Consider the following 57,671-nt stretch of genomic DNA (forward strand, 5'->3'; position numbering starts at 1 on the left):
TCCCAGGTCCCCTGGCTGCTGCCTATTCCTAGTGTGGTCAGCTTGGCAGACTGGAGCCCGTAGGGGCGGGGGCAGGTCACATGAGAGGTGCTGTGGTGAGCGATCTGGTGACGGGGGACGCGGTCGTCCTGGGGCTCAGGCCCGCGCGGCTGCCGAGCCGCGGGCTGGCGATCCTCCTCGACCTGGCCGTGTACGTCACCGGATACGTACTCATATCCGTCGGGCTGACCATGGCCACCGCCTCGCTGGACGATGCCGCGCAGGCGGCCGTGGGGGTGGCCGGCTTCCTGCTGTTCCTGGTGGGCGTGCCGATCGCGGTGGAAACGCTGTCCCACGGGCGTTCGCTCGGCAAGCTCGCCTGCGGGCTGCGGGTCGTACGGGACGACGGCGGCCCGATCCGGTTCCGGCACGCTCTGGTGCGCGGGGCGATGGGGATCGTGGAGCTGATCCTGACCTTCGGGTCGATCGCGTGCATCGCCTCGCTGGTGTCGGCGCGGGGGCGGCGCCTCGGGGACGTGTTCGCGGGCACGCTGGTGGTCCGGGAGCGGGTGCCGGGGACCCGGGTGATGCCGGTGCCTCCGCCGCCGCCGTGGCTGGCCGGGCGGTTCACGGGGCTGGACCTGTCCGCGGTGCCGGATGGTCTGTGGCTGGCCGTGCGCCAGTACCTGACGCGGATGAACCAGCTGGATCCGCAGGTGGGTGCCGCGATGGCGGCGCGCCTCGCGGACGATCTGGTGGCGCGTACGGGGGCGCCGCCGCCGGCCGGGGTGCCGGCCGCCGCGTTCCTGATGGCCGTGGTGCACGAGCGGCAGTCGCGGGATGCCGCCCGGGCGTTCGCAGCCGGGCCTGCTCCTGCGTCGATGCCCGTGGCGATGCCCGTGCCCGGACCGGTGCCCGTGCCCGGACCGGTGCCGGGGCCCGTCGCGGCGCCGGTCCCCCACGTGGCTCCCGCGCCCGTGGCGCCCGTGGAGGTTCCGCGGGCCGGCGGGTTCGCGCCGCCCGCCTGAGGATCACTGTTCCTCGAAGGCCGAGGGCGGTGTCTCCAGGTGTTCGAGTTCGACGCCGGGAGCCGAGAGCACCACGTCCCCGGCGATGTGGATCGTGTGGACCTCTCCGGTGTCCAGTGCGCTGACCTGGTACTCGTCCACCAGCAACGGGCCGCTGTCCGTGGGGTGTTCCTGGCGGGCCACGAGGGCCCAGGCCTGGTCGACCGTACGGGGCGCCAGTACCGGATCGGTGAGCGCCAGGAGCCGGACGCGGGTGGCGGGGGCGCCGGGGGTCAGGCGCAACAGGCGGGCCGTGGCGACGAGGAAGGCCGGTGAGGTGCCGGTGAAGCCGGGGGCGGCGATGTTGCCCTCGGTGGCCTCGGTGCCGGTGGGGTCGGTGCGGACCCAGGTGACGCCGTCGATGGCGGCGCCGCGTACCTGCCAGCTCGCGGCGTTGACCTCCATGCGGATGGGGCGGCCCAGTTCGTCGATCGCGAGGTCGACGGAACCGCGGTGGTCCCCGTCCGGGCCGGTGAGCTGGGAGACGTAGCGCCAGCCCGAGGGGCCGGGGGCGCAGTGGAAGTGCTCCTCGCCGAGCGGGGTGTGGTCGTGCGGGTCGTGGAGCGAGTAGCGGCCGCGGGGCATGGTGCGCACTCTTCTTCGGGTCGATGGGGAGTCGATGGGGATACGGGGCAGGCCCCCGGCACGGGTGCCGGGGGCCTGCTTCACGTTCTGCCGGTGCTGCTGATCAGGTGTGGATCAGTAGCGGTAGTGGTCCGGCTTGTACGGGCCCTCGACCTGGACGCCGATGTAGGCGGCCTGCTCCGGGCGGAGCGTGGTGAGCTTGACGCCGAGGGCGTCGAGGTGGAGGCGGGCGACCTTCTCGTCGAGGTGCTTGGGGAGCACGTAGACCTCGGTCGGGTACTCCTGCGGCTTGGTGAAGAGCTCGATCTGGGCCAGGGTCTGGTCCGCGAAGGAGTTCGACATGACGAAGGAGGGGTGGCCGGTCGCGTTGCCGAGGTTCAGCAGACGGCCCTCGGAGAGGACGATCAGGACCTTGCCGTCGGGGAACGTCCAGGTGTGGACCTGGGGCTTGACCTCGTCCTTGACGATGCCCTCGACCTTGGCCAGGCCGGCCATGTCGATCTCGTTGTCGAAGTGGCCGATGTTGCCCACGATGGCCTGGTGCTTCATCTTGGCCATGTCGGCGGCCATGATGATGTCCTTGTTGCCCGTGGTGGTGATGAAGATGTCGGCCGTCTCGACGACGTCGTCGAGGGTGGCGACCTGGTATCCGTCCATCGCCGCCTGCAGTGCGCAGATCGGGTCGATCTCGGTGACGATGACGCGGGCGCCCTGGCCGCGCAGGGACTCGGCGCAGCCCTTGCCGACGTCGCCGTAGCCGAAGACCACCGCGACCTTGCCGCCGATGAGGACGTCGGTGGCGCGGTTGATGCCGTCGATCAGGGAGTGGCGGCAGCCGTACTTGTTGTCGAACTTCGACTTGGTGACGGCGTCGTTCACGTTGATCGCCGGGAACAGCAGGGTGCCCTCGGACATCATCTCGTAGAGGCGGTGGACACCGGTGGTGGTCTCCTCCGTCACGCCGCGGATCTCGGACGCGAGCTGCGTCCACTTCTGCGGGGCCTCGCCGAGGGTGCGGTTCAGCAGCGTGAGGATGTGCGCGTACTCCTCGGAGTCCGCCGTGGACGGGTCCGGGGCGGAGCCGGCCTTCTCGAACTCGACGCCCTTGTGGACGAGGAGGGTGGCGTCACCACCGTCGTCGAGGATCATGTTCGGGCCGCCGGTGGGGGTGTTCGGCCAGGTCAGCGCCTGCTCCGTGCACCACCAGTACTCCTCCAGCGTCTCGCCCTTCCAGGCGAAGACGGGGACGCCCTGCGGGTTCTCCGGGGTGCCGTTCGGGCCCACCGCGATGGCGGCGGCAGCGTGGTCCTGGGTGGAGAAGATGTTGCAGGAGGCCCAGCGGACGTCGGCGCCGAGGGCGACGAGGGTCTCGATGAGCACGGCCGTCTGCACGGTCATGTGCAGCGAGCCGGTGATGCGGGCGCCGGCCAGGGGCTGGGCCTCGGCGTACTCCCGGCGGATCGACATCAGACCCGGCATCTCGTGCTCCGCCAGGGTGATCTCCTTGCGGCCGAAGGCGGCAAGGGAGAGGTCTGCGACCTTGAAGTCCATGGGTGCTGCTCCTCATGGTTCGAGAGGTGGGTACGGCTGGTCCGTGCGCCGTCCTGGGGACGGGACACCGAGCACAGTCCGTCGGGGGTCCTCTCTCCCCTCGGCCGGTCGCAGGGACCGCCCGACCCGCCATCAGCAGCGACGCCTGACACTGGGCACGAATCTACACCGACCGGCGGAGTCTGCCCCAGTCGGCGGGGGAACTGGCCGCGTCTTTCGGCCGGGCCGTGCGACGTTCTCCCCGGGGCCTCGCGGTCGTGCCGACGAGTGCCGGGGGGGCCGGTGCCGCTGTCGCGCAGGGTGGTGGGCGGCGGAGTTCCCCGTGGGCCGGTGGGCCCCCCTCCGGCGGTTCTCCCGCCGGTGCGAGGACCCGTCGGCGGACCTGTCCTGACCTGCCCGTACAGTTCGGCCGCACATCGGATCGAACAGAACAGGGGCGGGGTATGGGAGAGCAGGGCCGGGTACCGGGACGGCGACTCGGGTTGGTGTCGGTGTCGCTGCTGGTGGCGGGTGCGCTTCTGGGCTCCGTCGGGGGTCTCGGCGGGTACTTCTTCATGACGACGAAAGCCATGCCGTCGAGCCACATGGAGCCGACCCTCCCGACGGGCTCTTCGATGGTCTTCAACCTGCTGATCACGAAGGTGGACCGCGGCGACGTGGTGCTCTTCGACTCCTCGGCCTGGGGTGAGCAGCACCAGTCCGTGGAACGGGTGGTCGCGGTGGGCGGCGACCGCATCGCCTACACGCCCGGGGACCGGACGCTCACCTTGAACGGGAAGCCGCTGGACGAGCCGTACGTCCTGGACGGCGATCCGGTCGCGGGGTCGCCCGGCGCCTTCAGCGTGAGGGTGCCCGAGGGCCGGCTGTTCGTGCTGGGCGACCACCGCGGCAACTCCGACGACTCCCGTTTCCGGTTCGAGGTGGCGGAGGGCGGGACCGTGCCCGTGTCGGACGTGGCGGGCGCGCTCGTCGACGAGGACGATCCGCTGCTCGTCGGCCTGCGGTCCGCGGCGCTCGCCGGCGTCGGGGTGCTGGCTGCCGGTGCGTTGTCCGGTGCCGCCGCGCTGTGGCTCCGCCGCCGGGCGGCGGCGGACCCGGTGCACCCGGCGTACGCGGGACTGGTTCCGCCGCCGGGGTCCGAGGGCTCGGGGTCCGAGGGCTCGGGGGTCTGAGGCTCCGGGGTCTGAAGGCTCCGCGCGGTACGCCGAAGGCCCCCGCGGGCTGCTGCTCGCGGGGGCCTTCGCCGTAGGTGGGTTACCGGGCGGCTTCGGGTCGGTAGATGTCCGGCTCCAGGTAGATCACCCGGGCGATCGGGACCGCCTCGCGGATGCGGGCCTCGGCGGCGTTGATCGCGTCGGCGACCTGGGTCGCGGTGTCGTTGCCCTCGACCGCGATCTTCGCGGCGACGAGCAGTTCCTCGGGGCCCAGGTGCAGGGTGCGCATGTGGATCACGCGGGTGACGACGTCCCCGTCGACGACGGCGGCCTTGATCTTCTCGACGTCCTCGACGCCCGCGGCCTCACCGAGCAGCAGCGACTTCGTCTCCGCGGCCAGGACGATCGCGATGAGGATGAGCAGCACACCGATGCACAGGGTGCCGATGCCGTCCCAGATGCCGTCGCCGGTCAGCAGGGCGAGGCCGACACCGCCGAGGGCCAGGACCAGACCGACGAGGGCGCCGAAGTCCTCCAGGAGGACGACGGGCAGCTCGGGGGCCTTGGCCCGCCGGATGAACTGGGTCCACGTGAGCTTGCCGCGGATCTCGTTCGACTCCTTGATGGCGGTCCGGAAGGAGAAGGACTCGGCGATGATCGCGAAGACCAGGACGCCCACCGGCCAGTACCAGGCCTCGATGGGGTGCGGCTCGTGGATCTTCTCGTAGCCCTCGTAGATGGCGAACATGCCGCCGACGGTGAAGAGCACGATGGAGACCAGGAAGGCGTAGATGTAGCGCTCGCGCCCGTACCCGAAGGGGTGTTGCGGCGTCGCCTCGCGCTGGGCCTTCTTGCCGCCGAGGAGCAGGAGTCCCTGGTTCCCGGAGTCGGCCAGCGAGTGGACGCTTTCCGCGAGCATCGACGAGGAGCCGCTGAACAGGAATGCCACGAATTTGGCTACAGCGATGGCGAGGTTGGCGGCGAGTGCCGCCACGATCGCCTTGGTACCGCCCGACGCGCTCATGGGTGCAGGGTGTCCTTCCTAGCCACTGACTACCGGCCGCACATTGTTGCAGCCGGTGGGAGGGACGCTACGTCAGACCACCACAGTCGCCCGGAAGATCGTCCCGCTTCCGGACAGTTCGACCTTTTCGCCCGCCGGTACGAAGACCGACTCCCCGGGGGTCAGGGTCAGTTCGCCGGCCTGCGGGGAGCCGGCGGTGCAGAGCAGGATCTGCGGGGTGTCGTGCGGGAGCACACGGGACGCGCCGCCGGGCGCGAGGAGGAAGCGGGACAGCCGGAACTCGTCGATGGGGGTCTCGTAGACCTCCTCGGCGTCGCCCTCGGGGCGCATCAGGTTCGGGTCGCCCGGTTCGAACTTCGCGATCTTCAACAGCTCGGGCACGTCCACGTGTTTGGGGGTCAGCCCGGCCCGCAGCACGTTGTCCGAGTTGGCCAGCAACTCGACGCCGAGGCCGTCGATGTAGGCGTGCGGGACGCCGGCGCCGAGGAACATCGCCTCGCCGGGCTGGAGCCGTACGTGGTTGAGCAGCATCGCCGCGACCACTCCGGGGTCGCCCGGGAAGTGGTGCACCAGCGTGGCGTACGGGGTGTACCGGCCGCCCAGGCGTGTGACGGCGGCGGCGACCTCGTGCACGGTGCGGGCCATCTCGGCGCGGTCCGCGGTGAGTACGGCCGTCAGCATCTCGCGCAGTGCGGCCTCTTCGGGGTGCGCGCGCAGCAGGTCGACGTACGGCTTGAGGCTGTCGACCTCCAGGCCCGCGAGGAGCTCGGCGGCCTCCAGCGGCGGGCGGAAGCCGCAGAGACCGTCGAACGCGGTGAGCGCGCAGATCATTTCGGGCTTGTGGTTGGGGTCCTTGTAGTTGCGGTGGTCCGCGTCGATCGGGACCCCGCGGCGCTCCTCGTCCTCGAACCCCGCCCGGGCCTGCTCCCGGTCGGGGTGCACCTGGAGGGACAGCGGGGCACCGGCTGCGAGGATCTTGAACAGGAAGGGCAGCCGGGGGCCGAACCTGGCGACCGTGGCGGCACCCAGCTCGCCTTCGGGATCGGCGGCGATGACGTCCGAGAGCGCCTGCGCGCCCGCTCCCCGGTCGAGGCGGGAGGGGGCGCCCGGGTGGGCTCCCATCCACATCTCTGCCTGGGGCTCACCGGTGGGTTCGACACCGAGGAGCGCGGGGATGGCCGTGGTGGATCCCCAGGCGTAGGGGCGGATCGTGTTCGTCAGGCGGTCCATCGTCGTCTTCCTGGATAGAGCTGGGTACTTCAGTGCCTCAGCTGTGTCCGCCGGAAGCCAACGCCAGGTAGGCGGTGGCGAAATCGGTGACGGCGAGGAGTTCGGCGAGCTGCTCCAGTTCGACGCCCTCCTCCGGTTCGAGCTCGCTGACGGCCGTGTCGTGGCTGTGGGCGAGCTCGCGTGCGGCGGGGGCGGCGGTGAGCCCGCCGGTCGGCCGGTCACGCAGCAGGACGATGCGGGCGCGAAGGGCCTGGGGCTCTTCGACCCGGTCACGGAAGAAGTCGTCGGGGTCCGCGCCGGCGGCGAAGGATCCGGCGAGCAGGATGCCGTGGGCGGGCAGCGCCTCGGGGAGTACGGCGGCCAGTGCGGGGCGGCCGGCGAGCTCGGCGAGGGTGGCGGCGAACCGGCGGCCCGCGGGGGCGGCGCCGGTGCCCTCGCTCCAGATGAGCGGGAGGGAGTCGGCCAGCTCGGCGGCGAGGGTCTTGGCGGGGTTGGAGTAGGTGGCGATGGCGGGCCCGCAGCGTTCGGCCGTCCGGTCGAGCCGGTCGGCGACGAGCTGCAGGGTGTCGGGGGCGGCGGTGATCAGGCCGACCCTGTCGAGGAGCAGCAGCAACGGCGTCAGCAGGGCCCACAGGGCGCCGGGTCCGGCCGCGGCGGACTCGTCGTACTCCTGGTACGGGGCCTTGGCCATCGGTACGAGGAGCCCGTGCGCGCCGTCCACCGCCTCGCTCAGCGGTGAGCGCTCGGGGGCGACGGCGACGACGGTGCAGCCGCGCCGGTACGCCTGCTCGGCGAGGACGGCGAGCCCGGGCTCGGTGCCGTCGGTGGTGGCGATGAGCAGCAGGTCGACGGGTCCGGCCCAGCCGGGCAGGGTCCAGCGCAGTGCGCCGGCCGCGTGGGCGACGCCGGTGGGGTCGAGCCGGATGACGGGCGCGGAGGCTCCGGCGAGGGCGCCGAGGAGGTCGGCGACGCCGGTGGCGGCGGTGCCGGGCCCGGCGATCAGGACGGTACGCGGGCGGCCGTCGGGGCGCAGCTCGGCGAGACCGGCCTCGCTCGCGTGGCGAGCGGCGGTTCGGACTCTGGCTCCGGCCTCGGCCGCACCGCGGAGCAGGCCCCGGCGGTCGACGCGGGCGAGATCGTCCGGTGCGTCGAGGAGCGACTCGTCGAGCATGGCGGCCTCCGGCGGTGTTGACGGATCCAGGGTGGCGGAATCGGTCTCAGCGTCTGCGTCTGCCCTTGCTTCTGCGGGCGCGGCAGGGGTCAGGCGGGGCGGCGGGCCTCGTCCACGAGGAGCACGGGGATGCCGTCGCGCACCGGGTACGCGAGGCCGCAGTCCTGGCCGGTGCAGATCAGTTCGGGCGTCGTCTCGTCGGCCGACTTGTCCTGGAGGGGCGAGTGGCAGGCGGGGCAGGCCAGGATCTGCAGGAGACCGGCTTCGAGCGGCATGGGGCGATTCCCTTCGGGCATGTGGGTGGGGCGAGGTCAGCGTACCGCCGAGTCCTCGCCGATGCGGTGTCGTGGGGGCGTTGTTGGCCCTGGAGCCGCAGCTCGGGCGGCGGTCCGCCCGAGCGGGCGCGGCTCCGGAGGAACCCGGCTCCGCCGGGCACCGGACTCCGCCGGGACCAGCGCCTCGAACGCCGGCGAGGCTGGACATGCGGAGCCCGGATACCGGGTGTGGGTCGGGCCCGGTGGGGTCAGGCGCGGATGAGGGCGAGGGCCTCGTCGCGGACCTTGGCGAGGGTGGCCTCGTCCCGGGCCTCCACGTTCAGGCGCAGCAGCGGCTCGGTGTTGGAGGCGCGGACGTTGAACCACCAGTCGGCCGCCGTCACCGTCAGGCCGTCCAGCTCGTCCAGTTCGACGCCCTCGGCGTCGCGGAAGGCGGCCTTCACCGCCGCCACGCGTCCCACCTGGTCGTCGACCGTGGAGTTGATCTCCCCCGAGCCCGCGTACCGGTCGTAGGAGGCCACCAGCTCGGACAGGGGACCGTCCTGGCCGCCCAGGGCCGCGAGGACGTGCAGAGCGGCCAGCATGCCGGTGTCCGCGTTCCAGAAGTCCTTGAAGTAGTAGTGCGCCGAGTGCTCGCCGCCGAAGATGGCGCCGGTCCTGGCCATCTCCTCCTTGATGAACGAGTGGCCGACGCGGGTGCGGACCGGGGTGCCGCCGTTCTCGCGGACGACCTCGGGCACGGACCAGGAGGTGATCAGGTTGTGGATCACGGTGCCCGTGCCGCCGTTGCGGGCCAGCTCGCGCGCCGCGACCAGCGCGGTGATCGCCGACGGGGAGACGCCCTCGCCGCGCTCGTCGACGATGAAGCAGCGGTCGGCGTCGCCGTCGAAGGCGATGCCGAGGTCGGCGCCCTCGGCCCGGACGCGGGCCTGCAGGTCCACGATGTTCTTCGGGTCCAGCGGGTTGGCCTCGTGGTTCGGGAACGTCCCGTCCAGCTCGAAGTACATCGGGACGAGGTCCAGGGGCAGACCCTCGAAGACCGTGGGGACGGTGTGGCCGCCCATGCCGTTGCCCGCGTCGACGACGACCTTGAGCGGCCGGATGGCGGTCAGGTCGACGAGGCCGCGCAGGTGGGCGGCGTAGCCGGGGAGGGAGTCCTGCTCGGTGACGGTGCCGGGGACCGTGCCGGCGGGGATCGCCGGGGCGCCCGTGTCCGACCACTGCTCGACCAGCTCGCGGATCTGCGAGAGGCCGGTGTCCTGGCCCACCGGGGCGGCACCGGCGCGGCACAGCTTGATGCCGTTGTACTTGGCCGGGTTGTGCGAGGCCGTGAACATCGCACCCGGCAGGTCCAGGGAACCGGAGGCGTAGTACAGCTGGTCCGTCGAGCACAGTCCGATCAGGGTGACGTCCACACCGCGGGCGGCCGCGCCGCGGGCGAAGGCGGCGGACAGGCCCGGGGAGGAGGGCCGCATGTCATGGCCGATCACGATCGCCGTGGCGGACGTGACCTCGACGAACGCGGCACCGAACAGCTCGGCCAGGGACTCGTCCCACTCGTCCGGGACGACACCACGCACGTCGTACGCCTTGACGATGTTCGAAAGATCTGCGGCCACTGCCTGCCCTCCTGAGGGTCCTGTTCGGTTCAGCAAAACCTACCCTGAACCGGGAGCCGCCCTCAGGACGCGTGTGCGTCAGGAATCGGGCGATCTCAGGACGCGCAGGTGTCCGCGGCGGGTCTCGCCGGTGGACGTGCCGCCCTGGCCGGGGCCGCCGGCCTCGGCCGTGCGTCCCGGCGGGCGGGCGGCCTCACGGACGGCGTTGGCGAGGGCTTCGAGGTCGTCGCCGCTGGGGCGGGACGGCCCGGAGCCGTCGGACAGGCGCACGACGTCCCAGCCCCGTGGGGCGGTCAGGCGCTCCGAGTGCTCGGCGCACAGGTCGTAACAGTGGGGTTCCGCGTAGGTGGCGAGCGGGCCGAGAACTGCGGTCGAATCGGCGTAGACGTACGTCAGTGTCGCGACGGCAGGGCGGCCGCACGCGGTGCGCGAACAGCGACGTACAAGGCTCACGACGTTGGACGGTACCGCACTCTTGACCGGGCCGCGACGACTCCACCGCCGCTCACTCCCCCGTGTCGTGCTCGGAGCTACCCTGCGGGGGTGACCGACACCCCTCTTCCCCCCTGCCCCGCCGAGCCCCCCGCGGGGACCGGAGCCGAGCCGCGCCCGCGTCGGCGGGACCGTCACGGGCGGGGCATGCGCGGTCCGGTGGCCCCTCCGCAGGTGCCCCTGGCGGCGAGCCGGTCGGAGCTGTTCGGGGACCTCGTACGCGATTCCGTGGAGCGGCTGGAGCGGCGCTGGCCGCAGCTGGCCGACGTGGAGTTCCTGATCGGTGACGTGCCGGGGCCGCCGGGTGGTCCGGACGGCGGCTGGAACGACGAGGCGGTGCCGCTGGGCGCGGTGTCGCAGTCGCGCGAGGGGCGGCCCGCCCGGATCGTGGTCTTCCGGCGGCCGGTGGAGATCCGGGCCAAGACGCGGGACGAGAAGGCGATGCTGGTCCACGAGATCGTCGTGGAACAGGTGGCGGACCTGCTGGGGCTCACGCCGGAGACGGTGGACCCCCGGTACGGCCAGGACTGAAGGCTGTCCCGCCGCCCACCGGGGGCCCGTCACCCGGTCGTCACCGGGTCAGGACGGAGAGGTCCTGGGCCGCCTTGGGGACCGAGACCGTGGAGTGGTCGTCCGAGAGTCCCTGGACGGTGAACATCGTGATGCCCTCGTGCGGGAGGGACAGGGTGCGGGCCGCGTGGACCGGGCCGCCCGAGAGGGTCTCGACGGTGAGGGCGTAGGAGCCCTTGCCGCCGGCCGGGGCCAGGGAGAGCGTCTGCGTGCTGCCCGCCTTGACGGTGACCTCCTGGGAGGCCGCCTCGCCGCCGCCGGTGCCCGGCGAGGCGGTGACCTTGACCTTGGCGTCGGCCCCCGGGGCCGTGAGGGCCAGCAGGGTGGTGTTCTCCTCGGGACGGTTGTCGGCGACGGTCGCCCGTGTGCCGACCGGCCCGGTGGCCGGGATGAAGCCGAGCTCCTGCTTGGCGCCGGAGCCGCGGACGACGCGTACCGCCGCGACGGCCGGGGCGGACTTCTTGGGGTCGGAGGGGCTCAGCAGCAGCGAGCCGGGCTCGCCGCGGGTCAGGTCCTTGAGGTCCACGACCGTCGTCATGCCTGCCTTGGCGTGCAGCTGCTCGTTGCCGGCCGGGGTGATCGAGCCGCCCGGTGCGGCCAGGCGCACCTTCAGGTCCGCGTCCTCCTCGCCCGGTACGAAGACGACCAGCCGTACGGAGGCGGCGTCCGCCGGGATGCCCGGCAGCACCAGCGAGCCCGCCGGGTCGGCGGCGGCCGGCAGCCAGTCGGCGCCCACCCCCTCCTCGCCGACCTGCACCGATGCGCCGACCCGGCCCGCGCGGGTGGTCACGTGGGCGGTGGCGTCCGCGAGCTGGGCGCCCGGGACCAGGGTGGACAGCAGGACGGTCTTGGTGGACTTGCCGTCGACCCGGATGCTCTCGCTGGTGCCGGCGTCGGGCTTGGCCGGGCCGTCCGGGCCGAAGATCTTGATGTCGACGATGGCCGCGGCCTCGTCGGGGTTGGTGAGGTGGACGTAGTCCTCGCGCCCCTTGGCCGTGCTCACCGCGGGGAACCAGAAGTCGGTGCCGGGTGCGGTGCAGCCGACGCCGAGCACGCCTCGGGTGCGGCCCACGGAGACCTTGGTGGTCAGCTGGGCGGTCCAGCCGGGGGCGAGGACCCCGTCCGCGCTGCCGGTGAGGGCCGGGGCGTCTGCGCCGCTGGCGGCGGCTCCGACGGGCTTGCCCGGCTCCTTGGGCTCCAGCACCGGCTTGGCGTCCTTGGTGGCGCCGAGCAGCCGGGCCGAGCCCTTGCCCTCGCCGGCGGGCGCGCCGGGTGTGAAGGACGTGTACGTGGTCTCGGCGATGTCCGAGGAGCTGGGCCCGGGGCACACCAGCAGGGACCGCTCCACGGGCATCCGGGCGGCGGCCGCGGTCCGCCCGTCGGCCGCCTTCCCGTCGGCGGCGGGTGCGGTGAGGGCGGCGAGGCCGGTGACGGCGGCCAGGGCCGTGGTCACCGCCGCCAGCGTCAGGGGTGCGCGCTGCTTCACTGCTGGGGGCTCCCGTCCGGACGCTGGTCGTGCGGTGCGTGGGGGTGGTGGGGGTCGTACGGCTGGTAGGGCTCGTACGGGTAGGGGTACTGCTGCCGGTCCGGGTCCTGGTCCGGCTGCTGGGCGTAGGGGTCCTCGTAGACCTGACCGCCCTGGCTGCCCTGGCCGGCCTGACCGGCCTGACCGGCCTGGCGGTCGTACTGCGGGTACTGCTCGTACGGGGTCTGCTGCTGTGGCTCGTAGGCGTAGCCGCTCTGGTCGCCGTACGCCTGGTAGGCGTAGCTGTCGTCGCCGTACACCGGCTGCGCCGGGATCTGCGCGTACGGGTCGGCGGCCGCGGCGGTCTCCACCGGTGCGGGGGCCGGTTCGGCCTCGGCGCGCAGCCGGCGGGCGCGGCGGCCCTCGCCGGCTTCGCCCGGGCCGGGCCGGTCCGGGAGCGCGGCCTCCTCCTCCGGCAGGTCGTCGTCGAGCTCGGCGCGCCGGCCGGGCAGCGCCATGACGAGCAGGACCAGGGCGAGCAGGCCCTGGGCCCAGTACCAGGAGGTCTGCAGCAGGGAGTCCTCGTGGACGAGGTCGAGGCGGCCGCCGTCGGCGGGCAGTTCGAAGCCCTGGGCCCAGCCGTCGACGGTCTTGGGCTTGAGGGGCTTGCCGTCGAGGGTGGCCTGCCAGCCCTCGTCGGCCCGGTCGGCGATGCGCAGGACGCGGCCCGCGTCACCGGCGGGGATCTTGCTGTGGGCCTCGACGGGTCCGGCGGCCACGGGGATCGGGGCCTCGCCCTGCTTGCCGGAGACGATGACCGCGCGCGGCAGCCAGGGTTCGACGCCCCACAGCGCGGTGCCGTCCTGCTGGTGGCGGCGGCTGAGGCCCGGGGTGGCGTCGAGGACGCGGCGGATCTCCTCGGGGCCGCCGGGGCGGAACATCACGAACCGGATGGCGTAGGCGCTGAGCTGGCTGGACTGGTCGGCGCCGGAGCCGGCGACGAGGTTGGAGACGACCTTGTCGAGTCGGGCGTCGCCGCCGGTGCGCGCGGTGATCTCGGCGTCGCCGATGCGGCCGCCGGAGCCGCGGACGAGGCTGTAGGAGACGGTGGCGGGCGGGTCCAGGTCGAGGATCAGGGTGCGGGTCTGGTTGTCGTCGCCGCCCGCGTCCGCGACGAAGGCCGGGACCTGTACGGGGTCGCGGCGCTGCAGCGGGCCGTCGGCGCCGGCGAGCATCCAGGTGGCGGCGGCGATCAGCGGTCCCGCGGCGGCGGCCAGGGCGATGAGGGCGGCCAGGGGCTGGCGCCAGCCGAAGCTGCGGGCGGCGACGCGTTCCCTGGCCCCGTCGGCGCCGAGTGCGGCGGCGGTGAGCAGGGCGAGCCCGTAGACGAGGGTGGCGGGTCCGGCCCAGGCGGTGCGGTTGAGGACGACGGCCAGGAGCAGTCCGGCCAGGGCGGCGGCCCAGGCGGTGCGGACGGCGAAGGCGCGGTCGGTGCGCAGCAGGGCGGCCAGGGCGGCCAGGACGATGCCGGCGAGCACCGCTCCGGGACCGGTGCCCGGGCCGCCGGGGCTGAGAGTGAGCAGGCCGAGGGCGTCGGCGGAGCCGGCTCCGTAGGGCAGTCCGGCCTCGTGCAGGAGGCGGCCGGGGTGCGTGAGCAGGCCCAGCGACCAGGGGGCGAGCACGACGAGCGGGACGGCGAGGGTGGCGAGCAGCCGCAGGCCGTACGCCTTCCAGTGCGCGCGGCGCAGCACCAGCGCGCCGGTCCCGAGGGCGGCGGCCAGCGGCCAGACGACGGGGGTGAAGGCGGTGGTGAGGGTGAGCAGGAGCGTGTACGTCCACACCGCTTGCCGGCCGCCCCGCCGGTCGGTGGCCCGTGCGCCGTCGGCGAGGTCGAAGGCGGCGACGGCGGAGCGGGCGAGGAGGGGGAGCACGACGGCGAGGACGGCGGTGCCGAGGCGGCCTCCGGCGAGGGCGCCGGTGACGGCCGGGAGGAAGGCGTAGGCGGTGGCCGCCCAGGCGCGCAGCAGCCGGGATTCGACGAGCGGGCGGGAGGCGAAGTAGGCGGTGAGGCCGGCGAGCGGGACGGATCCGGCGAGCAGCAGGGTGAGGGCGGCCTGGGTGGAGCCGAACAGCAGGGTGGCGAGGGTGCCGAGGACGGCCAGGTAGGGGGGCGCGGAGGCGGTGGAGCCGGTGCCGACGGCGTGCCAGCCGTCGGTGTAGGCGGCCCAGAGCTCGGAGCCGCTGCCGGGGGCGGGCAGCAGGGCGCCGCCCATGAGGGAGCCGCCGCCGATCAGGGCGCGGCAGGCGGCGAGGGAGACGAGGGCCAGGAGGGCGAGCAGGAGGGGCGCGGGGTTGCGGGCGAGCCGCTTGAGGCGGGCGAAGCGCTCCGTCTCCACCAGGTACTCGCCGTCCTCGCGGGGGGCGTCGAGGACGCTGCCTCCGCCGTGCCGGCCCGCGGGGGCGGCGGCGGTGTCGCGGTCGCCGCCGAAGTAGCCGGCGAGCTGTTCCGCGTTGGCCCGCAGGGAGGCTCCCGGCGGGGGGAAGAGCGGGCGCAGTTCGGCGGCGGGGACGGCGGGGCGGCGGCGGGCCTTGCGGGCGGCGAGGAGCCGGCCCGGGCGGAGCAGGGTGGCGAGGAGGCCGGTGAGTTCGTCGACGGCCTGGCCGGGGGCCTTGCCGATGAGGTAGGCGAGGGTGCGGAGCACGGTGCCGAACAGGACGCGCAGCAGGACGTACGGCAGGGCGCGGCCGGAGCTGTTGGCGAGGATCGTGTAGACGGCGCCGGCCTTGTCGACGCGGTGCGGGCCGGCGGTGGTGCGTCCGGCGCAGTCGACGGTGCGGCGTTCGCGGGCGGCGGCCTCGGCGTGCCGCAGGACGGCGTCGGGGGCGACGAGGACGGTGTGGCCGGCGCTCTGGGCGCGCCAGCACAGGTCGACGTCGTCGCGCATCAGCGGCAGGCGGCGGTCGAAGCCGCCGAGCTCGTCGTAGACGTCGCGGCGGACCAGCATGCCGGCGGTGGAGACGGACAGGACGGGGCGTACCTGGTCGTGCTGGCCCTGGTCCTGTTCGCGGCGGTCGAGGCCGGTCCAGCGGCGGCCGCTGCGGGCGATGGTGACGCCGGCTTCGAGGAGCTGCTTCTTGTCGTACCAGCCGCGCAGTTTGGGGCCGATGACGGCGGCGTCGGGGTTGTCCTCGGCGACGCGGAGCAGTTCGGTGAGGGCGTCGGGTTCGGGGGCGCTGTCGTCGTGGAGCAGCCAGAGCCACTGGACGGGTTCGCCGTGGGGGAGCTCCGGGAGGTCGTACGTGTCGTCGCGCCAGGTGCGGCTGACGGGGTCCCAGCCGCTGGGGCGCTTGAGGTACGGGAGGTCCTCGGGGGTCAGGGTGCCCGCGGAGCGTGCGGCCTCGTCGACCGCGGTGCCGAAGCCGGTGCGGCGGGCGAGGTGCAGGACGCGGTCGTCGCCGAGGGCTTCGGTGAGCAGGCGCGCGGATTCGTCGGCGCTGCCGGTGTCGGCGGCGACGTGGTTCTGGGCGGGGCGTTCCTGGCCGAGGAGGCCGGCGAGTGTCCGGGGCAGCCAGCGGGCGCCGTCATGGGCGACGAGGACGGCGGTGACGACGTGCCGGGGGAACTCGGGTGTGGCCGGGGCCTGGTAGGAGGCCGTCGACTGGCTGTGCAGGGACATCGCGGTACGGGCCCTCCGGCCGGGGGTCCGGGGGTGGTGTGCCCTCGGAGGCTGCTGGACAGCGCCCCACCCTAACGGCTGCCACGACAGCGGTCCGCCTCCTGCGGGGAAGGTGCAGGAGGCGGACCGTGTGCCGTGGCGTGTGCCGCGCTCTTCGTCCCGTTCGGCGCGCTGTCCGTCATGGGGTGAAGTGCGCTCTGTCGTGCGCTCTGTCGTGCACTCCGTCGTGCGTTCCGCGGTGCTCGGAGTGGTGCGTGCAGTGGTGCGTCGAATGGTGCGTGACGTGCTGTGCCGGCTGTGCCGTGTGCTGTGCGGTCGGTGTCCGACCGGTGGTGCGTCGGCCGTTTCAGACCGCTGCCTTTTTCAGGCGGCGGCGTTCCCGCTCGGACAGACCGCCCCAGATGCCGAATCGCTCGTCGTTGGCGAGGGCGTACTCAAGGCATTCGGAGCGGACTTCGCAGGCGAGGCAGACCTTCTTGGCCTCGCGGGTGGAGCCGCCCTTCTCGGGAAAGAAGGACTCGGGGTCGGTCTGGGCGCACAGAGCGCGCTCCTGCCACCCGAGCTCTTCGTCCGCCTCCTCGACCAGCAGTTCCTGAAACAGCTCGGTCATGTGCGCCCCTCGCTCTGTCTGTGCGTCCCCGTGACGATGCCGTCACTGATTGCTACGTAACGACACGAGTGAAATTACAAGTGCGTGGCTCCGGGGCAGTCAAGCCGAGATCTGCTATTGGGCCCCTTATTCACTCTGCGGAACCAAGCCTATGCAGAAAGTGTTCATATCGCCAAAAATCGTGACACATGCCACCGGCACCACGGGATGCCGTCTTTACCCGTATTCCACGTGCCACCTCCGGGCGGGGTTGCGGTCCGGCCGGAGAAGCGGCGCAGATCACATTCAGGTCACGGAAGTCGGGATCGGGTTTGAGCGCCAACACAGCGGCACATCCCCTGCCGCACAGTGCACAAACCTTTCTCCGTGCACGGTAACCGGATGAGGTGAAACTTTTACCCCAAAGCGGACATTGGGTTGACAGTCAGGCCTTCGAGCCGTTCTCCTTGTTCGCATGTCAGCGCCCGCAGCCACCACCCGGACCCCCATTCGTGGGTTCCTGTGCGCTGCCCAGGTTCGCTGTTGCTGTTGCAGCTGTTGATGCCCGTGGAGCCCCGGCTCCCCAGAGCTCCGGCCCGCCCCCGCAGCAACCGCCAGCACGACTGACATCCGTCGAGGTACCTCCACGATGAACAGCACGAACAGCGCCGCCCCCGCCTCCCCCGTCGCTCCCGCCACGGTCGAGAGCGACCTCCAGATCGCCGGCGACATCCTCGCCGTCCAGCACCTCCTGCAGCCCGCCCGCGAACATCCGGCCACCATCGCCGAGTTCGCCGGGCTCGCCCGCTCCATCGCCGAGGACCGCGGCTCCTGGGAGCACCTCGTCGAGTACGACGCCACCACCCGCTGGTACCACCGGCTGCGCACCGGCCCCGGGTACGAGGTCTGGCTGCTCAGCTGGGTTCCCGGCCAGGGCAGCGGCCGCCACGACCACGGCGCCTCCTCCGGCGTCATGACCGTCCTGCAGGGCGAGCTCACCGAGCACACCCCGCGCGGCCGCAGCACCCACCGCCCCGGCACGCAGCGCGTCTTCGCCCCCGGCTACGCCCACGAGGTCGTCAACGACACCCTCGACGGCGCCGTCAGCCTGCACGTCTACTTCCCCGGCCTGACCGAGATGCCGATGCACAGCTGCTCCCCGGCCGAGTCCGAGACCGTACCGGCCTGAGCTCCGCCCGGCCTCCGCCCCCCGGCGACGGCACGGCTGACAGACTGTCCGCATGCGCATTGTTGTTCTGGCCGGCGGTATAGGCGGCGCCCGGTTCCTGTCCGGACTCAAGTCGGCGGTGCCCGACGCGGACATCACGGTCATCGGCAACACCGGTGACGACATTCACCTCTTCGGGCTCAAGGTCTGCCCCGACCTGGACACGGTGATGTACACCCTCGGCGGTGGCATCAACGAGGACCAGGGCTGGGGCCGCACCGACGAGTCCTTCACCGTCAAGGAGGAGCTGGCGGCGTACGGGGTCGGACCCACCTGGTTCGGCCTCGGCGACCGCGACTTCGCCACCCACATCGTGCGTACGCAGATGCTCGGCGCCGGCTACCCGCTGAGCTCCGTCACCGAGGCCCTCTGCGACCGCTGGCAGCCGGGCGTCCGGCTCCTGCCCATGTCCGACGACCGGGTCGAGACCCACGTCGCGATCACCGAGGCCGGCACCGGGGAACGCCGTGTCATCCACTTCCAGGAGTACTGGGTCCGGCTGCGCGCCTCGGTGGACGCGGAGGCGGTCGTACCCGTCGGGGCCGAGCAGGCCAAGCCCGCCCCCGGTGTGCTGGAGGCCATCGCCGCCGCCGACGTGATCGTCTTCCCGCCGTCCAACCCCGTGGTCTCGATCGGCACGATCCTCGCCGTCCCCGGCATCCGGGACGCCGTGGCCGCCGCGGAGGCTCCCGTCGTGGGCCTCTCCCCCATCGTCGGGGGCGCGCCCGTGCGCGGCATGGCCGACAAGGTGCTCGCCGCGGTGGGCGTCGAGTCCACCGCCGCCGCGGTCGCCCTGCACTACGGGACCGACCTGCTGGACGGCTGGCTGGTGGACACCTCGGACGCGGACGCCGTCGCCGCGGTCGAGGCCGCCGGGATCACCTGCCGCGCGGTGCCGCTGATGATGACCGACGTGGAGGCCACCGCGGAGATGGCCCGCGCCGCGCTGGCACTGGCGGAGGCCTCCCGGTGACGCCGGTGCCCGCGTACGAGGTGCGGGCGGTCGACGGGATCCCGGAGGTCAGGCCGGGCGACGACCTGGCGAAGCTGATCACGACGGCCGCCCCGGACCTGCGGGACGGGGACGTCCTGCTGGTCACCTCGAAGATCGTCTCCAAGGCCGAGGGCCGGATCGTGGAGGCCGGTTCGCGCGAGGCCGCGATCGACGCCGAGACCGTACGGGTGGTCGCACGCCGCGGTCCGCTGCGGATCGTCGAGAACCGGCAGGGCCTGGTGATGGCCGCGGCCGGCGTGGACGCCTCCAACACCGCCCCCGGCACGGTGCTGCTGCTGCCCGAGGACCCGGACGCGTCGGCGGCCGCGATCCGCACCGGGGTGCGCGACATCCTGTCCGTGGACGTGGGCGTGGTGGTGACGGACACCTTCGGGCGGCCGTGGCGCAACGGGCTGACGGACGTGGCGATCGGCTCGGCCGGGGTGCGCGTCCTGGACGACCTGCGCGGCGGCACGGACGCGCACGGCAATCCGCTGAGCGCGACGGTGGTCGCGACCGCGGACGAGCTCGCCGCCGCCGGCGACCTGGTCAAGGGCAAGGCGGCCGGGCTGCCGGTGGCCGTCGTGCGCGGGCTGGCGCACGTACTGGGCGAGGGCTCCTCGGCACGGGACCTGGTGCGCCCGCCGGCCGACGACATGTTCCGGCTGGGCACCTCGGAAGCGGTACGGGAGGCCGTGACGCAGCGCCGCACGGTACGGGCCTTCACGGCGGAGCCGGTGGACCCGGGCGCGGTGCGGCGGGCGGTGGCTGCGGCCGTGACGGCCCCGGCCCCCCACCACACGACGCCGTGGCGGTTCGTCCTGCTGGAGTCGGAGGCCTCCCGGGTGCGGCTGCTGGACGCGATGCGGGACGCGTGGGTCGCCGATCTGCGGGCGGACGGCAAGTCCGAGGAGTCCGTGGCGAAGCGGGTGCGGCGCGGCGACGTGCTGCGGGCCGCCCCGTACCTGGTGGTGCCGTGTCTGGTCACGGACGGCGCGCACCACTACGGGCACGCCCGGCGGGACACGGCCGAGCGGGAGATGTTCGTGGTCGCCATGGGCGCGGGCGTGCAGAACCTGCTCGTCGCGCTGGCCGGGGAACGGCTGGGCTCGGCGTGGGTGTCCTCGACGATGTTCTGCCGGGAGGTGGTGCGGGAGGTGCTGGAGCTGCCGCAGGACTGGGACCCGATGGGAACGGTGGCGGTGGGACACCCGGCGGCGGCTCCTGCGGACCGGCCGGGGCGCTCCGCGGCGGACTTCATCCAGGTCCGCTGAGGCGGGCCAGCCCGGGCGGCCCGGGCGGGCCGTGTCTCGTGGATCGGGCAGGGTCGGGCCGGGGTCTTCCCGGGCCCGCAGCGAGGCGGCCGGGGAAGGCGGCGCGGAGCGTCGTCGGTCCAGGCCGACGCCGACGCCGCGGGGCGGGGCGGGGTGCCGGTCGCCCCGGGCCCGGTCCGACCTGCGGGCCCGGACTCAGAGCCGGCCGATGTCGCCGCGCGGCATGCGGGGCGTGCGGCGGGGTGGGGTGCGGCCCGCGAGGAGGATGAGGCGGGCTGCGCGGTGTCGCTGGCCGGCGTACGGGGCGAGGAGCTCCAGCATGGCGGCGTCGTCGGCGTCGCGGTCGCCCACGAGGGCGTAGCCGACGATGCCGGGCAGGTGGAGGTCCCCGGTGGTGATCGCGTCGGGGTGGCCGTTGCTGCGCTGGAGGGTTTCGGCGGAGGTCCACGGGCCGATGCCGGGAACGGCCTCCAGCCTTCGTACGGCCTCGGGCAGGTCCATCGCCGCGGCCTCTTCCAGGCGGTTCGCCACGCGGGCCGCCCGCACGATCGCGGCGGAGCGCTTGGCGTCGACCCCGGCCTTGTGCCAGTCCCAGGACGGGATCATGGCCCAGGTGGCCGGGGCGGGCATGACGTACAGGCCCGGGCCGGCCGGGCCCGGGGCGGGCTCGCCGTACTGCCTGACCAGGCGGCGCCAGGCACGGTAGGCCTCGTCGGCGGTGACCTTCTGCTCCAGGACCGTGGGGATCAGGGATTCGAGGACCAGGCCGGTACGGGTGAGGCGCAGGCCGGGGCGGCGGCGGTGGCTGGCGTGCACGAGGCGGTGGCGGGGTACGAACGCGGCGGGATCGTCGCCCGCGCCGAGGAGTACGGGCAGCTGTTCGAGGAACCAGTCGGCACCGGGGCCCCAGGCCTCGGCGTGCACCTGCTCGCCCGCACGGGACACGCGGAGGGTGGCCGGGCCCTGCGGGGTGCGGGCGGTGCGCCAGACCGAGCCGTCCGGGGTGACCCGGAAGGTGGGGTCGGCGGGGCCACGGCGGAGCGGGCCGAGGGTGAGTCCGAGGTCGACGGGGCCGTCGGGGGTCCAGCGGCGTTCCCCGGCCCCGGAACCGGCGGTGCTTCCGCGGCCCGCGGGGACGTCGGTGCGTCCGCCGCGGACGGCGGCGCGGGTGAGGGGATCGAAGCGGCCGGCCATGTCCCGAGCGTAGCCCGGCGCGGCCGCGGCCCCCGGGGCCCGGCTCCTGGAGGGGCCGGGCCCGGCCGTCGTGGCCGCCTGTTCGCCGCGCCGGCGATCGGAGGCGAGGGCACGGGCACGGGCGCGGGGCACGGTGCGGGATGCGGGATGCGGGGCGGAGCCCCGGCGACGGCGCCGCGCGCCCGGACCCCGTGAACCCCACGGACCCCGGGCCCATGGACCCGCAGAGCCCGGTCCCGCAGACCCGCAGACTCCGGACCCGCAGGCCCCGGACCCGCAGACCGCCGGAGGCTACGGGCGGCCCTGGAGCTTGGCCGAGGCCGTGCGCGCGGCGCCCAGCTTGCCGTAGAGCTTCGCGCCCGGGCACTGGGTGGCGAAGCCGTCCCGGTGGCCGGAGATGACGTTCATCGACACGTTCCTGCCCTTGGGGTAGCGGTTGCCTCCGCCCGACGTCAGGGTGGTCTTCGCGCGCGGGTCCCGGCCGAAGAGGCCGAGCTTCCAGGCCGTGAGGCGCGCGACCGAGTCGACCACCGCCGCGGGCGGGGTCGCGGAGGTGAAGGTGCCCAGCACCGCGACGCCCATGCTGTTGGTGTTGAAGCCCATGGTGTGCGCGCCGAGGACCGCCTTGGAGACGCCGCCCGCGCGTCCCTCGTAGACCGTGCCGCACTTGTCGACGGCGAAGTTGTAGCCGAGGTCCCGCCAGCCGTTGCTGATCACGTGGTAGCGGTACAGGCTGCGCAGGACCGCGGGGGCGTCCTTGCAGGCGTAGTTGTTGCCGGAGGCGCTGTGGTGGACGAAGGCCGCCTTGACCGTGCTCGTGTAGACGAAGCCCGACTCGCGCAGGCCCTCGTCCGCGCCCCAGCCCTTGCGGGTGACGATCCGCGGACGCGGTCCGATGTACGGGGCTGCGGCCGCGGTCAGTTCGCCGTCGCTCGCGAAGACGGCGTCGGCGGTGGAGTCGGCCTTGTCGAGTGCGGTGATCTCGTTCGCGCCGAGCGAGGCGTGCGGGACGTTCGCGGCTGAGGACTCCGCCGTCCCCATCGACATGGCGGGCACCGTCACCTCGCCCTTGCCGTCGCCGTCGGAGCCCGTGTTCTTGCCGTCGGCGCCGGTGGCGGGGGTGTCCGCGCCCGGGTCGACGAGCTCGATCCGCATGCCCGTGGGCAGCCGGGAGGGGGCGCGGGTGGCCGGGGCGCCGGATTCGGCCTGGACGCGGACCTCCACGGCGTCGGACTCGCCCACCCACAGCGGGGCGGTGGCGCCGCGGATCGGGCGGGAGCCGCGTTCCGCCGCGTCGGGGTCGGCGCCGTGTTCGCCGTTGTGGGTCTCGACGTCCTGCCAGTCCGACCAGGTGGCGGTCCGCGTGGAGCGGGTGCGGACCTGGACCCGGCCGTTCAGTTCGGTGGCCGCGTCGTCCCAGACCACGCCGACCAGCGAGAACGTCTTGACCTCACGTGCGGTCAGGCCCTGCGTCTCGGGGCGGGCCGGGGAGGCGCTCATTCCGGGGACTCCGGGCGCCCGCGTCGCAGGCGGTCCCAGCGGGACGAGCGGCAGCGACTGGGTGGACCCGGCGGGGGTTACGGGGGCGGTCTCGGCCAGGGCGGGGGTGGGGAGCGCGAGGGGCAGGGCCAGTACGGCGGCCGTCGCGACGCCGATCGAGGAAGCAAGGAATCCACGCATGAAAAGGATGGTGAGCACGCCGATCGCCGGGCGCCATCCGAGAACTGACGCTCCGTCCGGCCCGTCGCGCGTTACCCCTCCCCCGTACGGGGGAGTCGACGGCCCCCGTACGGGGGACGGGCCCGCGTACGCTGTGCCGGGTGAACGCCACTGACCGCACCCCTGCCGACCTGCTGCGATCCGCGCTCGCCGCCGATCCGGGTCGCCCGCTCGTCACCTTCTACGACGACGCCACCGGCGAGCGCGTCGAATTGTCCGTCGCGACCTTCGCCAATTGGGTGGCCAAGACCGCCAACCTGCTCCAGGGCGACCTCGGGGCCGAACCCGGGGACCGGCTCGCGCTGATGCTCCCGGCGCACTGGCAGAGCGCGGTGTGGCTGCTCGCCTGTGCCTCCGTCGGGGTCGTCGCCGAGGTCGGCGGGGATCCGGCGGACGCGGATCTCGTCGTCAGCGGCCCGGACACCCTGGAGCGGGCCCTGGCGTGCGGCGGTGAGCGGGTGGCGCTCGCGCTGCGGCCGCTGGGCGGACGGTTCCCGCAGCCGCCGGCCGGGTTCGCCGACTACGCGGTGGAGGTGCCGGGGCAGGGCGACCGCTTCGCGCCCTTCGTGCCGGTGGATCCCGGGGGTCCGGCGCTGGTCGTGGGCGGCGAGGAGCTGACGCACACGGCGCTGGTGGCCCGCGCGCGTGAGGACGCGGCGAGGCTCGGCCTCGGCGAGGGCTCGCGGGTGCTGACCGGGCTCGGCTACGACACCTGGGACGGCCTCTCGGCCGGGCTCTACGCCGCGCTGGCCGCGGGCGGGTCCGTGGTGCTGTGCCGGAACCTGGACCGGCTCCCGGCGGACGGGCTGGTGCAGCGCCGCGAGAGCGAGCGCGTCACCCACACCGTCTGATCGCCGGCCGGAGGCCTGTCACTCACACTGGTGAGAGGCAGGTACGGGCGATTTGTCACCCGAACGGTCCTAGACAAGCCCCCGCCCCCGGGCTGCTCCGGCACCTCGGGGGCAGCATCGGCAGTGGCCGTGCTCACCCGTACGGCCGACGGCCCGCAGTCGTAGCGGCGAGGGGACGGACGCCAGTGACGGACAGCGCAGGCATACCGGGTGGCACCGGCGCGGCCGGGGGTGCGGGGCGGCCCCCGCGCACCCGCGGGCGCCGGCGCCGGCTGCTGCGCTGGACGGGCCTCGGGGCGGTCTTCCTGGTCCTGGCGGGTACGGCCACCGGCTGGTGGCTCTACAACAAGCTCGACGGGAACATCACCGAGGACACCTCGGCCGCGGCCGAGCTGCGGCGCTACGAGCGCGAGCGCCCGGCGCACCTGGCCACCGGGGCCCAGAACATCCTGCTGATCGGCTCGGACTCGCGCTCCGGCCGGGACAACGCCAGGTACGGCCAGGACGGGGGTACCCAGCGCTCGGACACCACGATCCTGCTGCACCTGCCGCAGGACCGCAGGAGCGCGACCGCGGTGTCGATACCCCGGGACCTGATGACGGACATCCCCTCCTGCCGGCAGGTGGACGGGAGCCGGACCGCCGAACGGTTCGCGCAGTTCAACTGGGCGTTCCAGTGGGGCGGGGCCGCCTGCACGATCCGTACGGTGGAGAGGCTGACCGGGATCCGCGTCGACCATCACATGGTCGTCGACTTCGGCGGGTTCAAGAAGATGGTCAACGCCATCGGCGGGGTGGAGGTCTGCCTCAAGGAACCGGTGAACGACGCCGAGGCCAAGCTGCGGCTGGCCGCCGGCCGCCAGACCCTGCGGGGCGAGCAGGCGCTGGGGTACGTACGCGCCCGCCACAGCCTGGGCAACGGCAGTGACACCGAACGGATGGACCGGCAGCAGCAGTTCCTCGGTTCGCTCGTCAAGAAGGTGCAGAGCAACGGGGTGCTGCTCAATCCGGCGCGGCTGTACCCGCTGCTGGACGCGGCGACCTCCTCGGTGACCACGGACCCGGGGCTGGCCTCGCTGCGCGGGCTGTACGAACTCGTGCGGGGCATGCGGGACATCCCGACCGATCAGGTCAAGTTCCTGACGGTGCCCCGCAGGCCGTACGCTCCCGACCCGAACCGGGACGAGCTGGTCGAGCCCGACGCGCAGCGGCTGTTCCAGCAGCTGCGGACGGACAAGCCGGTGACGGTCGCGCCGCCGGAGCCCTCGCCGAGCGCGGCCGCCGCCGAGGGCGGCGGGACGGGCACGGAGGGCGGTTCGGACCCGGATTCCACCGAAGAGGGAACCGTCACACCTCAGGCACCCGTCCCTACTTTCACGGGAACCACTGCGGGTAACGCCGACTGCCGGTAAAGCAATCCCAAAAGCCGGTGCCCGAACCGAGCGGGATGGGCGGTTCACCCCGTTATAAGGGGAGTGGAATTTGTCACCAGCATGGTTTGCCGCCGAACAGGGCGGATAGGGTGAGCGATCCGGTGCCCGGCCGGACCAGAGGCGGGCACCAGCAGCCGGATCGTTGACCGTGCGCCTGGGGGAGGCGCGTCGCGAGGCACCGACGGAGGATTCGAGCAACCGTGGATGCGCAAAGCCGTGGGCGGGCGGACGAGATCGACCCCGCAGACCAGTGGGTACTCAACCCCCGCACCGGCAACTACGAACTGCGACTGGCCGACTCCGCCGCGCAAGCGCGGCCCAAGGTCACCGCACCCCGCAGATCGCCGTCTGCTCCTTCGGCCCCCGCCACGCCCAAGCCCGGTGTACCGAGGCCGCGGCGCGGCGACGCCCCTCCCGGTGGCCGGCGCGGCGGACGCTCCCGCAAGATCGGCGGCGGCGGCCGCAAGAAGGCGCTGGCCATCACCGGAGGCACGCTGGCGTTCCTGCTGGTGGGCGGTTCCGTGGCGGCGTACCTCTACTACAACCACCTGAACGGCAACCTCAGCGTCACCGACGTGGCGGGCGCGGGGACCGGTGGCTTCAAGAAGGACCAGGCCATCAACATCCTGGTCATCGGCACCGACAAGCGCACCGGCGCGGGCAACGAGAACTACGGGGACAAGGACAGCGTCGGCCACGCCGACACCACGATCCTGTTCCACGTCTCGAAGGACCGGACCAACGCGACCGCGCTGTCCATCCCCCGCGACCTGATCACCAACATCCCGGCCTGCCCGACGAAGCAGCCGGACGGATCGACGAAGACGATCGCACCCTCCAAGGGCACCCGCTTCAACACGAGCCTGGGCCAGGAGGGCCGCGACGCGGGCTGCACGATGCGAACGGTCAAGGAACTCACCGGCATCGAGGTCGACCACTTCATGATGGCCGACTTCAACGCCGTCAAGACGCTGAGCACGGCGGTCGGCGGAGTACCGGTGTGCCTGGACAAGGCCGTCAACGACGAGGAGGGTTCCCACCTCAAGCTGGACGCGGGCGAGCACCGGCTGGAGGGCGAACAGGCCCTCGCCTTCGTCCGTACCCGGCACGGCTTCGGCAACAACAGCGACCTCGACCGGATCAAGATCCAGCAGCAGTTCCTGGGTTCGATGATGCGTGAGATGAAGTCGAAGGAGACGCTGACCAGCCCCAAGAAGTTCCTCTCCCTCGCGGAGGCCGCCACCAAGTCGCTGGGCGTGGACTCGGGGATCGGGTCCATCGGCAAACTCACCGACCTGGCGGGCGAGTTGAAGGGCATCGACACGAAGAACATCACCTTCACCACCCTGCCGGTGATCGACAACCCGGCCGAACCGGTGGGCAAGAAGGCGACCGTCGTCGTCGACCGCGCCCTGGCCGATCCGCTGCTGCAGATGATCCGGGGGGACGTCTCGCTCACGGAGGTCGAGAAGAAGGAGCAGGCCGCCAAGGATGCGGCCGACGCGGACGCGAAGGCGAAGCAGGACGCGCTGCTCCAGGGCACCCGCGCGGCCGCCGCGGACGTACGGGTGAGCATCTACAACGGCGGCGGCCCCAAGGGGGCCGCCTCCACCACCGTGAACTGGCTGCAGAACAGCAAGGGCGTGTCCAAGTCCAGCAACGTCGGCAACGCGCCCGAGAAGGTCGGTGCGACGCAGCTGGAGTACGCCCCCAACCAGGCCGACCAGGCCCGGGCGCTGGCGGATCTCATGGGCCTGCCCGCGACCGCGCTGAAGGTGGGGACGGCGGACGCCCCGGCGAAGACCCCGATGAAGCTGACGCTGGGTCCGGACTTCCAGCAGCCCGGCGCACCGCTGGCGGCCCCGGTGCCCCAGCAGCTGCCCGAGGACGTGCAGCGGTCACAGGCCGACAAGGCGATCTGCGCCAAGTAGCGGGAACCAGCCGGTGGCACCGGCACTCTTAGACCAAGAAGGATCTTGAGGGGGACGTGTGAGGCGCAGCAGCGTGCGGGGGGAGGAGGCGAACGCCCAGACCGCCGGGGAGATATCCGGCGGCGGGGCGGGCGCGTCCGGCACGGTGCCCCGACAGCGGGGCGGCTCCGGGCCGGTTCGCCGGACCGGCGGCGGCGGTACCCGCAGACAGGGCCGGCGGCGCGTGCTGCGCTGGACGGCTTCCGTGCTGTCCCTGCTGATACTCGGGACCGCGGCGGCCGGGTACCTGTACTACCGCCACCTGAACGGCAGCATCCAGACGGACGCGCTGAACCTCGGCGAGACCAAACTGGGCGGTTCCAAGCCCAACGCCTTCGGGCAGACCCCGCTGAACATCCTGCTGATCGGCTCCGACGCGCGTGACGACGCCGCGAACCAGGCCCTCGGCGGAGCCACGGACACCTTCGACGGGCCGCCGCTGGCGGACGTGCAGATGCTGCTGCACCTGTCGGCGGACCGCAGCAACATGTCGGTCGTCTCGATGCCGCGCGACACGATGCTGATGATGCCCAAGTGCACCGAGCCCGGCGGCAAGGTGCACCCCGCCAGCAAGGGCCTCGTACAGACCAACGAGTCGCTGCAGCGCGGCGGTCCGGGCTGCACGGTCGCCGCCTGGCAGGAGCTGACCAAGATCCCCATCGATCACTTCATGATGATCGACTTCAAGGGTGTGGTCTCGATGGCGGACGCCATCGGCGGCGTCCCGGTCTGCGTGGAGGAGAACGTCCACTCCCGTACCCGGGACGGCAAGGGCTCCGGCCTGAAGCTGCCGAAGGGTACGAGCGTCATCCAGGGCGAGCAGGCCCTGCAGTGGCTGCGCACCCGCTACGGTTTCGAGGACGGCACCGACATAGGCCGCACCCACGCCCAGCACCAGTACATGACGTCGATGTCCCGCGAGTTCCGCAAGAACGCCAAGCTCACCAACCCGGTGAAGCTCAACAGCCTGGCGCAGGCGGCGATCCAGGCGATGGTCGTGGACACCGGCCTGAACAAGATCGACAAGCTGTACGACCTGTCCATGGAGCTCAAGAAGGTGCCGCCGGGCCGGATCACCATGACCACCATGCCCTGGGTCTACAGCACCAAGCCGGGCCTGGACGGCCGGGTCGAGCCCATGGCGAACGAGGCCGAGGCCGTGTTCCGGATGGTCCGCGAGGACATCGCGCTCGACGGCAAGGGCAACGCGACCCCGGAGGGCGGCGCGTCGCCCTCACCGGGCGTCTCCGCGGCCCCGGGCACCCCGGGCACCCCGAGCACGGCTCCCGGTACCCCGAGCACCGCCGCGACCACGGCGCCGGCCACGGCTCCCGCGAAGATCGCGGTCTCCGTCCGCAACGCCACGGGCGGCAAGGACGGTGCCGAGACCCGGGTCAGGAACCGGGCGAACGACGTGGCCGCGGTGCTGACCGGCAAGGGCTTCACCAAGGCGCTCGCCGATACCCAGACCGGCGCCGAGGACACCACGGTCGTCCGCTACGCCACGGCCGCCCAGGCGGCGGACGCGGGCGTCGTGGCCACCGCCCTGGGCCTGCCCGCCACCGCGGTGCAGAAGTCCGAGGAGGTCTCCGGGATCACCCTGTTCGTCGGCAAGGACTGGCGGACCGGCAACGCGCCGACCCCGCCGCCGCCCGCCCCGACCGTGGCGCCGACCTCGGCCCACGCGCTCAACGGCGACAACGAGGGCGCCTGCATGGCGATCCAGCCGGGCTTCACCTGGTAGCACGCGCACAAGGGCCCGGCCCGGCGGCTTCACGGCTGCCGGGCCGGGCCCTTGCGTGCGTCGCCCCGGGCCCGCGCGCAGTCCCGGGGCACTGCCGGGCGGGGGTATGGTCCTTCGCGTTCGGACAGCGGTGTCGCGTTACCGCGTACGGGGGAACCGGGTGCGCGCCGCACGACCGGTAAGGACAGCAGCTGATCGTATGGGCCTACTGTTCTGCCGAATCAGCTGATCCGGCCAGTGCCCCGACCGGTCTCCCTGCCCGCGGAGGTGTCCACCGTGCCCCAGCCGCACCGTCCCGCCCGTCCCGACGGGCCGCCCCGGCCGCGGCGCGCCCGACCCGTCGCAGGCGGCCGCGCCCGGCACCGGGACGGGCGGCCCCGGTGGGGGGTACGGCTCGCGGCCGGGCTGTCGGTGGCGGTGCTCGGCTCCGGGGCCGTCGGGCACGCCGTGATGACCGGTCTGGACACCGGGATCGAGCGGGTGGACCCGTTCAAGGACATGAAGAACCGCCCGCAGGCCGGACACGGCCTCAACTTCCTGCTGGTGGGCACCGACGGCCGGGAGAAGATCTCCCCGGAGGAGAAGCGCGAGTACCGCCTGGGCGGCGCGCCCTGCCACTGCACGGACACGATCATGCTCGTGCACCTGTCGGCCGACAAGGAGCGGGCCAGCGTGATCAGCCTGCCCCGCGACAGCTACGCCGAGGTGCCCGCACACCGGGACCTCGTCACCGGCAAGGCGCACCGGGCCCACCCCGTACGGCTGAACGCGGCGTACGCGGAGGGCGGGCCCAACCTGACCGTGCGGACCGTGGAGAACATGACCCGGGTGAAGATCGACCACTACCTGGAGGTCGACTTCACCAGCTTCATGAAGACGGTCGACGCAATGGGCGGCGTGGAGATCTGCACGGCCAAGACCATGCGGGACCGCAACACCGGCCTCGACCTGCTGCCCGGCAGCCACCGCCTCAGCGGCGGACAGGCCCTGCAGTACGTACGCTCGCGCCATGTCGACGGGGCCTCCGACCTCGGCCGGATGCGGCGCCAGCAGCGGTTCATCGCCGCCCTCATCAAGCAGGCGACCGGGGGCGGGGTGCTGCTGAACCCGGTGAAGTTCAAGGAGGTCAGCTCCACCCTCCTCGGCTCCGTCCGGGCCGACAAGGACTTCGGCTCGGAGCAGATGCTGGCCCTCGGGCAGGCGATGCGGGACTTCACCCCGTCCTCCTCGGAGTTCGCGTCGGTGCCCATCGGCAGCCCCTCCTTCCCCGTCAAGGGCATCGGTTCCACCGTGAAGTGGGACGAACCGAAGGCGGCCAAGCTGTTCGAGGCGCTGCGCGAGGACCGGCCACTGGCCCCCGCCCGGCCCGGGAAGGCCGACGGCGGCCCGCCCGCGGCCGTGCCCGTGGACGTGCCCCCGCGCCAGGTCCGGGTCCAGGTGGAGAACGGCACCCGGATCGACGGACTGGGCGGGCGGGTCGACGCCGCACTGCGCGCCACCGGCTTCGACACCACCCGGGCCCCGGGCAACGGCGCCAGCCGCGAAGTCAAGCGCACGGTGATCACGTACGACCCGCGCTGGGACCGCTCCGCCCGGTCGGTGGCGACCGCGCTGCCGGGCAGCGAGCTGCGGGCGGTGGCGGGCCAGGGCCGGACGGTGCTGGTGGTCGCGGGCGCGGACTACCGCAAGGTGGTGCCGGTGCGCGCCGAGGACCCCTACCCGGGGACCTTCGGGGTGGTCACCGGCGATCAGGTGGTCTGCGGGGACTGAGGATCCGCAGCGGGCGGCGCGTCAGTCGTCGAAGCCCTGGGCCGCCCGCTCCTCGCGCAGCGCCATGATCGCCTGGCGGCGGGCGAGCCGGTGGGTACGGCGGATCTGGGCCTCCTGGTAACGCCGCTCGTCCTGTTCCGTCTCCGGGAGGACGGGCGGGACCTCGCGGGGCTTGCCGTCGGCGTCGACCGCGGCGAAGACGAGGTAGGCGGTGCCGACCTGGGTGGCGGGGGTGGACTCGTTCCACCGCTCCGCGAGGACCCGTACGCCGATCTCCATGGAGGAGCGGCCGGTCCAGTTGCACTGGGCCTTCACGTGGACGAGGTCGCCGACGCGCACGGGTGCGAGGAAGGCCATCTCGTCCATGGAGGCGGTGACCGCCGGGCCGCCCGAGTGGCGGCCGGCCACGGCGCCGGCCGCGTCGTCCACCAGCTTCATGATCACACCGCCGTGCACCGTTCCGAGGAGGTTGGTGTCGTTGGCGGTCATGATGTGGCTGAGGGTCGTCCGGGAGGCTGCGGTGGGCTTCCCGGGCAGCTCGCCCGGTATCTGTGTCATACGGACACCTTAGATGGCACCCGGAGGCATCAGCTCTGCAACAGCAGCGGAACGGAATGCGGACCGGGCTGTCGGAGCACGCACCCGGGCAGGCATTCTTGGGCGCATGAATGACTGGCCAGAAGGTCGTGACGACGCGTACGGGCGCGGCAGCGCGCAGCCGCAGCCCGAGGGCGTGCAGCGGATGCGGCACATCCAGCGGCAGCCGCAGCAGCCGCCCCGGCCCGCGCAGCCCCCGCGCCCGCAGCGCCCGGCGGGCCCGCCGCCCGCGTACGGCGTACCCCCGCAGCAGGCGGGCGGCCACGACACGTACGGCGGTTACGACAGCGGCTACAACACCGGCCAGGTCTACGGGTCGCCGCAGGGCGGCGGAGCCGGCGGACCGGCGGGCCCCGGTGGGCCGTCCGGTTCCGGCCGCCCCGGGCGGCCGCCCGGCCCCGCGCCGGACTGGCGCAAGCGGATCAAGGTCGGCTCGATCGTGCTGGTCTCGGCGCTCGTCGTGACGTCCGTCGCCACCTACTTCTGGGCCGACTCCAAGGTGCGCCGCGAGGTGGACCTCTCCAAGGTCATCGAGCGCCCGAAGGAGGGCGACTGCACGACGTACCTGATCGTGGGCTCCGACAGCCGCGAGGGGATGACCGCCGAGGAGAAGAAGAAGCTGCACACCGGCTCGGCCGAGGGCAAGCGGACCGACTCGATGATGATCCTGGCGAAGTGCTCCAGCGGGAACACCATGATCTCGCTGCCGCGCGACTCGGACGTGGAGATCCCCTCCTTCGTCGGCTCGCAGTCCGGCAAGACGTTCCCCGCGCAGGGGCGGCGGGTCAAGCTCAACGCCGCGTACGCGGAGGACGGCCCCGAGCTGCTGGTGCGGACGGTGGAACACAACACGGGCCTGCGCATCGACCACTACGCGGAGATCGGCTTCGCCGGCTTCGCGAACATCGTGGACGCGCTGGGCGGTGTGGAGCTGAACATCGAGGAGGGCTTCAAGGACGAGAAGTCGGGCGCCGACTTCAAGGCCGGCAAGCAGACCCTGAACGGCGAGCAGTCCCTGGCCTTCGTACGGACCCGGTACGCCTTCGCCGAGTCCGACCTGCAGCGGACGAAGAACCAGCAGAAGTTCCTGTCGGCGCTGGCGAGCCAGGCCGCGACGCCGTCGACGATCCTCAACCCGTTCGCGCTCTACCCGATGCTGGGCGCCGGCCTGGACACCCTCATCGTGGACAAGGACATGGGCCTGTACGACATGGGCCAGATGTTCTTCGCGATGAAGGGCGTCAACGGCGGTGACGGCGTGTCGATGAACATGCCGATCTCCGGCCAGCGCGGCGGCAACCTCGTCTGGGACAAGGCGAAGGTGCAGCAGCTGGTGAAGCAGATCCAGAACGACGAGAAGGTCACCGTCCGAGGGAACTGACGGCGGTGGGGGGTGCGGCCGGTGGGCCGTGCTCCCCTTTCCGGACCGGCACCAGGGCCGGAACCCGGACCGGGCTCCCGGACCGGGCTCCCGGCCGGTGTCCGGGCCGTCCCGCGGGTCAGGCGTCCGGGGAGAACCGGATGGCGGCGTCGGGCAGCCGCGCCCCGCACCACACGCGGGCGCCGTCGCGCAGTTCGTTGTCGGCCCCGGCGGCGGCCCCGTCGCCGATGACCACGCCGTCGAGTACGGTCCGCGCGCCGACCGAGGCGCGGGCGCCGATCAGGCTGGCGTTCACCTGGGCGTCCGGGCCGATGACGGCGTCGTCGAGGACGATGGAGCCCTGGACGACCGCCCCGGCCTCGATCCGGGCGCCCGCGCCGACGACGGTGCCCCCGGACAGCTTGGCCCCGGCCGCGACCTGGGCGCCCGGCAGGACCAGGGACTCGCCGCGGCGTCCGGGGACGGCCGGGGAGGAGACCACGCCGCGTACGAGGTCGGCGGAGGCCTGGATGATCGACTCGGGCTTGCCGAGGTCCATCCAGTAGGTGTTCTCGGTGACTCCGTGCAGCTTGGCCCCGGCGGCGAGCAGGCCGGGGAAGGTCTCGCGCTCGACGGAGACCGGCCGGCCGGCCGGGATCGAGTCGATCACGCTGCGCCGGAAGACGTAGCAGCCGGCGTTGATCTGGTCGGTGATGATCTCCTCGGGGGTCTGGGGCTTCTCGGTGAAGGCCAGCACCCGCCCCTCGGAGTCGGTGGGGACCAGGCCGAAGGCGCGCGGGTCCTCGACCCGGACCAGGTGCAGGGAGACGTCGGCCTCGGCCGCCTCGTGGGACTCGACCAGCCCGGCGATGTCCAGGCCGGTGAGGATGTCGCCGTTGAAGACGAGGACGGAGGAGTCCGGGCCGCCGGTCAGGCGGGCTCCGGCGTTGCGGATGGCTCCGCCGGTACCGAGCGGCTCGTCCTCGACCACGTATTCGAGGCTGAGGCCGAAGTCGGACCCGTCGCCGAAGTAGGGCTCGAAGACCTCGGCGAGGTAGCAGGTGGCCATCACGATGTGCGTGACACCGGCGGCGGCGGCCCTGGCTATCTGGTGGGCGAGGAACGGGACACCGGCCGTGGGAACCATCGGCTTGGGCGTGTTCACCGTCACGGGGCGCAGGCGCGTCCCTTGTCCGCCGACCAGCAGGATCGCTTCCGTCATTGCGTTCTCCCCAACCGATTCCGGCGTACGAAGGTCCAAATTTAGCCCATCCGGGGGGCGTCCCAAGGCCGGTGCCGGATGGAGGTGACCGGGTGCGTCCCCCTGGGGGCACCGCACTCGGCATGTCATGAAATGACCGGTGTCGACCGGTTCGTTCGACCGTCAGGCGGTGAACGGATTGACGTGGCCCGGCAGTTGCTGTCCGGGCCGCAGGAAGCGCTGCCTGCCGCTCTCGTCCCGGACCGGGACGAACCCGGCGTCGGTCAGCCGTCGGGCCATCCGCTGCCGGCGGACCGCACCCAGCCTGAAGGCGCCCCACAGGAACGCCGCGAGCGCCCCGCCGCCGGCCAGCGCGCCGATCGGCATCCCGGCGAGGAGCAGGACGAGCGCCAGGACCGCGCAGGAACCGTAGGCGAACGCCAGCTGCCGCTTGTCCGCGGCCTGGGCGAGGACGTCGAGCATGATCCGGTCCTTCAGCAGGGCCACGGCCTCCTGTGCTTCGGGGAGCGGCTTGACCGTCCCCGGCCGCATGCCCGGCACCGTCCCGCCGTTGCCCGCCTGCGGGTGGGCGGCGATGGTCGCCGCTTCGCGGGCGCGCGCCCCGGGGTGCGGGTCCCGGTACATCCGCACCAGGATCTGCATGTCGTTGTGCCCGGTCCGGTGGGCCCGGTCGTACGCGTAGCCGTACTGCTCCGCGACGTGGGCCAGGGCGGCCACCCGGCCGGCGGCCTGCTCCGGGCCGATCTCGACGACGTCCTGGCGTGCGATCTGCCCGAGCATCGCCGATATCTGGCGTTCCGTGAACATGCTTGCTTCCGCCCCACCTGCGCACCTACCGCTGACAGCGGCACAGCCTAGCCCGCCGTCCCGTGCGCGGACGTCCCCCGGCGGGCTGCCGGGGGACGTCCGCGTCTCCGCAGGTCGGACCGGGGGTTACGGCAGGTTGCGGGCCATGACGATCCGCTGGACCTGGTTGGTGCCCTCGTAGATCTGGGTGATCTTGGCGTCGCGCATCATGCGCTCCACCGGGTAGTCACGGGTGTAGCCGTAACCGCCGAGGAGCTGGACGGCGTCCGTGGTGACCTCCATGGCCACGTCGGAGGCGAAGCACTTGGCCGCGGCGCCGAAGAAGGTCAGGTCGCCGTCGACGCGCTCGGACTTCGCGGCGGCCGAGTAGGTCAGCTGGCGGGCGGCCTCGATCTTCATGGCCATGTCCGCGAGCATGAACTGCACGCCCTGGAAGTCGCCGATCGGCTTGCCGAACTGCTTGCGCTCCTGGACGTAGCCCTTGGCGTAGTCCAGGGCGCCCTGGGCGATGCCGAGCGCCTGGGCCGCGATGGTGATGCGGGTGTGGTCCAGGGTCTTCATCGCGGTGGCGAAGCCGGTGCCCTCGGCGCCGATCATGCGGTCGGCGGGGATCCGGACGTTGTCGAGGTAGACCTCGCGCGTCGGGGAGCCCTTGATGCCGAGCTTCTTCTCCGGGGCGCCGAAGGACACGCCCTCGTCGCTCTTCTCCACGACGAAGGCGCTGATGCCCTTCGAGCGCATCGAAGGGTCGGTGACGGCCATGACCGTGTAGTACTCGGAGACACCGGCGTTGGTGATCCAGCGCTTGACGCCGTTGAGGACCCAGAAGTCCCCGTCGCGCACGGCGCGGGTCTTCATGCCGGCGGCGTCGGAGCCCGCGTCCGGCTCGGAGAGCGCGTACGAGAACATCGCGTCGCCCTTGGCCAGCGGGCCGAGGTACTTCGCCTTGAGCTCCTCGGAACCGGAGAGGATCACCGGGAGCGAGCCGAGCTTGTTCACGGCCGGGATCAGGGAGGAGGAGGCGCAGACACGGGCCACCTCCTCGATCACGATCACGGTGGCGAGGGCGTCGGCGCCCGCGCCGCCGTAGGTCTCGGGCACGTGGACGGCGTGCAGGTCGCTGGAGACCAGGGCGTCCAGGGCCTCCTGCGGGAAGCGGGATTCCTCGTCGACCGCGGCGGCGAACGGCAGGATCTTCGCCTCGGCGAGCGAGCGGACCGACTCGCGGAGCATGTCGTGCTCCTCGGCCGGGCGGTACAGGTCGAAGTCGGCAGAACCCGCCAAGATCTCTCACTCCCCAGGGTGATGCGTGATGCTAACTACCGTTAAGTAACCCAAGCCTAGTGGTCCGGTCACGGATGGCGATATGGACGGACCACGTGAGATGGGTGACAGCGGTGGTCTCCTGGGGAACGTCCCCGCTGGTGGGCCCGACTATGCTCAGTGGCCGCAATCGGCCCCGCACCTCTGGAGCACCCATGGCCCCCCTCAGGATCACTGTGATCGGCACCGGATACCTCGGTGCGACCCACGCCGCCGCGATGGCGGAGCTGGGCTTCGAGGTGCTGGGGCTGGACGTGGTGCCCGAGAAGATCGAGATGCTGGCCTCGGGCCGGGTCCCGATGTACGAGCCCGGGCTGGAGGACCTGCTGGCCAAGCACGTGGCCGGGCTGCCGGGATCGACCGGCCGGCTGCGCTTCACGACCTCCTGGGAGGAGGTCGGCGCCTTCGGCGACGTCCACTTCGTCTGCGTGAACACCCCGCAGAAGCACGGCGAGTACGCCTGTGACATGTCCTACGTGGACTCCGCGATGGCCTCGCTGGCCCCGCACCTGACCCGGCCGGTCCTGGTGGTCGGCAAGTCCACCGTGCCGGTGGGCTCGGCGGCGCGGCTCGCCGTCAGGCTCGCGGAGCTGGCCCCGGCGGGCGCGGACGTGGAGCTCGCCTGGAACCCCGAGTTCCTGCGGGAGGGCTTCGCGGTGCAGGACACCCTGCACCCCGACCGGATCGTGGTCGGCGTACAGGGGGAGCGCGCCGAGAAGCTGCTGCGCGAGGTGTACGAGACGCCGATGGCCGAGGGCTCGCCGCTGGTGGTCACGGACTACCCGACGGCGGAGCTGGTGAAGACGGCCGCGAACTCCTTCCTCGCGACGAAGATCTCCTTCATCAACGCGATGGCCGAGATCTGCGAGGCCGGCGGCGGCGACGTGGTGAAGCTGGCGGAGGCGATCGGCTACGACGAGCGCATCGGCGCGAAGTTCCTGCGCGCCGGCATCGGTTTCGGCGGCGGCTGCCTGCCCAAGGACATCCGGGCGTTCATGGCGCGCGCGGGCGAGCTGGGCGTGGACCAGGCGCTGACCTTCCTGCGCGAGGTGGACTCCATCAACATGCGGCGCCGCGGGCACATGGTCGAACTGGCCCGGGAGGCCGTGGGCGGTTCGTTCCTCGGCAAGCGGGTCGCCGTGCTCGGAGCCACCTTCAAGCCGGACTCGGACGACGTACGGGACTCCCCCGCGCTGAACGTGGCCGGGCAGATCCACCTCCAGGGCGGCCAGGTCACCGTCTACGACCCCAAGGGCATGGACAACGCCCGCCGCGTCTTCCCGACCCTCGGCTACGCGGACTCCGCGCAGGCGGCGGCGCGGGGCGCGGAGGTGGTCCTGCACCTCACCGAGTGGCGCGAGTTCCGTGACCTGGACCCGGCCGAGCTCGGCTCGGTCGTCACCGACCGGCTCATCCTGGACGGCCGCAACGCGCTCGACCCGGTGCGGTGGCGTGCCGCGGGCTGGACGTACCGCGCGATGGGCCGCCCGCACGCGTAGCCCTCCGGCCGGGCGGGGCTGCGGAGCCGGGTGCCGGTGCGGCGCCGCCCGGGGGCGCCGCCCCCGGGCCCCCGCGCCTCGAACGCCGGCAGGGCCGGAGCGTGCGGCCCCAAACGCCGGCGGGGCCGGATATCAGCGGCGGTGTTGGGCGGCGCGGGAGGTGAATTCCGCGTCGCGCAGGACACGCTGGGCGTTGCCCCAGGTCAGCAGGGCCACCTCGGACTCCGGCCAGCCGCGGTCCAGCAGCTCCGCGATCAGCCGCGGATAGCCCGAGGGGTCGGTCAGGCCCGTCGGGCGGGGGTGGCCCGGTCCGGTGCCGAAGGTGGCACCGAGTCCGACGCCGTGCGGGCCCGCGATCGCCCGTACGTGGTCCAGGTGGTCGGCCACCGCGTGCAGGGAGTCCCCGGTGCGCGCGGTGTCGAAGGTGACCATCGCCAGGCCGTTCGCCTCCCGGAGCGCGGCCAGGACCTCGTCGGTCACGTTCCCCGGATGCGGGTTCAGCGAGGCCGCCGCCGTGTTCGAGATGATCACCGGAGCCTTGGAGGCCCCCGCGAGCCGGCAGGCGACCGCCGGCGGGCAGCCCGTGAGGTCCAGCACGATCGCCAGCCGGTTCGCCTCGCGGACCACCTCGTGGCCGAAGGCCGTCAGCTCGTCCTGCGCCCAGGGCGCTCCCGCGGGCGCGAGGATCCGTACGCCCAGCGCGTGGAAGGCGCGCAGCGCGCCCAGGGAGTCGGTCAGCGTGCGGCCGGGCACCGGGCCCAGGAACGAGGCGATGCGGCCCCGGTTGCGGGCGTCCGCCAGGTCGTCGGCGCCGAGGGCCAGACAGAGGCTGTCGGGGTAGCGGCGCATCAGGGTCAGCGCCGTGTCGATCTGGTCCAGTGTCTCCGAGAGCACCCGGTCGCCGGGGGCGTTCTCGTGCCCTGGCGCCGCCGGGACGAGCAGCGACCAGAACTGGGCCCCCACTCCTCCGGCGCGCAGCCGCGGGATGTCGGTGTCCACACCCGTGTCCGAGGTCTCGATGTCGTGGTACGGACTCTGGTGCAGGGTCCGGACCAGGGTGTTGCACCCGTCGGCCACCGGATGGACGGCCAGCAGCGCGGCGGCCCGGTCGAGGGCGCCCGCCGCGACCCCCACCGCGGGTGCGGGGAGGTCCTCGGCTCCGATGCCCACGGAGTGGGGTTCGTCCTGCAGGTCGGCCATGGCGTTCGCTCCGGTCTCGGCGGCAGCAGGGAGAGATGCTGCCACCGTGACACGCGGGAGCGCCGGGCCGCCCGGCGGACGCAGCGTTCGAGTGACCCGCAGGTCACACCCGTTCGCCGCGCCCGCCGGGCACCGCGTCCGCTACCGGATCACCGCGTTCGACGGGCCCCTGGACGCCGACAGGTCGCGGGCGACCGCCTCCGCGTCGCGCAGCGCGCGTACCGCGTTGCTCCAGGTCAGCTTCGCCAGGTCGGCCTTGGACCAGCCGCGCGCGAGCAGCTCGGCGACGAGGTTCGGGTAGCCCGCCACGTCGTCCAGGCCGGACGGGGTGAAGGCCGTGCCGTCGTAGTCCCCGCCGATGCCGATGTGGTCGACGCCGGCCACCTCGCGCATGTGGTCGAGGTGGTCGGCCACCGTCGCGGCCGTGGCCACCGGCCGCGGGCGGTCCGCCTCGAACGCCCGGTGCAGGGCCATCGCCTCGGGGGTGGTGTCGAGGTGGTGGAAGCCGTGCGCCCGCAGGTTCTCGTCCGCGGCCAGGGTCCATTCCACCGCCGCCGGCAGGATGAACTTCGGGACGAAGGTGGCCATCGCCACCCCGCCGTTGGCCGGCAGCGTGGCCAGTACGTCGTCGGGGACGTTGCGCGGGTGGTCGCAGACCGCGCGCGCCGAGGAGTGCGAGAAGACCACCGGAGCGGCCGACACCTCGATCGCGTCGCGCATCGTCGTCGCCGCGACGTGCGAGAGGTCCACCAGCATGCCGACGCGGTTCATCTCGCGGACGACCTCGCGGCCGAAGTCGGTCAGACCGCCGTGCCGGGGCTCGTCGGTCGCCGAGTCCGCCCAGTCGATGGTGTCGTTGTGCGTGAGCGTCATGTACCGCACGCCCAGCTGGTGCAGGGCGCGCAGGGTGGCGAGCGAGTTGTTGATGGAGTGGCCGCCCTCGGCGCCCATCAGCGAGGCGATCCGGCCGGTGGCGCGGGCCTGCTCCATGTCGTCCGCCGTCAGCGCCCGCACGAGGTCGGCGGGGTAGCGGTCGATCAGCTGGGCGACGGCGTCGATCTGCTCCAGGGTGGCGCTGACCGCCTCGTCGCCCGCGAAGTCGGAGCGCACGTACACGGACCAGAACTGGGCCCCGACACCCCCGGCGCGCAGCCGGGGGATGTCGGTGTGCAGGTGGGCGGACTGGTCGCCCGCGATGTCCCGCTGCGCCAGGTCGTAGCGCACCTGCTGGCGCAGCGCCCAGGGAAGGTCGTTGTGGCCGTCCACGACGGGGTGCTCGGCCAACAGCTCGCGCGCCTCGTCCAGGCGCTGCGCCGCGCTCACTTGCCGAACCCGAAGGACTCCGCGTTCGCGACCTTCGTCCGCAGCCGCTTGCCCTTCTCGGTGGCCTGGTCGTTCAGCTCCTGCTGGAAGTCGCGCATCCGGGCCAGCAGCTCGGTGTCGTGCGCGGCCAGCATCCGTACGGCCAGCAGGCCCGCGTTGCGCGCCCCGGCGACCGAGACGGTGGCGACGGGAACCCCGGCGGGCATCTGGACGATCGACAGCAGCGAGTCCATGCCGTCGAGGTACTTCAGCGGCACGGGCACGCCGATGACCGGCAGCGGGGTGACCGAGGCGAGCATGCCGGGCAGGTGGGCGGCTCCGCCCGCGCCCGCGATGATCGCCTTCAGCCCGCGGTCGGCGGCCCGCTCCCCGTACTCGACCATCTCGCGCGGCATCCGGTGGGCGGAGACGACGTCGACCTCGTAGGGGATCTCGAACTCGTCCAGGGCCTGGGCGGCCGCCTCCATGACGGGCCAGTCCGAGTCGGAGCCCATGACGATGCCGATGACGGGGCCTGCGGAGGTGGTGCTCATGCGGTGATCGTTCCCCTGAGGTAGCCGGCTGCGTGGCGTGCGCGTTCCAGCACATCGTCCAGGTCGTCGCCGTAGGTGTTGACGTGGCCGACCTTGCGGCCGTGTTTCACGTCCTTGCCGTACATGTGGATCTTCAGCTGGGGGTCGTGCGCCATGCAGTGCAGGTACGCGGCGTACATGTCGGGGTAGTCCCCGCCCAGCACGTTCGCCATGACCGTCCACTTGGCGCGGGGGCGCGGGTCGCCCAGCGGGAGGTCCAGGACCGCCCGTACGTGGTTGGCGAACTGGGAGGTGACGGCGCCGTCCTGGGTCCAGTGGCCGCTGTTGTGCGGGCGCATCGCCAGCTCGTTGACCAGGATCCGGCCGTCGGTGGTCTCGAACAGCTCCACGGCCAGGTGGCCGGTCACGTCGAGTTCCTTGGCGATGCGCAGGGCGAGGGCCTGGGCCTCGCCCGCGAGGGCCTCCGAGAGGTTCGGGGCCGGGGCGATCACCGTGTCGCAGACGCCGTCCACCTGACGGGACTCGACGACGGGGTAGGCGACCGCCTGGCCGTGCGGGGAGCGGACGATGTTCGCCGCGAGCTCGCGGACGAAATCGACCTTCTCCTCCGCGAGGACCGGGACGCCCGCCCTGAAGGGGGCCGCCGCGTCCTCGGGGGTGCGGACGAACCACACCCCCTTGCCGTCGTACCCGCCCCGTACGGTCTTGAGGATGACGGGGAACCCGCCCACCTCTTCCGCGAAGGCGGCCACGTCGTCCGGATCGCTCACGATCCGGTGCCGGGGGCTGGGCGCGCCGATCTCGTCGAGCTTGGCGCGCATCACCCCCTTGTCCTGGGCGTGTACCAAAGCGTCGGGCCCCGGGCGGACGGGGATGCCGTCCGCTTCCAGGGCCCGCAGGTGCTCCATGGGTACGTGCTCGTGGTCGAAGGTGATCACGTCACAGCCGTGCGCGAAGGCACGCAACGTCTCCAGGTCGCGATAGTCGCCGATGACGACATCGCTCACGACCTGGGCCGCAGAGTCCTGCGGGCTGTCACTGAGGAGCTTGAATCTGATGCCGAGGGGGATGCCCGCCTCGTGGGTCATACGGGCGAGCTGGCCGCCGCCGACCATACCGACTACGGGGAACGTCACTCCTCCAGGGTATCCGCCGGTATTCCGCCATCCGGACGTGACCCTGGCCCGATCTGCCCGTGTGCCGTGCGTCGCAGGGTGCGGGAAGGCACAGACGGAGCGCAGGGGGGACACTTAGCATGGGTGGGTTGACGGAGAACACCGGACGCCCCGTAAGCGGGCGGTGACCGACAGGACTGACCTACTGATGAGCACGCCTGGCGGATCTTTCGTCGAACGCGTACGCGGCCTCGTACGGGAAGTGGCCAAGTTCGGCGCGGTCGGCGGCCTCGGCGTGCTGGTCAACCTGGGTGTCTTCAACCTGATCCGCAACACCACCGACCTGCAGGTGGTGCGCGCGAGCGTGATAGCCACCGTCGTGGCCATCGCCACGAACTACGTCGGCTTCCGCTACTTCACCTACCGGGACCGGGCCAAGAGCGGCCGCACCCGCGAGCTCGTCCTGTTCGCCGTGTTCAGCGGCGTCGGCCTGGTCATCGAGAGCGGTGTGCTCTACACCGCCACCTACGGGTTCGGCTGGGACGGCCCCATGGCCAGCAACGTGTTCAAGTTCATCGGCATCGGGACCGCCACGGTGTTCCGCTTCTGGTCGTACCGGACCTGGGTCTTCAAGGCCCTGCCCGCCCCCGCCGAGCCGACCGAGCCGATGCCGGACCCGGCGCCCGTGCCGAAGCCGGACCGCAGGCCGCAGCCGCTGCCCGAGCCGGAGCCCGCGAACAACTAGGCCGTGACGGCCTTTGCGGACGCGCCCTAGGGGGTGTCCGCAAAGTAGTGCCGACCGCCCGAATCGCGGGGCAGGCGGTACTTTGCGGACGCGCCCTAGCGCACGGTGGTCTGCGGTTCGGCCCGCTCCGGCGCCGTGCGGCTGAGGAACAGCGCGAACACCGGCGGCTGCGTCTGGAGCAGCTCCAGGCGTCCGCCGTCCGCCTCCGCGAGGTCCCGGGCCACCGCGAGGCCGATCCCGGTGGAGTTGCGGCCGCTGATGGCCCGCTCGAAGATCCGGTTGCCGAGGTCCGGCGGGACGCCCGGTCCCTCGTCCGTGACCTCCAGCACCGCCTGGTTGCCGATCACCCGGGTGCGCAGCGCGACCGTGCCGCCGCCGTGCATGAGGGCGTTCTCCACCAGGGTGGCCAGCACCTGCGAGACCGCGCCCGGGGTGCCGACGGCCCGTACGCCCTGCCGTCCGGAGCGGACGATGGCCCGGCCCGCGCTGCGGTAGGCCGGCCGCCACTCCTCGACCTGCTGCTTGACGACCTCGTCCAGGTCGAAGGGGACCGCGGAGCCCGTACGGGGGTCCCGCGAGTTGGTGAGCAGCCGCTGCACCACGTCCGTGAGCCGCTCCACCTGGGTCAGGGCGATCGTCGCCTCCTCCCGGACGGTCGCCAGGTCGTCGGTGACCGTGATCTCCTCCAACCGCATGGAGAGCGCGGTGAGCGGGGTGCGCAGCTGGTGGGAGGCGTCCGCGGCCAGGCGCCGCTCGGCCGTCAGCATCCGGCCGATCCGCTCGGCGCTGGAGTCCAGCACGTCCGCGACCCGGTCCAGCTCGGGGACCCCGTACCGCTTGTGCCGGGGCCTCGGGTCGCCGGATCCGAGCCGCTCCGCCGTCTCGGCCAGGTCGGTGAGCGGGGAGGCCAGCCGGTTCGCCTGCCGTACGGCGAGCAGGACGGCCGCCACGACGGCCAGCAGGGCGACCGCGCCGACCACCGCGAGGGTCCGTCCGACCTCGCGGGTCACGGTGGAGCGGGACTCCTCGACGATCACGACCTCGCCCTGCTCCCCGCGGGCGGTGCCGCGGATCACGCTGTCGGGGATCGGGCTGCCCACGTCCACGGCCGGCTGGCCGGGGACGGTGATCCGCGCGTGGTGGCCGGCGTCGAGCTGCTCGCCGAGGGCCACGGGGTCGATCGGCTTCTTCTCCAGGACGTTCGCCTCGACGATGCCCACGAGCCGCAGCGCCTCGGACTCGATGCGGTCCTGGGCGCTGCTGGTGATGGTCCGGGTCTCCACGATGACGAGGGAGACCCCGAAGACGGCGATCACGACGAGCACCACGGCGAGCGTGGAGTTGATGAGGCGGCGGCGCATGCCCTAGAGCATGCCCCAGGTGGGGCCGCGGGAGGCGGTCAGCTCTTCTCGAACCGGAAACCGACGCCCCGCACGGTGGCGATGTAGCGGGGGTTGGCGGCGTCGTCGCCCAGCTTCTTGCGCAGCCAGGAGATGTGCATGTCGAGGGTCTTGGTGGAGGACCACCAGGTGGTGTCCCAGACCTCGCGCATGAGCTGGTCGCGGGTGACGACCCGGCCCGCGTCGCGCACCAGGACGCGCAGCAGGTCGAACTCCTTGGCGGTGAGCTGGAGCTCCTCCTCCCCCATCCAGGCCCGGTGCGATTCGACGTCGATCCGCACGCCGTGGGTGGCGGGGGGCTGGAGGGCCTCGGTGGCGCCGCGCCGGAGCAGGGCCCGGACCCGGGCGAGCAGTTCGGCCAGGCGGAAGGGCTTGGTCACGTAGTCGTCGGCGCCGGCGTCCAGGCCGACGACCGTGTCGACCTCGTCCGCCCGGGCGGTGAGGACCAGGATCGGGAAGCCGTGGCCCTCGGCGCGCAGCCGGCGGGCGACCTCCAGGCCGTCCATCCCCGGGAGCCCCAGGTCGAGGACGACGAGATCGACGCCGCCCTGCAGTCCCGCGTCCAGAGCGGTGGGGCCGTCCTCCCGGACCTCGACCTCGTACCCCTCCCGGCGCAGGGCGCGGGCCAGGGGTTCCGAGATGGATGCGTCGTCCTCGGCGAGCAGTACACGCGTCATGTGGGTGATGGTAGTCCGCGGCGGGTGAAACCAGGGGCCCGCGGGAAGACCCCTCTCTATCTGGGCTTACGAACTACTAAGCGCCTTCGAATATGGCCTTTCGGTTCCCGGCGCGCCTTGTGATCCATCTCTCAAGTCCTTTCATATGCCGCAGTGTCGTGTCGTATGGTGGCGAGACGCCTGATGCAATACCTCAGGGACCTTTGTGCCGAAAAGCAGCGCAAAGGTCTCTGCTTCTGTCCTGAACCGGATGGGTGGTCCTCTCAAGGAGCCGCCCGGCCGGTCTTGACGACAGTGAATGACCTGTTGGCCGGGCCCCCCGCGTGATGACGCGCGGGAGGGCGTGGATCCCGGTGACGGATGTCCTGCCGCCCCCCAATCCCCGTGGGGCGGCCCCCCGAGGCGTGGGGTGGGAGATCCGTCCGCCGGTGCCGGCCACCCCCCACCGGGCGCGGATGAGCTCACGAAGCCGAAGCGTCCCGAGCAAGCAAGGATCGACCATGGCTTCCAGCCTGACGACGGCCTCACCGAGCCCCGCTCACGAGAAGACCGTCCTCGGCCACCCGATCGGCCTGGCCACGCTGTTCATGACCGAGATGTGGGAGCGCTTCTCCTACTACGGCATGCGTGCGCTTCTCGTTCTGTACCTGGTCTCCGGCGGCGTCGACGCCGCGACGGACAGCCAGGGTGGTGGCCTCGGCTTCACCGCCGCGACGGCCACGGCGATCTACTCCGTCTACGTGGCCATGGTCTACCTCATGGCCATGCCCGGCGGCTGGTTCGGTGACCGCGTCTGGGGTGCCCGCAAGACGGTCACCATCGCCGGTGTCGTGATCATGGCGGGTCACGTGGCGCTCGCGCTGCCCGGCCAGCTGTCGTTCTTCGTCGGTCTGCTGCTGGTCGCGGTCGGCTCCGGTCTGCTGAAGGCCAACATCTCCACGATGGTCGGCCACCTGTACCGCGGTGTGGACGACCCGCGCCGGGACAGCGGCTTCACGATCTTCTACATCGGCATCAACGTGGGTGCCCTGCTCGCGCCGATCGGCATCGGCATGGTCGGCGAGCTGGTGAACTGGCACCTCGGCTTCGCGCTCGCCGCCGTCGGCATGGGCATCGGCCTCCTGGTCTACCTGCTCGCCGGCCGCACCCTGAGCCCGCAGAGCAGCGTCGTCCCGAACCCGCTGTCCGTCGCCGAGCGCAAGGCCGTGATCGTCAAGGCCCTCGCCGTCCTGGCCGTCGTCGCCGTCTTCTACGGCGCCGTCGTCGCCGCGGACATGTTCACCATCAAGTGGGCGCTGTACCCGATCACCATCGCCGGTCTGCTCATCCCGGTCGCCGTCCTCGTCCGCATCAAGCGGGACCGTGACCTGTCCACCGTCGAGCAGACCCGGATGAGCGCCTACATCTGGTTCTTCGTGGCCGCCGCCGTGTTCTGGATGATCTACGACCAGGGCGGTTCGACGCTCTCTCTGTTCGGTGACAAGAACTCCGAGCGCAGCCTGTTCGGCTGGGAAGTCCCCACCACCATCTTCCAGTCGCTGAACCCGCTGTTCGTGGTGGCCCTGGCCCCGATCTTCGCCGCCGCGTGGGTGGCCCTGGCCCGCCGCAACCGCGAGCCCAGCACCATCGTGAAGTTCTCGGTGGCCCTGGTCATCGTCGGCGCCTCGTTCTTCGTCTTCGCGATCCCGCTGAGCCAGACCTCCGGCAACGACACCAAGGTCACCATGTGGTGGCTGGTGCTCATCTTCCTGATGCACACGCTCGCCGAGCTGTGCCTCTCCCCGGTCGGCCTGTCGGTCACCACGAAGATGGCGCCGCAGAAGTACGGCTCCCAGATGATGGGCGTCTGGTTCCTCGCCGTCACCGCCGGTGACTGCATCACCGGTCTGATGGGTCTCGCCGACGTGCAGCTGAACGGCGTCGGGGTCATCCTCTTCCAGGCCGTGGCCGCCGTCCTCGCCGGCCTCGCGATCTTCATGTACCGCAAGAAGGTCAACCAGCTGATGGACGGCATGGGCTGACCCGTCTGCCCCCGTCCCACGGAACGGCCCGGCACACCGCACGGTGTGCCGGGCCGTTCCCGTGTCAGCGGGTGCCGCGCAGGCGGCGCCACGGGGTGAAGGTGAACACCGCTCCGCCGAGCAGGATCACCGTGCCGGCGACCAGGGCCAGGGCCTTGATGCCGCCGTCGTCCTCGGCGCCGGTCTCGGCGAGACCGCCCGAGGTGGTGCTGCCGGAGGAGGACGTCGAGGAACCGGAGCCGCCCGGCTGGGCGGCGGTGTCCAGTTCCAGCGAGACGCCGCTGCTCGTCGCCTTGCAGGGGACGTTGATCGGGGTGGCGCCGGGGGCCATCGTGACGTCGATCGTCAGCTGGTCCGGGCTCAGTGTCACCTTGCCGCTCTTGCCGGGCTTGTAGGTGCCGGTCATGTCGCTGAGGCTGACCGGGGCCTTGTCCGGGATCGGCTCCGCGTTGGCCGGGCCGGAGACCTTGACCGTGCCGCTGTCCGCGCCGCCGAGCTTGACGTCCATCGAGGGCTTGAGGGCTCCCGCGGGCAGGGCCATGGGCGCGGCCATCGCGCCCTTGGCGGTCTTGACCGTGAGGTCGTAGCTGCCGCCGTTCTTCTTCGCGTTGATCGTGACCGGGGTCTTGATGCCCCCCGGGACGACCGGCCCGCAGTCGAAGGCCACCTCGACCGCCTTGCCCGGGAAGTCGGTCTGGCCGCCCCCGCCGCCCGAGGCCGATCCGCCCGAGGTGGTCGTGGAGCCGCCGGTGGTGGTGGAACCGCCCGTCGTGGAGCCGCCGGTGGTGGAACCGCCCGTCGTGGAACCGCCCGTCGTGGTGCCACCGGTCGTCGTACCACCGCTGGAGCCGGCCGCCACGTCGATGGTGGCGCCCGCGCCCACGCTGCCGGTCGGGGCGCACTTGGTGACGAACGTGCCGAAGGAGAAGGTGACGGCCACCTCGTACTTGCCGGGGGTCAGCGTGATCTTCCCGGCCTTGGTGAGCTTCAGCTTGCCCTTCATCACGGACATCACCATGGGCGCCTTCTTCGGGATCGGCGGGTTCTTCTTCTCCCCGACGACCTTCAGCTCACCGCCACCGCCGCCCACGGTGATCCAGCCGGTGGGCTGGACCGCGTCCTGCGGGATGTCCATCAGGTCCGTGTTGTTCGAGGCGGGCTTCACCGTCTCCCAGGACACGTCGACCTCGTCGCCGACCTTCGCCGAGGCGGGAGCGGTGACCTTGGCGGTGGTCTCGCCCTCCACCGGACCGCCGCCCCCGGCCGGGGGAACGCACTTGACGTTGAACTTGGTCTCCGCGGCCTGGGCGGGAGTGGCTCCGATGGCGATACCGGCGCCGCCGAGCAGCAGCGCGATCACGGCCGCGCTCACCCTCCGTTGGGTTTTCACGAATGTCCCTTCGTCGTCGAACGGTTCTCAGACGGTGCGGACGCCTGTGGTGCTGTGCCCGGCGCGCTGTCCGGGGTGAACCACGGCAGGACCGCCGTGGTGGTCTGGGGGGAGCGCTCCGGGCCGTCGGTGGCCGGGGCCGGCCCGGGGGGCCGCAGCGCCGGGATCCGCGGCAGCCGGGCCGTCACGGCGGAGGCGGCCGCCGCGGCCGCGGAGGCGGTCGTGTCCAGGGGACGCGTTCCGCGGTGGCGGCCGGCGGAGGCGGCGCTCGGCCGGACCCGGTCGACGACGGCCATGCCGACGCGGAAGACCGCGGCCGGGACCACCAGCAGGAGCAGGCCCCAGAAGAGCAGCACCCCGTACGGGCGGTCCACACCCCAGGGCTGCGTGGCCAGCACGGTCTCGCCGTACTTGAGGGAGATCGTGTAGTCGCCGTGGGCGCCGGCGGCCAGGCCCGCGTCGAGGGCGATCTCCGCCTTGCCGCCGGGCGGGATGGTGCCCTTCCAGCGGGCCTCCTCCCACAGCGGGGCGAACACCCCGTGCGCGGTGCCGAGCTGGAAGACCGGGTCCTTGACCGGGACCGGGCCGATATTGCCGACGGTGACCTTGAACTTCCGGGCGGGCGGGGCGCCGAACCAGGTCAGTACCCCGTCCTCGCCCTCCAGCCGGACCCCGGTGAGCACCGCGAGACGGGCCGTGCCGGTTTCGGCGGGCAGCTCGGCGACCGGGTGGTCGGTGATCTTCAGCGGGGTCGCGACGGTGGACTGGTCGCCGTTGACGGAGGTGACGTTGACGATGCAGGGGCACGGCTTGGGCGGTGCCACCACGGACAGCTGGGCCTTGAAACCCCCGTCGGCCGCGACGGAGACGGCGGCGCCGTCGGCGTTGGCGCAGCTGTTGGTGCCGCCGATCATGTTCTGGCCGCAGACCAGCAGCATCACCAGCGTCCTGGCCGGCCAGCCGGTACCGGTGACGGTGATCCCGGTGCCCTTGGCGGCCTCCTGGAGCGAAAGCGTCACGGCCGGCTCGCCCTCGGCGGCGGCGGCCCGGCCCGTGGGGAACAGGGCGAGGGCGCACACCGCCAGCCCCGCGGCCAGCAGGGCTCCGACTCTTCTCACCTGGCGGCTCCCGTCAGCTCGTGGTGCGGTGCAGGGGGCGTGGGTCCGGCCGTGGGCGGCGCGTCCGGCTCCGGGCCCGGGCCCGGTACGGACCGTCGGCGGCGTACGAGGTACAGCGCGGCGGCGGTGGCCGCGCCGAGGCCGAGCAGGCCGGCCCCGGCCGGGCCGTCCAGGTCCAGGGGGACGAACCAGCGCGAGCCGGTCGCCACCGCGCGGACGCCGCCGGGAGCGGTCACGGTGAGGGTGACGCGGACCCGGTCGAGGGCCGGCGCGCCGGGCCAGGGTTCGGTGAGCTCCACCCGCTGGCCGGGGAGCACTTCCACCGGGAGGGAGCGGCCGCGGGGCGGGTCGGACACCTCGCCGGTGAGGGCCTCGGCGCGGATCCGGAGCTCGGGGACGAGGGCCACGTTGCCGCGGTTGACGAGGGTGTAGGCGATGACGGCGGCCGGGCCCCGGCCCCGGACGGCGACGTCCTCGACCGTGAGGGCCGCCAGGGTGGGACCGCCGACCCGCAGGTGGACCCGTACGCCGACCTCGTGGCCGCTCTCGGTGGCGATCACGGCGGCGGGGTGGTCGCCGGGCGGGGACGACGGCGGCACGGTGAGGGTGAAGGGGACGAGGGCCCGGGTGCGGGGCGGCACCTTCACGGTGGCGGCGGCCCCGAAGCTGATCCAGGAACCGGCCCCGGTGGTCCCGCTGCCGGGCGCCGCCGGGCGGACCGCGAAGGCGCCGTCGGCCGTGTTGTAGGCGTCGGCCCCGCGCAGCGTCACGGTGCGCTCCTGGTCGGTGGTGTTGGCCAGGGCCAGCCGGTCCTCCAGCACGCTGCCCGGGGCGCCGGCCAGGTAGAAGTACGGGCGGGCGGTGGCCGCCGCTCCGGCTGCGGGCTCGGCGGTCCAGCCCGGCTCGTCGGCGGCCGCGGGGTGCGCGGGAGCCGCGCACAGCAGGGCGGCGGCGAACAGGAGGACGGCAGCGGCGCGCCTCGGTGTGGGGAGCAGGGGCATGACCGGGGTGCTCCGTTCAGGACCCGGCCCGCCGGCCGCGCCGGGTCAGCCAGAGCACGCCGACGGCGCCGGAGAGCAGCACGGTGCCGCCGAGGGTGCCGAGGGCCAGGGCGGAGTCGGTGGGCCCGGTCTGCGGGAGGGTGTCTCCGGTCGAGCCGGTGGAGCCCGTGGAGCCGGTGGAGCCCGTGGAGCCGGTCCCGCCGCCGGGCGCCGTGACGTCCAGTTCGAGCGAGGGCCCCGGGCTGTTGCCGGGGGTGCAGGTGGTCGTGGTGCCCATCGCCTTGATGGTGAGCACGCCGGCGGTGAAGGTGACCTTGCCGCTCTTCTTGGGCGTGTAGGTGCCCGAGAGGTCGGTGATCTTGATGGGGGTGTCCGGGGGGACGGCTTCGGGGTTGGACGGTCCCGAGACCGGTACGGACACCTTCTCCGCGCCGCCGACGACGATGACGGCGCTGGGGCTCATGGCGCCCTTGCCGAGCTCGATGGGGCTGGACGAGACGCCCTTCTGGAAGGACATCGTCAGCTTGTACCCGTCCCCCTCCTTGACGGACTTGATGTCGATGGGCGACACCGCCGACTTGTCCCCGATCGGGGTCTTGCAGTCGTAGGCGACGTCGACGACGGCGGCCTGGGCCACGGGGGCGGTGAACAGCACCGCCGATCCGGCCAGCGCGGAGGCCAGCGCGAGCGCGGTGGAGCGTTTGCGGTCGGACACCTTCGTCTTCCCCTCGGGCCACAGAAAACTGACGGAACATCAGATCGGTGGCTCAAGGTACGCCCGGGGCCTTACGGAGGGAAGACGAAGGACAGGCCCGAATTGACCGTTCGTCAGTAGGCGCGGACGCCCTTGCTCCACACCGCGGAGACGAGCGGCACACCCGGCCGGTAGGCCAGGTGGACATGGCTCGGGGCGTCCAGCAGGGCCAGGTCCGCGCGGGCCCCCGGGGCCACGATGCCGATGTCGCTGCGGCGCAGGGCGCGGGCACCGCCGGCGGTGGCCGACCACAGGGCCTCGTCGGGGGTCATCCTCATGTCGCGTACGGCGAGCGCGATGCAGAACGGCATCGAACTCGTGTAGGAGGAGCCGGGGTTGCAGTCCGTGGACAGGGCGACGGTGGCACCGGCGTCGATCAGCCGCCGGGCGTCGGGCCACTGGGCGCGCGTGGAGAACTCGGCGCCGGGCAGCAGGGTGGCGACGGTGGTGCCGGCGGCCTGCGCGAGGGCGTCGACGTCGGCGTCGGTGAGGTGGGTGCAGTGGTCGGCGGAGGCCGCTTCGAGCTCGACGGCGAGCTGGACGCCGGGCCCGTAGGAGAGCTGGTTGGCGTGCACGCGCGGGATCAGCCCGGCGGCGGCACCGGCGGTGAGGACCGCACGGGCCTGGTCGCCGTCGAAGGCCCCCTTCTCGCAGAAGACGTCCACCCAGCGGGCGTACGGGGCGCAGGCCTCCAGCATCTCGCCGGTGACGAGGTCGACGTAGCCGGCCGGGTCCTCGGCGAAGTCGGGGGAGACGATGTGCGCGCCGAGGTAGGTGACCTCCTCGGTGTGCGCGGCGGCGATGCGCAGGGCGCGGGCCTCGTCGGCGACGGTGAGGCCGTAGCCGGACTTGGTCTCGAAGGTGGTGGTGCCCTGGCGGCGGGCCTCGTCGAGGTGGCGGACGAGGTTCGCCTCCAGCTCGGCGTCGGTGGCGGCACGGGTGGCGGCGACGGTGGTGCGGATGCCGCCGGCGGAGTAGGCGCGGCCGGACATCCGGGCGTTGAACTCCTGGGTGCGGTCGCCGGCGAAGACGAGGTGGGAGTGGCTGTCGACGAAGCCGGGGATGACGGCCCGGCCCTGCGCGTCGAAGCTCTCGTCGGCGGCCGGGGCCTGTGCCGTCGGGCCGACCCAGGCGATGCGGTCGCCGTCGATGACGACGGCGGCGTTCTCGAGCAGGCCGAGGGGGCTGCCGTCGCCGACGGCGGGGTCGTTGGTGACGAGGCTGCCGATGTGGGTGATGGCCGTGGTGGTCACTGGGTTCCTCTCAGAGCTTGCTTGTCCCCCACCCCGCCCTTTCTCCGTGTCCCGGGGCTCCGCCCCGGACCCCGCGCCTCAAACGCCGGCGAGGCTGGATTTCCAGCCTGTCCAGGCGGCACCTCCCAGCGGTAGCCGGGGGAGTTTGAGGACCGGGTCCGGGCAGAGCCCGGTTTCGGGAAGGGGCGGGGTGGGGGAAAGCCCGCCGCAGGCGGCACGGTCAGGAGCGCAGGGCTGCGATGGACTCGGCAAGGGCGGACGGGACGTCCGGGACCAGGGTGTGGTGGCCGTCGCGGACGATGTGGCGGCCGCCGACCACCGTGTGGCGGACGTCGGAGGCGGTGGCGGCGAAGACGACGGTCTCGGCGCCGAGCCGCGGCAGCGGACCCGCCGTGCGTACGGAGTCCAGCGCGATCGTGGTGAAGTCCGCGAGCGCGCCCGTCTCCAGGCGGCCCGCGTCCGGCAGCCCGAGGGCGGCGTGGCCGTCCGCGGTGGCGGCGGTGAGCAGGGCGTTCGCCGTCCAGTGGCCCCGGGTTCGGCTGCGCAGGCGCTCGTTGAGCTCCATCGCGCGGGCCTCTTCGAGCAGGTCGATCACGGCGTGGCTGTCGCTGCCCAGGGACAGCGGGCTGCCCGCGTGCTGGAGCCGGGTCGCCGGGCCGATGCCGTCCGCGAGGTCGCGTTCGGTGGTGGGACACATGCAGGTGCCGGTGGTGGTCCCGCCGAGGAGGGCGATGTCGGTGTCGGTGAGGTGCGTGTTGTGCACACCGGTGGTGCGCGGGCCGAGCACGCCGTGGTCGGCGAGCAGCTGGGTCGGCGTGCGCCCGTGGGCGGCCTGGCAGGCGTCGTTCTCGGCGGTCTGCTCCGAGAGGTGGACGTGCAGGGGCGCCCGGCGTTCCTCGGCCCAGGCGGCGACGGTGGCCAGTTCGGCGGCGGGTACCGCGCGGACCGAGTGGATCGCCGCGCCGATCAGGGCGTGCTCGCGGGGCTTCAGCGCGCTCGCGCGCTCGGCCCAGGCCTCGGCGGTGCCGTCGGAGAAGCGCAGCTGGTGGGCGTTGGGGGCCTCCCCGAAGCCCGAGGACAGGTACGCGGTGTCCAGGAGCGTGATCCGGATGCCGGCCGCGGAGGCGGCCTCGATCAGGGCCTCGCCCATGGCGTTGGGGTCGGCGTACGCGGCGCCGCCGGGCGCGTGGTGGACGTAGTGGAACTCGCCGACGTTGGTGATGCCGGCCAGCGCCATCTCGGCGTACACGGCGCGGGCGAGCGCGAAGTAGCTGTCGGGCGTGAGGTTCTGGGCGACCTTGTACATCAGGTCGCGCCAGGTCCAGAAGGTGCCGGAACCGACCTGGACCGTGCCGCGCAGGGCCCGGTGGAAGGCATGGCTGTGCGCGTTGGCCAGCCCGGGGATCGTGAGGCCGCGCAGCACCTCGGCGCCGGGCGGCGGGGTCTGCACCCCGGTGCGCAGGGCGCCGATGCGCCCGTCTTCGGTGACATCGAGGGCGACGCCCGGCTCGACGTGGGTGTCGAGCCAGGCGTGCTCCAGCCAGTACGTCGTCAACGACATGCCAGGCCTTCCAGTACGTCGGCGAGGGCGAGGACGCCGGCCACGCAGTCGTCCTCGGCGGCGAACTCCCGCGGGGAGTGGGAGACGCCGGTCGGGTTCCGCACGAACAGCATGGCGGTCGGGACGGCGGCGGAGAGGATTCCGGCGTCGTGTCCCGCCCCGGTGCCGAGGACGGGGACCGAGCCGCCCAGGATCCGGTTCATCTCGTCGCGCAGGGCGTGCTCGAACTCGACGACCGGGGTGAAGGACTCCCGGACGATGCCGAGGTCGATGCCGTCCTGGTCGGCGCGCTCGCGGGCGGCCTTCTCGATGGCCGTGACGACCGTGTCGAGGGTGGCCTGGTCGGCGGCCCGGGAGTCGAGCCAGCCGCGCACCAGCGACGGGATGGCGTTGACCCCGTTGGGCTCGACCGCGATCTTCCCGAAGGTGGCGACGGCCCCGGCGAGGGCCGCCTCGCTGCGGGCGGCCAGCACGGTCGCCGCGTAGGTGAGCATCGGGTCGCGGCGGTCGACCAGCCGGGTGGTGCCGGCGTGGTTGGCCTCGCCGCGGAAGTCGAACCGCCAGCGGCCGTGCGGCCAGATCGCGGAGGCGATGCCGACCCGGTCCCCGGAGAGGTCCAGGGCCCGGCCCTGTTCCACGTGCAGCTCGACGAAGGCGCCGATGCGGCCGAGGCGTTCGGGGTCGGCCCCGATGGTCTCGGGGTCGTATCCGGCGGCCTCCATGGCCTGGGGCAGGGAGATGCCCTCGGCGTCGCGCAGCTCGTACGCCTTCTCCTTGGTCAGCTGCCCGGCGGCGAGCCGGGAGCCGACGCAGGCGAGCCCGAAGCGGGCGCCTTCCTCGTCACCGAAGTTGGTGATGGCCAGCGGCCGGGTGAACCGCACTCCCCTGCTGCGGAGCTCGTCCAGGGCCGCGAAGGAGGACACCACGCCGAGGGGGCCGTCGAAGGCCCCGCCGTCGGGGACGGAGTCCAGGTGCGAGCCGGTGACCACGGCGTCCCCGGCGAGGGGGTCGCCGAGCCAGGCCCACTGGTTGCCGTTGCGGTCGGTCTCGTACGTCAGTCCGCGCGCCTCGGCCTGCTCCTGGAACCAGGTCCGGCAGTCGGCGTCGGCCCCGGTCCAGGCGTGGCGGCGGTAGCCGCCGGTGCCGACGTCGCGGCCGACGGGCGCGAGCTCGGCCCACATCGCGTGGAACGACGGCGCCCCGCCGGAGCCCGCGGCCGGGGTGGCCGCGGGCGTGAACTCGGCCTCGCTCACGCGTCGTCGCCCTCACGCATGGGGACGCGGACGCCGCGCTCGTCGGCGACCGACTCGGCGATGTCGTAGCCGGCGTCGACGTGGCGGATGACGCCCATGCCGGGGTCGTTGGTGAGGACGCGGCGGATCTTCTCGCCGGCGAGCTTGGTGCCGTCGGCGACCGTGACCTGGCCGGCGTGGATCGAGCGGCCCATGCCGACGCCGCCGCCGTGGTGGATGGAGACCCAGGAGGCGCCGGAGGCGACGTTGACCATGGCGTTGAGCAGCGGCCAGTCGGCGATCGCGTCGGAGCCGTCGAGCATGGCCTCGGTCTCGCGGTACGGGGAGGCGACGGAGCCGCAGTCGAGGTGGTCGCGGCCGATGGCCAGCGGGGCGGCGAGGGTGCCGTCGGCGACCATCTCGTTGAAGCGCTCACCGGCCTTGTCGCGCTCGCCGTAGCCCAGCCAGCAGATGCGCGCGGGCAGGCCCTGGAAGTGGACGCGCTCGCCGGCCATCTTGATCCAGCGGTGCAGGGACTCGTTCTCGGGGAAGAGCTCCAGCATGGCCTTGTCGGTCTTGTGGATGTCCGAGGCCTCACCGGACAGGGCGGCCCAGCGGAAGGGGCCCTTGCCCTCGCAGAACAGCGGGCGGATGTAGGCCGGGACGAAGCCGGGGAAGGCGAAGGCGCGGTCGTAGCCGGCCAGCTGGGCCTCGCCGCGGATGGAGTTGCCGTAGTCGAAGACCTCGGCGCCGGCGTCCATGAAGCCGACCATGGCCTCGACGTGCTTGGCCATGGACTCGCGGGCGCGGGTGGTGAAGCCGGCCGGGTCCTTGGCGGCGTAGGAGGCCATGTCGTCGAAGTCGACGCCGACGGGCAGGTACGACAGCGGGTCGTGCGCCGAGGTCTGGTCGGTCACGATGTCGATGGGCGCGCCTTCGGCCAGCATCTGCGGGAGCAGCTCGGCGGCGTTGCCGAGGAGGCCGATGGAGAGCGGCTTGCGGGCGTCGCGGGCTTCGACGGCCAGCTGGAGGGCGTGGCGCAGGTCGTCGGCCTTGACGTCCAGGTAGCGGTGCTCGATGCGGCGGTCGATGGCGCGCGGGTCGACGTCGATGCAGATCGCGACGCCGTCGTTCATCGTCACGGCCAGCGGCTGGGCGCCGCCCATGCCGCCGAGGCCGGCGGTGAGGGTGATCGTGCCGGCCAGGGTTCCGTTGAACTTCTTGGCGGCGACGGCGGCGAAGGTCTCGTAGGTGCCCTGGAGGATGCCCTGGGTGCCGATGTAGATCCAGGACCCGGCGGTCATCTGGCCGTACATGGTCAGGCCCAGGTGCTCCAGACGGCGGAACTCCTCCCAATTGGCCCAGTCGCCGACGAGGTTGGAGTTGGCGAGCAGGACGCGCGGCGCCCACTCGTGGGTCTGCATCACGCCGACCGGGCGGCCGGACTGGACCAGCATCGTCTCGTCCTGCTTGAGGGTCTGCAGGGTGCGGACCATCGCGTCGTACGAGCGCCAGTCGCGGGCGGCCTTGCCGGTGCCGCCGTAGACGACGAGCTTGTCGGGGTGCTCCGCGACCTCGGGGTCGAGGTTGTTCTGCAGCATCCGCAGGGCGGCTTCCTGCTGCCATCCCAGGGTGCTGAGGTCGGTGCCTCGCGCGGCACGTACGGGGCGGGGTCCTGACATGGCGGTGCCTCCTCCGATGTTGGTCAATCTATTCACATCCTCGCGCCCTGAATAGATTCAGTCAACAGCTGCGGTCGGCCCCGCCGGATGATGGGATGGCCGACATGGGCACCGAGGGCGCCGCCGCGCGCCGCGATCTGGCCGTACGAGCCGCCGTCGAGCAGGGAATCGTCGGCGGGGCCGACCCCGCGCCACCCCTGGTCTGCCTGCTGGACGTCGCCGGGATCCGGGCCTCCGCCGCCGCCCTGACCGGCGCCTTCGCGGCCGCCCTCGCACCCGGCACCCCCGTCCTGCACGCCTTCGCCGTCAAGGCGGCCCCGCTCGTCCCGGTCCTGCGGCTGCTCGCGGACTCCGGGCTCGGCTGCGAGGCGGCGAGCCCCGGGGAGCTGGCGCTGGCCCGGGCGGCCGGGGTCCCCGCCGGCCTGACCGTCCTCGACTCCCCCGCCAAGACCGAGGCCGAGCTGCGCGAGGCCCTGGCCCTGGGCGTCGCCGTCAACGCCGACAACCGGCAGGAACTCGAACGCCTGGACGCGCTCGTCGCCGGGACGCCGACCGCGTCCCCGATCGGCGTCCGGATCAATCCGCAGAGCGGCGCGGGCGCCATCGACGCGCTGTCCACGGCGACGTCCACCTCGAAGTTCGGCGTCGCCCTGCGCGACCCCGGCGCGCGCGAATGGCTCGTACGGGCCTACCTGGACCGGCCCTGGCTCACCCGCCTGCACATCCACTCGGGCTCCCAGGGCGTTCCGCTGGCCCTGATCGCGGCAGGCGTACGGGACCTGCACGCGCTCGCCGAGGAGATCAACACGGCGGCCGGGCGGCGCCAGGTCGACACCCTCGACATCGGCGGCGGCCTGCCGGTGAACTTCGCCTCGGACGAGGAGACCCCCACCCACGCGCAGTACGTGGCCGCCCTGCGCGGGGCGGTCCCCGCCCTCTTCGACGGCTCGTACGGCCTCGTCACGGAGTTCGGCCGGTCCCTGCTGGCCAAGCACGGCCTGGTACTGGCCCGCGTCGAGTACACCAAGACGAGCGGATCCCGGCCGATCGCACTCACCCACGCCGGGGTCCAGGTGGCGACCCGCACCGCGTACGCCCCGGCGGCCTGGCCGGTGCGGATCCTGCCCTACGACGCGAAGGGCGCCCCGAAGACCGGCGACCCGGTGGCCCAGGACGTCGCGGGCCCGGCCTGCTTCGCGGGGGACCTGCTCGCCACCGCCCGCGAGCTGCCGC

General features: G+C 72.8%; 47 protein-coding genes (1 of these 47 cut by a window edge). 16 read left to right on the forward strand and 31 right to left on the reverse strand.

All coding sequences use genetic code 11. The features are described from left to right. Window positions 1–95: 95 nt before the first annotated feature. Window positions 96–1,007, forward strand: coding sequence for an RDD family protein (locus DEJ51_RS12585; protein WP_150257671.1), 912 nt, complete (start codon window positions 96–98; stop codon window positions 1,005–1,007). A gap of 3 nt (window positions 1,008–1,010) precedes the next feature. On the opposite strand, the gene DEJ51_RS12590 is transcribed toward DEJ51_RS12585, so the two are convergent. After that, window positions 1,011–1,631, reverse strand: coding sequence for a hypothetical protein (locus tag DEJ51_RS12590; protein ID WP_150257672.1), 621 nt, complete (start codon window positions 1,629–1,631; stop codon window positions 1,011–1,013). Between the two features lie 114 nt (window positions 1,632–1,745). Next, the gene (ahcY, locus tag DEJ51_RS12595) at window positions 1,746–3,182 is read right to left on the reverse strand and encodes an adenosylhomocysteinase (RefSeq protein WP_150257673.1); all 1,437 of its coding nucleotides are present in this window, start codon (window positions 3,180–3,182) and stop codon (window positions 1,746–1,748) included. A gap of 443 nt (window positions 3,183–3,625) precedes the next feature. Between ahcY and lepB the strand changes: the two genes are divergently transcribed. Continuing rightward, on the forward strand, window positions 3,626–4,354 hold the full coding sequence (gene lepB, locus DEJ51_RS12600) for a signal peptidase I (RefSeq protein ID WP_150257674.1): 729 nt from the start codon (window positions 3,626–3,628) through the stop codon (window positions 4,352–4,354). 82 nt (window positions 4,355–4,436) lie between these two features. On the opposite strand, the gene DEJ51_RS12605 is transcribed toward lepB, so the two are convergent. The 6 genes from DEJ51_RS12605 to DEJ51_RS12630 form a co-directional block, all read right to left on the reverse strand. Continuing rightward, the gene (locus tag DEJ51_RS12605; RefSeq protein WP_150257675.1) at window positions 4,437–5,360 is read right to left on the reverse strand and encodes a cation diffusion facilitator family transporter; all 924 of its coding nucleotides are present in this window, start codon (window positions 5,358–5,360) and stop codon (window positions 4,437–4,439) included. A 72-nt stretch (window positions 5,361–5,432) separates the two neighbouring features. After that, window positions 5,433–6,590, reverse strand: coding sequence for a mannose-6-phosphate isomerase, class I (gene manA / locus DEJ51_RS12610; RefSeq protein ID WP_150257676.1), 1,158 nt, complete (start codon window positions 6,588–6,590; stop codon window positions 5,433–5,435). A 37-nt stretch (window positions 6,591–6,627) separates the two neighbouring features. Beyond that, on the reverse strand, window positions 6,628–7,761 hold the full coding sequence (locus DEJ51_RS12615) for an SIS domain-containing protein (protein ID WP_150257677.1): 1,134 nt from the start codon (window positions 7,759–7,761) through the stop codon (window positions 6,628–6,630). Window positions 7,762–7,850: 89 nt separating this feature from the next. Beyond that, entirely contained in the window at window positions 7,851–8,036 is a 186-nt protein-coding gene (locus DEJ51_RS12620) for a Trm112 family protein (protein WP_150257678.1), read from the reverse strand. 248 nt (window positions 8,037–8,284) lie between these two features. Further along, entirely contained in the window at window positions 8,285–9,655 is a 1,371-nt protein-coding gene (locus tag DEJ51_RS12625; RefSeq protein ID WP_150257679.1) for a phosphomannomutase/phosphoglucomutase, read from the reverse strand. A gap of 78 nt (window positions 9,656–9,733) precedes the next feature. Then, window positions 9,734–10,108, reverse strand: coding sequence for a DUF3499 domain-containing protein (locus DEJ51_RS12630; protein ID WP_150257680.1), 375 nt, complete (start codon window positions 10,106–10,108; stop codon window positions 9,734–9,736). A 90-nt stretch (window positions 10,109–10,198) separates the two neighbouring features. On the opposite strand from DEJ51_RS12630, the gene DEJ51_RS34480 reads away from it, so the two are divergent. Continuing rightward, entirely contained in the window at window positions 10,199–10,678 is a 480-nt protein-coding gene (locus tag DEJ51_RS34480; RefSeq protein WP_411757305.1) for a metallopeptidase family protein, read from the forward strand. A 40-nt stretch (window positions 10,679–10,718) separates the two neighbouring features. On the opposite strand, the gene DEJ51_RS12640 is transcribed toward DEJ51_RS34480, so the two are convergent. The 3 genes from DEJ51_RS12640 to DEJ51_RS12650 form a co-directional block, all read right to left on the reverse strand. Next, the gene (locus DEJ51_RS12640; protein WP_150257681.1) at window positions 10,719–12,203 is read right to left on the reverse strand and encodes a DUF5719 family protein; all 1,485 of its coding nucleotides are present in this window, start codon (window positions 12,201–12,203) and stop codon (window positions 10,719–10,721) included. Further along, window positions 12,200–15,859, reverse strand: coding sequence for a glycosyltransferase family 2 protein (locus DEJ51_RS12645; protein ID WP_150257682.1), 3,660 nt, complete (start codon window positions 15,857–15,859; stop codon window positions 12,200–12,202). The genes DEJ51_RS12640 and DEJ51_RS12645 overlap by 4 nt, the downstream gene beginning before the upstream one ends. A 346-nt stretch (window positions 15,860–16,205) precedes the next feature. Further along, window positions 16,206–16,469 carry a WhiB family transcriptional regulator gene (locus DEJ51_RS12650; protein ID WP_003983763.1) on the reverse strand — a complete coding sequence of 88 codons (264 nt, stop codon included), beginning with the start codon at window positions 16,467–16,469 and terminating at the stop codon, window positions 16,206–16,208. A gap of 628 nt (window positions 16,470–17,097) precedes the next feature. Here DEJ51_RS12650 and DEJ51_RS12660 point away from each other — a divergent pair. The 3 genes from DEJ51_RS12660 to DEJ51_RS12670 are packed head-to-tail and all read left to right on the forward strand — an operon-like array spanning window position 17,098 to window position 19,944. Further along, window positions 17,098–17,637 carry a cysteine dioxygenase gene (locus DEJ51_RS12660; protein WP_150257684.1) on the forward strand — a complete coding sequence of 180 codons (540 nt, stop codon included), beginning with the start codon at window positions 17,098–17,100 and terminating at the stop codon, window positions 17,635–17,637. Between the two features lie 52 nt (window positions 17,638–17,689). Next, window positions 17,690–18,649: a 2-phospho-L-lactate transferase gene (gene cofD / locus DEJ51_RS12665; RefSeq protein ID WP_150257685.1), complete on the forward strand. Its 960-nt coding sequence runs from the start codon at window positions 17,690–17,692 to the stop codon at window positions 18,647–18,649. Beyond that, window positions 18,646–19,944, forward strand: coding sequence for a coenzyme F420-0:L-glutamate ligase (locus DEJ51_RS12670; protein ID WP_150257686.1), 1,299 nt, complete (start codon window positions 18,646–18,648; stop codon window positions 19,942–19,944). The genes cofD and DEJ51_RS12670 overlap by 4 nt, the downstream gene beginning before the upstream one ends. Before the next feature lie 195 nt (window positions 19,945–20,139). Here the strand turns inward: DEJ51_RS12670 and DEJ51_RS12675 are convergent, their stop codons facing one another. Together DEJ51_RS12675 and DEJ51_RS12680 are read right to left on the reverse strand one after the other, a co-directional pair. Then, window positions 20,140–21,138, reverse strand: a complete 999-nt coding sequence (locus DEJ51_RS12675; protein WP_150257687.1) for a DNA-3-methyladenine glycosylase family protein — start codon at window positions 21,136–21,138, stop codon at window positions 20,140–20,142. Between the two features lie 291 nt (window positions 21,139–21,429). After that, on the reverse strand, window positions 21,430–22,818 hold the full coding sequence (locus DEJ51_RS12680; RefSeq protein ID WP_150257688.1) for a peptidoglycan recognition protein: 1,389 nt from the start codon (window positions 22,816–22,818) through the stop codon (window positions 21,430–21,432). A gap of 140 nt (window positions 22,819–22,958) precedes the next feature. Here DEJ51_RS12680 and DEJ51_RS12685 point away from each other — a divergent pair, with 140 nt between their 5' ends. From DEJ51_RS12685 to DEJ51_RS12705, 5 genes are all read left to right on the forward strand, one after another. Next, window positions 22,959–23,708 (forward strand): TIGR03089 family protein, encoded by a 750-nt coding sequence (locus DEJ51_RS12685; protein ID WP_150257689.1) that lies wholly within the window; start codon window positions 22,959–22,961, stop codon window positions 23,706–23,708. Window positions 23,709–23,893: 185 nt separating this feature from the next. Beyond that, window positions 23,894–25,120, forward strand: a complete 1,227-nt coding sequence (locus DEJ51_RS12690; protein WP_150257690.1) for an LCP family protein — start codon at window positions 23,894–23,896, stop codon at window positions 25,118–25,120. A gap of 221 nt (window positions 25,121–25,341) precedes the next feature. After that, complete coding sequence (locus tag DEJ51_RS12695) at window positions 25,342–27,072, forward strand: LCP family protein (protein ID WP_150257691.1); 1,731 nt, start codon at window positions 25,342–25,344, stop codon at window positions 27,070–27,072. A 58-nt stretch (window positions 27,073–27,130) separates the two neighbouring features. After that, complete coding sequence (locus DEJ51_RS12700; protein ID WP_223835776.1) at window positions 27,131–28,855, forward strand: LCP family protein; 1,725 nt, start codon at window positions 27,131–27,133, stop codon at window positions 28,853–28,855. Between the two features lie 276 nt (window positions 28,856–29,131). Next, entirely contained in the window at window positions 29,132–30,625 is a 1,494-nt protein-coding gene (locus tag DEJ51_RS12705; RefSeq protein WP_223835777.1) for an LCP family protein, read from the forward strand. Between the two features lie 21 nt (window positions 30,626–30,646). On the opposite strand, the gene DEJ51_RS12710 is transcribed toward DEJ51_RS12705, so the two are convergent. Further along, a complete protein-coding gene (locus tag DEJ51_RS12710) occupies window positions 30,647–31,183 on the reverse strand; it encodes an acyl-CoA thioesterase (protein WP_030014427.1) in 537 nt (178 codons plus the stop codon). 106 nt (window positions 31,184–31,289) lie between these two features. Here DEJ51_RS12710 and DEJ51_RS12715 point away from each other — a divergent pair, with 106 nt between their 5' ends. Further along, window positions 31,290–32,603 carry an LCP family protein gene (locus DEJ51_RS12715; RefSeq protein WP_190620342.1) on the forward strand — a complete coding sequence of 438 codons (1,314 nt, stop codon included), beginning with the start codon at window positions 31,290–31,292 and terminating at the stop codon, window positions 32,601–32,603. 118 nt (window positions 32,604–32,721) lie between these two features. Here DEJ51_RS12715 and DEJ51_RS12720 read toward each other — a convergent pair whose 3' ends face one another. The 3 genes from DEJ51_RS12720 to DEJ51_RS12730 all read right to left on the reverse strand — a co-directional run bounded on the left by DEJ51_RS12720 (window position 32,722) and on the right by DEJ51_RS12730 (window position 35,895). Continuing rightward, window positions 32,722–33,804, reverse strand: coding sequence for an NDP-sugar synthase (locus tag DEJ51_RS12720; RefSeq protein WP_150257693.1), 1,083 nt, complete (start codon window positions 33,802–33,804; stop codon window positions 32,722–32,724). A gap of 162 nt (window positions 33,805–33,966) precedes the next feature. Continuing rightward, window positions 33,967–34,611 (reverse strand): hypothetical protein, encoded by a 645-nt coding sequence (locus DEJ51_RS12725; RefSeq protein WP_150257694.1) that lies wholly within the window; start codon window positions 34,609–34,611, stop codon window positions 33,967–33,969. A gap of 126 nt (window positions 34,612–34,737) precedes the next feature. Further along, on the reverse strand, window positions 34,738–35,895 hold the full coding sequence (locus DEJ51_RS12730) for an acyl-CoA dehydrogenase family protein (protein ID WP_069920533.1): 1,158 nt from the start codon (window positions 35,893–35,895) through the stop codon (window positions 34,738–34,740). Between the two features lie 194 nt (window positions 35,896–36,089). Between DEJ51_RS12730 and DEJ51_RS12735 the strand changes: the two genes are divergently transcribed. Further along, window positions 36,090–37,433 (forward strand): UDP-glucose dehydrogenase family protein, encoded by a 1,344-nt coding sequence (locus tag DEJ51_RS12735; protein WP_150257695.1) that lies wholly within the window; start codon window positions 36,090–36,092, stop codon window positions 37,431–37,433. Between the two features lie 132 nt (window positions 37,434–37,565). Here DEJ51_RS12735 and DEJ51_RS12740 read toward each other — a convergent pair whose 3' ends face one another. From DEJ51_RS12740 to DEJ51_RS12755, 4 genes are all read right to left on the reverse strand, one after another. Next, the gene (locus tag DEJ51_RS12740) at window positions 37,566–38,633 is read right to left on the reverse strand and encodes a membrane dipeptidase (protein ID WP_150261868.1); all 1,068 of its coding nucleotides are present in this window, start codon (window positions 38,631–38,633) and stop codon (window positions 37,566–37,568) included. A gap of 141 nt (window positions 38,634–38,774) precedes the next feature. Continuing rightward, a complete protein-coding gene (locus DEJ51_RS12745; RefSeq protein ID WP_150257696.1) occupies window positions 38,775–39,956 on the reverse strand; it encodes a dipeptidase in 1,182 nt (393 codons plus the stop codon). Then, complete coding sequence (gene purE, locus DEJ51_RS12750) at window positions 39,953–40,489, reverse strand: 5-(carboxyamino)imidazole ribonucleotide mutase (protein ID WP_150257697.1); 537 nt, start codon at window positions 40,487–40,489, stop codon at window positions 39,953–39,955. The genes DEJ51_RS12745 and purE overlap by 4 nt, the downstream gene beginning before the upstream one ends. Then, entirely contained in the window at window positions 40,486–41,625 is a 1,140-nt protein-coding gene (locus DEJ51_RS12755) for a 5-(carboxyamino)imidazole ribonucleotide synthase (RefSeq protein WP_150257698.1), read from the reverse strand. The genes purE and DEJ51_RS12755 overlap by 4 nt, the downstream gene beginning before the upstream one ends. A 187-nt stretch (window positions 41,626–41,812) precedes the next feature. On the opposite strand from DEJ51_RS12755, the gene DEJ51_RS12760 reads away from it, so the two are divergent. Further along, window positions 41,813–42,349, forward strand: coding sequence for a GtrA family protein (locus tag DEJ51_RS12760; protein WP_150257699.1), 537 nt, complete (start codon window positions 41,813–41,815; stop codon window positions 42,347–42,349). A gap of 95 nt (window positions 42,350–42,444) precedes the next feature. Here the strand turns inward: DEJ51_RS12760 and DEJ51_RS12765 are convergent, their stop codons facing one another. Next, window positions 42,445–43,710 carry an ATP-binding protein gene (locus DEJ51_RS12765; RefSeq protein WP_150257700.1) on the reverse strand — a complete coding sequence of 422 codons (1,266 nt, stop codon included), beginning with the start codon at window positions 43,708–43,710 and terminating at the stop codon, window positions 42,445–42,447. A 38-nt stretch (window positions 43,711–43,748) separates the two neighbouring features. After that, complete coding sequence (locus DEJ51_RS12770) at window positions 43,749–44,426, reverse strand: response regulator transcription factor (RefSeq protein WP_030724697.1); 678 nt, start codon at window positions 44,424–44,426, stop codon at window positions 43,749–43,751. Between the two features lie 500 nt (window positions 44,427–44,926). On the opposite strand from DEJ51_RS12770, the gene DEJ51_RS12775 reads away from it, so the two are divergent. Then, window positions 44,927–46,447, forward strand: a complete 1,521-nt coding sequence (locus DEJ51_RS12775; RefSeq protein WP_150257701.1) for a peptide MFS transporter — start codon at window positions 44,927–44,929, stop codon at window positions 46,445–46,447. A gap of 64 nt (window positions 46,448–46,511) precedes the next feature. Here DEJ51_RS12775 and DEJ51_RS12780 read toward each other — a convergent pair whose 3' ends face one another. The 8 genes from DEJ51_RS12780 to hutU form a co-directional block, all read right to left on the reverse strand. Then, window positions 46,512–47,819 carry a hypothetical protein gene (locus DEJ51_RS12780; protein ID WP_190620344.1) on the reverse strand — a complete coding sequence of 436 codons (1,308 nt, stop codon included), beginning with the start codon at window positions 47,817–47,819 and terminating at the stop codon, window positions 46,512–46,514. 14 nt (window positions 47,820–47,833) lie between these two features. Next, window positions 47,834–48,955 carry a hypothetical protein gene (locus tag DEJ51_RS12785; RefSeq protein ID WP_150257702.1) on the reverse strand — a complete coding sequence of 374 codons (1,122 nt, stop codon included), beginning with the start codon at window positions 48,953–48,955 and terminating at the stop codon, window positions 47,834–47,836. Beyond that, window positions 48,952–49,956: a hypothetical protein gene (locus DEJ51_RS12790; RefSeq protein WP_150257703.1), complete on the reverse strand. Its 1,005-nt coding sequence runs from the start codon at window positions 49,954–49,956 to the stop codon at window positions 48,952–48,954. The genes DEJ51_RS12785 and DEJ51_RS12790 overlap by 4 nt, the downstream gene beginning before the upstream one ends. A gap of 16 nt (window positions 49,957–49,972) precedes the next feature. Beyond that, window positions 49,973–50,671 (reverse strand): LPXTG cell wall anchor domain-containing protein, encoded by a 699-nt coding sequence (locus tag DEJ51_RS12795; protein ID WP_150257704.1) that lies wholly within the window; start codon window positions 50,669–50,671, stop codon window positions 49,973–49,975. Window positions 50,672–50,784: 113 nt separating this feature from the next. Continuing rightward, window positions 50,785–51,963, reverse strand: a complete 1,179-nt coding sequence (gene hutI, locus DEJ51_RS12800; protein WP_150257705.1) for an imidazolonepropionase — start codon at window positions 51,961–51,963, stop codon at window positions 50,785–50,787. A 220-nt stretch (window positions 51,964–52,183) separates the two neighbouring features. Then, window positions 52,184–53,524 (reverse strand): formimidoylglutamate deiminase, encoded by a 1,341-nt coding sequence (locus tag DEJ51_RS12805; RefSeq protein ID WP_150257706.1) that lies wholly within the window; start codon window positions 53,522–53,524, stop codon window positions 52,184–52,186. Further along, window positions 53,515–54,705: an allantoate amidohydrolase gene (locus DEJ51_RS12810; RefSeq protein WP_150261870.1), complete on the reverse strand. Its 1,191-nt coding sequence runs from the start codon at window positions 54,703–54,705 to the stop codon at window positions 53,515–53,517. Before DEJ51_RS12810 ends, DEJ51_RS12805 begins: the two co-directional genes overlap by 10 nt. 68 nt (window positions 54,706–54,773) lie before the next feature. After that, the gene (gene hutU / locus DEJ51_RS12815; RefSeq protein ID WP_150257707.1) at window positions 54,774–56,438 is read right to left on the reverse strand and encodes a urocanate hydratase; all 1,665 of its coding nucleotides are present in this window, start codon (window positions 56,436–56,438) and stop codon (window positions 54,774–54,776) included. Window positions 56,439–56,533: 95 nt separating this feature from the next. Between hutU and DEJ51_RS12820 the strand changes: the two genes are divergently transcribed. Further along, window positions 56,534–57,671, forward strand: the 5' portion of a protein-coding gene (locus tag DEJ51_RS12820; protein ID WP_411757306.1) for a diaminopimelate decarboxylase. 218 nt of this gene lie beyond the right edge of the window; only the first 1,138 of its 1,356 coding nucleotides appear in the window; its start codon is at window positions 56,534–56,536; the stop codon falls past the right edge of the window.

The organism is Streptomyces venezuelae (genome assembly GCF_008642275.1).
In the GTDB taxonomy this organism is placed as follows: Bacteria; Actinomycetota; Actinomycetes; order Streptomycetales; family Streptomycetaceae; genus Streptomyces; species Streptomyces venezuelae_E.

Coding starts and splice junctions, on each gene's coding strand:
- DEJ51_RS12590 (WP_150257672.1), bottom strand. CDS start 1,631: ATGCCCCGCGGCCGCTACTCGCTCCACGACCCGCACGACCACACCCCG.
- ahcY (WP_150257673.1), bottom strand. CDS start 3,182: ATGGACTTCAAGGTCGCAGACCTCTCCCTTGCCGCCTTCGGCCGCAAG.
- lepB (WP_150257674.1), top strand. CDS start 3,626: ATGGGAGAGCAGGGCCGGGTACCGGGACGGCGACTCGGGTTGGTGTCG.
- DEJ51_RS12605 (WP_150257675.1), bottom strand. CDS start 5,360: ATGAGCGCGTCGGGCGGTACCAAGGCGATCGTGGCGGCACTCGCCGCC.
- manA (WP_150257676.1), bottom strand. CDS start 6,590: ATGGACCGCCTGACGAACACGATCCGCCCCTACGCCTGGGGATCCACC.
- DEJ51_RS12615 (WP_150257677.1), bottom strand. CDS start 7,761: ATGCTCGACGAGTCGCTCCTCGACGCACCGGACGATCTCGCCCGCGTC.
- DEJ51_RS12620 (WP_150257678.1), bottom strand. CDS start 8,036: ATGCCGCTCGAAGCCGGTCTCCTGCAGATCCTGGCCTGCCCCGCCTGC.
- DEJ51_RS12645 (WP_150257682.1), bottom strand. CDS start 15,859: ATGTCCCTGCACAGCCAGTCGACGGCCTCCTACCAGGCCCCGGCCACA.
- DEJ51_RS12650 (WP_003983763.1), bottom strand. CDS start 16,469: ATGACCGAGCTGTTTCAGGAACTGCTGGTCGAGGAGGCGGACGAAGAG.
- DEJ51_RS12660 (WP_150257684.1), top strand. CDS start 17,098: ATGAACAGCACGAACAGCGCCGCCCCCGCCTCCCCCGTCGCTCCCGCC.
- cofD (WP_150257685.1), top strand. CDS start 17,690: ATGCGCATTGTTGTTCTGGCCGGCGGTATAGGCGGCGCCCGGTTCCTG.
- DEJ51_RS12675 (WP_150257687.1), bottom strand. CDS start 21,138: ATGGCCGGCCGCTTCGATCCCCTCACCCGCGCCGCCGTCCGCGGCGGA.
- DEJ51_RS12680 (WP_150257688.1), bottom strand. CDS start 22,818: ATGCGTGGATTCCTTGCTTCCTCGATCGGCGTCGCGACGGCCGCCGTA.
- DEJ51_RS12710 (WP_030014427.1), bottom strand. CDS start 31,183: ATGACACAGATACCGGGCGAGCTGCCCGGGAAGCCCACCGCAGCCTCC.
- DEJ51_RS12715 (WP_190620342.1), top strand. CDS start 31,290: ATGAATGACTGGCCAGAAGGTCGTGACGACGCGTACGGGCGCGGCAGC.
- DEJ51_RS12720 (WP_150257693.1), bottom strand. CDS start 33,804: ATGACGGAAGCGATCCTGCTGGTCGGCGGACAAGGGACGCGCCTGCGC.
- DEJ51_RS12725 (WP_150257694.1), bottom strand. CDS start 34,611: ATGTTCACGGAACGCCAGATATCGGCGATGCTCGGGCAGATCGCACGC.
- DEJ51_RS12735 (WP_150257695.1), top strand. CDS start 36,090: ATGGCCCCCCTCAGGATCACTGTGATCGGCACCGGATACCTCGGTGCG.
- DEJ51_RS12740 (WP_150261868.1), bottom strand. CDS start 38,633: ATGGCCGACCTGCAGGACGAACCCCACTCCGTGGGCATCGGAGCCGAG.
- purE (WP_150257697.1), bottom strand. CDS start 40,489: ATGAGCACCACCTCCGCAGGCCCCGTCATCGGCATCGTCATGGGCTCC.
- DEJ51_RS12760 (WP_150257699.1), top strand. CDS start 41,813: ATGAGCACGCCTGGCGGATCTTTCGTCGAACGCGTACGCGGCCTCGTA.
- DEJ51_RS12765 (WP_150257700.1), bottom strand. CDS start 43,710: ATGCGCCGCCGCCTCATCAACTCCACGCTCGCCGTGGTGCTCGTCGTG.
- DEJ51_RS12770 (WP_030724697.1), bottom strand. CDS start 44,426: ATGACGCGTGTACTGCTCGCCGAGGACGACGCATCCATCTCGGAACCC.
- DEJ51_RS12775 (WP_150257701.1), top strand. CDS start 44,927: ATGGCTTCCAGCCTGACGACGGCCTCACCGAGCCCCGCTCACGAGAAG.
- DEJ51_RS12790 (WP_150257703.1), bottom strand. CDS start 49,956: ATGCCCCTGCTCCCCACACCGAGGCGCGCCGCTGCCGTCCTCCTGTTC.
- DEJ51_RS12805 (WP_150257706.1), bottom strand. CDS start 53,524: ATGTCGTTGACGACGTACTGGCTGGAGCACGCCTGGCTCGACACCCAC.
- DEJ51_RS12810 (WP_150261870.1), bottom strand. CDS start 54,705: ATGTGGGCCGAGCTCGCGCCCGTCGGCCGCGACGTCGGCACCGGCGGC.
- hutU (WP_150257707.1), bottom strand. CDS start 56,438: ATGTCAGGACCCCGCCCCGTACGTGCCGCGCGAGGCACCGACCTCAGC.